The organism is Okeania sp. SIO2C9 (genome assembly GCF_010672455.1).
Lineage (GTDB): Bacteria > Cyanobacteriota > Cyanobacteriia > Cyanobacteriales > Microcoleaceae > Okeania.
Genome location: NZ_JAAHGO010000002.1, coordinates 115,343 through 173,013, shown reverse-complemented (window position 1 = coordinate 173,013; position 57,671 = coordinate 115,343). Strand labels below are relative to the sequence as shown.

Sequence of the window (57,671 nt, the reverse complement as noted above, 5' to 3'; positions counted from 1 at the left end):
AGAAACTTCTCTCTCTAAATTATCCCTCTTATTTATTAGTACAGAACTCCGAGAATTAAAAATCAGTGCATAAATCACAAAAACCACCAACAAAAGTCCTAATGAAGACAAAGAAATGTCAGACATTAACTCAAAAATTGAAGCTTCTTTATATTTTCTATTTATTATCATTTTTCCTACATTTTTGTCACAACAACCCAACCAATAAAAATTCCAACTATCAGTAAAGCAGTTACTACAGCTACTAATCTATTTAACACCCGTTCAATTGTTTGACTAGATTTTATCAAATTTGAATTTAGTGTATTCATTAAACTTCTTGTTTTTTCCACAGAAGTTTGCGCTTCTATTTGACTGACTCTAAAATTAATTTTTTCCACTGCTTCATTCATACTAAGAGTGTATTGTTTTAACAATTCTTCAATTTGGACAGCAGAATTGATAAAATGCCTCAAATTTTGATGAGCTTGATTAAGATTATTTGTCTCTCTAGACCAAATTTGATTTTGTAAATAAGGAATGACTTCCAATTCAGTTTTTTGTCTAATATTATCGATTAAATCTTCAATCAAATTTGTAGTTGAATGACTAATAATTTTCAGAAAAAATCCTCCTAATATAGCTCCAGCTAAAGTTGTAACAAATGCACTAGTGCTGCTACGCGGAAGTTAAAAGTCAAAATTCATGCATCGAGTGCTAATTGGCGAGGTGTCCTACGGGGCGCCTACTGTGCGGAAGTAATTCCGCACACAGCCCCTCCAGAATGTAAGACGCATATCTGACAGTCAATCATTTTTGATTTGTAATTGTTTTGGGATTTTGTAACTGGTCAGTTATTTCCGCCATCCTGCACTAGACATTCCAGAGAGAGCATCGTTCAATCCTATAAGTGGAGAGTTGGTATTATCAAAATTTTCTCCTAAACTACTCATGGCTTCAGAAAGACCGCTCATTGCTGTAGTTAAACCAAGAATAGTTCCAATCATTCCTAAAGTAATCATTAGGTTCGAGAATAATCCTACCCAACTTTCTTTTCTGAGTAGTTTATTTTCGATGAGACTGAGGGAAAAGTCTTGTTCTAAAGAGAGTTTATTTTCAGAAGCTTGCTGTAAATTTTTAATATGTTCTCTAAATAAACCTTCTGCATTTAAACCTTCTAAATTTTTTATATATCTAAATTGAACAAGGATATTCAAGGTATTAATTGCATTAATTATTAGGGCAACAAAAAATAATCCTAAGATTATCCAAGTAACTCCTGCCTTGTCTGCATAATAATTTTTGGCACTATTTTCTGAGGAAAAATACCAGCTTAAAAATCCGTAGACACTGATGATAATTATCAACAAAAATAAACACCATAATCTAATATATTTGCCACTTTTTTTTGACACTGAATTTTCTCCTATTTGAGATATTTAATTGAATAAAAAAGTTTGACTATATATCTTTGGAAATTAGAACTCAGAATTCAGGAGTCAGAAGCTAAAGAAGGAATGAGTCTGAAACAAGTAGTATTTATTGCCCTAAAAACTTGGTATTAGATACACAGTTACAGGACAGTCAAAAATAGTACTATTTTTGATAAATAATATGACTATTGTAATTATAGACCTATACTAAGTCTCCATTCAATTTTGAGAATTGATATTATTTTATTCGTAAGCATTCAGCTATTAGCAGTCAGCTATCAGCAATTAGTAATTATTCATTACTTCTGAGGTTTAGGAAGGGGACTTTAACAGTAACTTTTATTCTGTCTCAATTTCTCAATTATTTTTACCTTCCTCAAAATTAATAGCTGTTAACCCAGTTCCTCCGCAGGAGGCTAGCTAATAGCTGACGGCTGAATGCTTACTTTTATTCAAATACATCAAAAATACTGGTAAGAAAATCTAGCGATGAACTATTCAAGAATTTTGTTGCTCTAAATATTATCGAAATGGTTGCAAAATAATTCCTAAAATTTTATCAACTTCTTTGACATAATATTCCCCTGCATCTATACGAACAATTTTTCCTTCAAGTGTTAAAAACTTCCAATTTGTTCCAGTTGTAACTGCACCATAAATAACCTTAACTGAATTGTCATATCGCTGATTAAATAATTGCGCTCCGAGCATACTAGCAACACATTGTCCTAACCCACGAATAATATTTTCATTCTTAGCTTCAACAATGATGATAACTGGAGCTGTAATGAAATATTGTTCAGAGGAAAAACTGAGCAAAAAATCACAATATCCCTGTAATCCTAATTCTGCTTCTACATTAAATTCTGTTCCTGAAAAAAGACTAATTCGATAATTTAATTGCCGTCTCACATCAGCTAAAATTTGAGAAATTAATAATTCTGAACGAGCTTTCTCTGTATTAATAGCCGTTGCCAATGGAATATATTCTCGCAAGATAGTTGTGAGAATTTCAGAAGGTTTAACTGGTTGAATTTGAGCGAATAAATCTTGATTTTCTTCTAGAGTTAATTCAAAATTTGTCTTAGCTATTTCCAATGTGAATTTACTGTAAGAAAGATTGCTCATATAAGATAAGTCAAAAGTCAAAAGTCAAAAATCAAAAGAAATCTCTGACTGAGTGGTAATTTCCTAAGCTATGCTTCGACGAATATAATTATTACTGAATTACAGGGCAACTACGGTTAGATTGCCCCTACATTTTTATTCCTTAATTATGGAATACCCGATACTCTAATTATCAATGTCGCTTCTAGTGCAGGACTTCCTTATAAACGGGCAAATAAACCACCACTACCAAACTCACTATTACTGCCATTTTGGTTGTCAAACAAATTGCCTTTGGTCTGATTGTAAACAATTGAGCCAGAAAATTTAGTTGAATAAAAAGTCATGCGTATAGACGAACAACCCCATTTAAGCCTTATGATATCAGAATTTTTGTGAGAATGCAACGGAAATTCCTTTGAGGCGCGAGGAGCTTCATACAATGAAAATATTGGTGATTTTCCACTCAATAGCTATGGATGGAAAGATTCGATCAGGGAAAAATAAGTATTTTTAGGTAGCTCTCACAAGATGAAAATATTTCTGGTATTGCTCCTGGGAAAAAATTCCTGAATAGTTGATCGCTTCTGAGCAAGGAAATTTAGTTGAATAAAAAGTCATGCGTATAGGCGAACGACCTCATTTAACCCTTATGATATCAGAATTTTTGTGAGAATGCAACGGAAATTCCTTTGAGGCGCGAGGAGCTCATAAGAATGAAGTATTGGTGATTTTCCACTCAATTGCCATGGATGGAAAGATTTGATCGGGGAAAAGTAAGTATCCTGAGCTTCATACAATGAAAATCTTGGTGGTATTGCTTCTGGGAGAAAAATCCTGAATAGTCGATCACTTCTGAGCAAGGAAATTTAGTTGAATAAAAAGTCATGCGTATAGGCGAGCGACCTCATTTAACCCTTATGATATCAGAATTTTTGTGAGAATGCAACGGAAATTCCTTTAAGTCCCTGGAGCTTCATACAATGAAAATCTTGGTGGCATTGCTCCTGGGAAAAAATTCCTGAATAGTTCATCGCCTAGAGCAACAGTTAACACATTTCCTGAAGCACCAAACCAGAGGAGATGAATAGTAAAATTTCCAACTATTGCGTATAGAGTAACAGTTGACACATTTTCTGAAGCACCAAACCAGAGGAGATGAATAGTTAGCGAAGCATAACGCACTAACCAAAATATTTGAGACAGAAATATTTGACAGAGGTGGTGCGTTACATTTCATTAACGCACCCTACTGCACTGACAAACTACTGGACTCTTAATCCGTACATCCGTGCCATAATCCGTGTGAGCTACAAGATGGCTGACTAAATCAAAGCAGCCATCTTCACATCATTAGTAGCCAACAACTCCTGTAACTCATCAGAGTCTACAGTCTCCTTGTCAACCAACATCTCGGCCAACTTATCCAAAACATGACGGTTACCTACTAAAACTTCCTTCGCGCGACGATAAGCTTGCTCTACCAAATTGCGCACCTCATCATCAATAGCAGCAGCAGTTTCCTCAGAAAAATCACGCTCCGCCATAATATCCCTACCTAAGAACATATTGCCGTTCTGACGACCAAGAGCAACTGGACCAAGGCGATCGCTCATGCCAAACCGAGTCACCATTTGCCTTGCCACACGAGCGACCTGCTGTAAATCGTTAGAAGCACCAGTAGTCACCTCTTCATCACCAAAAATAATCTCCTCAGCAAGGCGACCACCCAAAGCTACAGCCATCTGATTTTGTAGATAAGCACGGGAGTACAAACCAGAGTCCATCCGGTCTTCACTAGGAGTAAACCAAGTCAAACCACCAGCACGACCGCGAGGAATAATACTAATTTTCTGCACTGGGTCATAATCAGGCATCAACGCTCCGACTAAAGCATGACCAGCTTCGTGATATGCTACAAGTTCCTTGCGCTTCTCGCTCATTACTCGGTCTTTCTTTTCTGGACCTGCTAATACCCGGTCAATAGCATCATTAACTTCGTCCATAGAGATTTCAGTTAAGTTGCGACGAGCTGCCAGAATAGCTCCTTCATTTAATAGGTTAGACAAATCTGCTCCAGTAAATCCAGGAGTTCGACGAGCAATTTTTTCTAGGTCTACATCTTTAGAGAGACTCTTACCACGAGCATGAACATTGAGAATTTCTAGACGACCTGCATAGTCAGGACGGTCTACTACTACTTGACGGTCAAAACGACCAGGTCGGAGTAGGGCAGCATCTAGAACGTCTGGGCGGTTAGTAGCTGCAATAATAATGATACCTGTATTGCCTTCAAAACCATCCATTTCGGTAAGTAGCTGGTTGAGGGTTTGTTCCCTTTCATCATTACCACCACCTAAACCAGCACCTCTTTGACGACCCACCGCATCAATTTCATCTATAAATACGATGCAGGGAGCGTTAGATTTTGCTTGTTCAAATAGGTCGCGGACGCGGGAAGCACCTACACCTACAAACATTTCTACAAATTCTGAACCGGAGATGGAGAAGAATGGTACTCCTGCTTCTCCAGCTACTGCTTTTGCTAATAGGGTTTTACCTGTTCCCGGAGGACCTACTAATAATACTCCTTTGGGAATTTTTGCGCCTACTGCTGTGAAGCGATCGGCATTTTTGAGGAAGTCTACTACTTCTGTTAGTTCTAGTTTTGCTTGTTCGATACCTGCTACGTCGCCGAATGTGACTTGGGTTTGGGGTTCCATTTGGACTCTTGCTTTGGATTTGCCAAAGTTCATTGCTTGGCTACCAGGTCCACTTTGGGCACGACGTAGTAGGAAAAATAGTCCCACTAATAATAGGACGGGGAAGAATAAACTACTTAATGCTCTAACCCAGAAACCTTCTTCGCTTTGGGGGAGTACGGAAATGTCTACGTTGTTTTTGGTGAGGATGTTTATTAGGTCGGGGTCGTTGGGTAGGTTAACGCGGACTATACTACCGTCGGCGACTTTGACTCGTGCTGCTGTACGGTCGGCGCTGATACTTACTCTGTCTACGTTTTTGGTTTCTACCTGCTGAATAAATTGACTATATTTCCAGGTTTCGTTGGTTTGGGGTTGTTGATCGAAGAATGCTGTTGCTAAGGCGATGACTACTATTGCTAATAGGGCATATAGGCCAGCATTTCTCCACCTTTTATTATTCACTGGGGTTGCTCCTTCTTATCTTTTTATACTATTGGGACTATTTTTTGATCCAGGTATATTAACTTATGTTAACTGATTTCTAATATAATATCACAGTAGTTGAAAGTCAAAAGTCAAAAGTCAAAAGTCAAAAGTTAGAAATTAGAAAGTCAAAATTAAAAGTCAAAATTAAAAGTCAAAATTAGAAATTAAAAGTCAATCATTTTTGATTTGCAATTGTTTGAGGATTTTTTCATTAATGGATAATGGATAATTACCTCGGGTTTTAACCGTTACGGAATTGAATATCAGGAAATATTATTTCTTCTCTTGGTCGATTGGATATGGTTAGGAAACCCATCCATCCCACCCTTTGAGAAGCTCGGAAGATCGACCGCTTTTTTCTCCTTAAAAGGGTAGGTTTTAAACCAGAATTATTTAATTATTAATTATTAATTATTCGGTAACTGGTCAGTTATTTATGCCATCCTGCACTAGGCAAGTATTGATATAGTAGTCCTTTTTTCGTTGTCAGATATTGTAGATTTTGAAGGAATAGGGAAGAGCAAAATTAGTTATTATTAATAGACATCTCCTCTAAAAGAGGGAACAGGGAGAAAGAATTGATGAATTAGAGTGGGATAGTTGATTTGATTTTTTATTATTTGGAGATGTCTAATTATTAATTTTTTTTAGGCGATCAGGTTTTGGGAGTTAGGGAAGTACTCAGACCTATTAAATATAGTTTTTCTATTGTTTATTTATTGTTTATTGTCAAAGTAATTAGGACTTACCGAGCAAATATAAAAGCATTTACAGATAAAAGTTTTAGCCTTTAAGGAGGGAAAAAAAGTGCAACTTTTTAAACTTAAGTGACCAAAAAGTTAGGATTTTGAGCTAACTATGGCAAAAAAATAAAGGGATAAATATATCCGACTACCTCCTCTAAATTCCTCTTTCCTCCTGTTTGCGGAGCATTCCGTAGGAAATTATGACTCCTGAGTTCTGACTTCAACCCCTACCAAAATACTTTTTCAGCAAACCCTAATCAATAACTTAATTGTAGATATTTTCAAAAGTTTGAGATAATTAATATATACTGTATGAAATTATTCATAACTTAGGCAAAGAGACTATGTATATCAATGTCATAAGTATAGAGAATAAAAACTAGAACGTTAGAGATATTTAGTATTGATAATTCATGGATTATTTAGGTGATGATTATTTTTGATTTTTCTGAATAAGGAGGCTTATTTGTAGTTGATAGTTAAGGAGGTCAAGTTGATGATTAATTTTGGCGATACTATTGCTTTAAATAAAAAAGCGCAATTTTATTACAATCAAGGAAAATTCAAGGAAGCGATCGCCTGGTGCTATGAAGTTATTAAAGGTCAACCAGATTTTGTGGAAGTATATGAAATTCTGGGAAGTTTTTTGCAGTTGAATGGGGATATAAATGCTGCTGTTCGTGCTTATATTAAAGCAACAGAAATTTTGCTTGATAATGGTTCAGTTTATAGTCGGTTAGACCGCTGTTTATTTGATGAGTATGGTAGTCAAATTTTTCAGTTAGTTAATGATAATCCTGGTCAAATGTCTTTTCAAGAATATGCTTATATTACTAATGTGATTGGGGGGAAAGTACCTGGTAATTTTCTAATCTTTGGAGTTGGTAAGGATAGTTTACTTTGGTTGGGGGTAAATAGAGGTGGAAAAACTGTATTTTTGGAGGATGATAAAGATTGGTTGAATCAAGTAAAAGTTGGTTGTGAAAATTATATTGAGGCTTATTTGGTTGAGTATGGTACGAGAGTTTATTTATGGAAAAGTTTACTGGAAGAATATAGTCAAGGAAATGATTGTTTATGGATGGTATTACCTGAGAAAGTTTTATTTACAAAATGGGATTTTATTTTGGTAGATGCACCAGCAGGATATTCTGAGGAGAAACCAGGGAGAATGAAGAGTATTTATATGGCAGCTAAACTAGCTATGGAAAGTGGTAATACTGATATATTTATTCATGATTGTGACCGTGAAGTGGAAGATATTTATAGTGATTATTTTTTTGACAAAGGATATTTAATTAATCAAGTTCATAAGCTCAAGCACTATTCTTTGAAAAGGTATTAGGTGGTAGGTTTTAGGTTTTAGGTTTTAGGTTTTAGGTATGAGAAATAAAAAGTGAATATTTTTCAATTCCATTCAGCATCTATATTTTGCTGTAACAATCTTGATTGAATTTGGTATTAATTATTCTCAGGTATTAGGTATTAGGTGTGAGGTATTAGGTGTTAGGTGTTAGGTATGAGAAATAAAAAGTGAATATTTTTCAATTTTGCTATAACAATCTTGATGAAATTTGGTGTTAATTATTCTCAGGTATTAGGTATTAGGTGTGAGGTGTTAGGTATGAGAAATAAAAAGTGAATATTTTTCAATTCTGTTCAGCATCTATATTTTGCTGTGACAATTTTGATTGAATTTGGTATTAATTATTCTCAGGTATTAGGTGGTAGGTATGAGAAATAAAAAGTGAATATTTTTCAATTCTGTTCAGCATTTATATTTTGCTGTAACAATCTTGATTGAATTTGGTATTAATTATTCTCAGGTATTAGGTGTGAGGTATTAGGTATGAGAAATAAAAAGTGAATATTTTTCAATTCTGTTCAGCATTTATATTTTGCTGTAACAATCTTGATTGAATTTGGTATTAATTATTCTCAGGTATTAGGTGTGAGGTATTAGGTATGAGAAATAAAAAGTGAATATTTTTCAATTCTGTTCAGCATTTATATTTTGCTGTAACAATCTTGATTGAATTTGGTATTAATTATTCTCAGGTATTAGGTGTGAGGTATTAGGTATGAGAAATAAAAAGTGAATATTTTTCAATTCTGTTCAGCATCTATATTTTGCTGTGACAATTTTGATTGAATTTGGTATTAATTATTCTCAGGTATTAGGTGTGAGGTATTAGGTATGAGAAATAAAAAGTGAATATTTTTCAATTCTGTTCAGCATTTATATTTTGCTGTAACAATCTTGATTGAATTTGGTATTAATTATTCTCAGGTATTAGGTGTTAGGTGTGAGGTATTAGGTGGTAGGTGTGAGGTGTTAGGTGGTAGGTATCAAAGATAAAAAGTGAATATTTTTCAATTTTGCTGTAACAATCCTGATTAAATTTGGTGTTAATTATTCTCAGGTGTGAGGTATTAGGTGGTAGGTGTGAGGTGTTAGGTGGTAGGTATCAAAAATAAAAAGTGAATATTTTTCAATTCCATTCAGCAGAAGGTGTTACTGTAACAATCTTGATTGAATTTGGTATTATTATTCTTCTGTTTACTTCTCCCTGTAGGGACGTTACATACAACGTCCTTACTCCCCTACTCCCCTACTCAAAAAAATGTAGAAAAGTTTTTGATAAATGGTATAATTATTCCCTGTTTTAGAGGATTAATTTACTTAAGCTTTAGCTGGAAAAAAATGCTAAAAATTCTGCATATTATTCAACAACTTTCCCGTGGTGGTGCTGGTCGCTCAATGATGGCAACTGCTAAATATTCGTCTCGAATGGGTGTGGTGCAACAACATCGAGTTCTGAGTTTATTACCAGCAGAAACAGAGGCAGTTTCACTTGGGAATAATGAAGGGATGTATGTGATAAATCAACCTAATAAAGAAATTATTTGGAGTGAAATAGAGGCGGCGGATATTGTACATATTCATTTTTGGAATAATCCAGAAATCTATGAATTATTACGCTCTGAACTTCCGGCAATGCGGTTGGTATTTTGGTTTAAAATAATTGGCGATCGAGCGCCTCATATTATTACAAAGGAGTTATTGGAATATGCTGATTTTTCTATAGTAACAAGTCCTTATACTCTGGAATTACCTGTATTTGAAAGTTTATCTTCGACGAAGAAAAGTTCAAGTACTTCTGTGGTTTATGGGATTGCAGATTTTGATAGACTTGAGGATTTTCAGCCACAATTTCACGATACATTTAATGTTGGCTATATTGGTACAGTTGATTTTGCGAAAATGTACTCTAATTATGTGGGAATGAGTGCCAAAGTTAATATCCCAAATGTGAAATTTATTGTCTGTGGTGGTATCAATAATTATTTACGAAAAGAAGCGGAAAAGTTAGGTGCAGTAGAGCGTTTTGAGTTTAGGGGTTACGTTGAAGATATTAAGTCGGTATTAGAAGTTTTAGATGTTTTTGGTTATCCATTGTGTGAAGATACTTATGCTACTTCAGAGAAGAGTTTGCAAGAGGCAATGTGGGTTGGAGTACCACCTGTGGTTTTCCCTTTTGGCGGAATTAAAAGATTAGTTATTCATAATCAAACTGGTTTAGTTGTTAATAATGAAACGGAATATAAAAATGCTATAGAATATCTCTATTTTCACCCAGAGGAAAGGATGAGATTAGGTCGTAATGCTCAAGAATATGCGCGACAAAATTTTAGTCCTGAAAGTTCTACAAACAAGATTAATGAAATTTACGACTACCTCCTCAAACAACCAAAAAGAAAACGTCAATGGAATAAGAGTAAATTATCTGGTGCGGAATTATTTATTCAATCTTTAGGGGAAATGGCAGAAAATTTTTCTGTGAGTATGAAGTCTGAAAATATTTCAGAATTATTAGTTGGGGAGAATCAGATTTCTCATTCTTCTCCTGTACTTTGTAATAGATATGGAGGTGGAATTTTTAATTATCGAGATTATTATTCAAAAGATGGTTATTTGAGATTATGGTCGGGATTAGTTTTACAAAAACAGGGTCAGCATCGTCAAGCTATTTCTGAGTTTACAGCAGCTATAAATTTAGGTTGTAATAACTGGAGAGTAGGATATTATTTGGCAATTTCGGCAGAGAAAGTTAATGATTTTGACTTGGCAGAAAAAGTTTTGCGTCAAGTAGTACAAAAAGCACCTAGTTTTACTCCTGCTACAGAAATATTGCAGAAAATATTAGGGAGGAAAGAAAAATTACAACTTTCCACGGATGGTATTAAGTCTCAAGGCAAAGCTGACAATTTTGTAGAAAGTAAAAATAATATCTCTATTGCTTCCTCTGAACAGATAAATACAGCACAACTTTCCTTTCAACGTCAGTTTTGGAATGTTAATTCTATAGATGAAGCTATGTTTGAACGAGTTCTTACTGATGAAAAAATTAATGGGATGTCTCCTTCAGAAAAAAATCTGGCGTGGCAAAATTCAATCTTAAGTTCTACGGAAAAAATTCTTCAAGATATACCAATAAAATCAGAGTGGAAAGTTTTAGAAATTGGCTGTGGTGTAGGTCGTTTAATTCAACCTTTGCGGAAAATATTTGCACAAGTAGATGGTGTAGATATTTCGGAAAAAATGATTCAATTTGCCAAGCAATATTTAGCTAATGGTCAGCAAAATGGAAATTTATATGTCAATAATGGTTGTGATTTACAAGCACTAAGTTCCGAAAGTTATGACTTTGTTTATTCCACAATAGTTTTTCAGCACATCCGTTCTATTTCTATTGTCAAAAGTTATTTTCGAGAAATATTTAGGGTGTTGAAAATCGGAGGATATTTTAGAATTCAAGTACATGACCACAGTGCTGAAAGTTTGGGAAATTTTGACGAGGAAGGGTCGAAAGATAAACAATATTATTTTTCTGGCAATGCTTATACTGAAGAACAACTAAAAGATTTACTCCTGGAAGCTGGTTTTAATTTAGTTTCCCTAAAATCTGCTAAACCTTGGATTTGGGCAACAGTCAAACGCCCAGAAAAAATAGAAGTACTTCGAGAAGAAGCTAGTCAAAGTAAATTAGAATCCCAGTTAATTTCAATGGCTAATTCAACAGTTGAAAATCTCGAGCAAAATCCAACTAAAATTGCACCAATAAACAATCGGCAACTGGAATTGCAGCGCCAATTTTGGAATGTTAATTCCATAGATGAAGCTATGTTTGGGCGGGTATTAGTTTATGAAGGAATAGAGACACTTTCTCCAGAAGAAAAGAAGCAAACTTGGGAAAATTCAATACAAACTTGGATGCCACAAATTCTGGAAGGTATCCCTGTTAAACCAGAGTGGAAGGTATTAGAAATTGGTTGTGGTGTTGGTCGTCTTATTAAGTATTTACGAGAAACATTTGCATGGGTAGATGGTGTAGATATTTCGGAAAATATGATTCAGTTTGCCAAACAATATTTGGCAGATGGGAAACAAAATGGAGAGGTATATGTTAACAATGGCTGTGATTTACAAGCACTAAGTTCTGAAAGTTACGACTTTGTTTATTCCACAATAGTTTTTCAACACATCCGTTCTATTTCCATTGTCAAAAGTTATTTTCGAGAAATATTTAGGGTGTTAAAACCAGGGGGATATTTTAGAATTCAAGTACATGACCACAGTGCTAAAAGTTTGGGAAATTTTGATGAGGAAGGGTCGAAAGATCAACAATATTATTTTTCTGGCAATGCTTATACTGAAGAACAACTAAAAGATTTACTCCTGGAAGCTGGTTTTAATTTAGTTTCCCTAAAATCTGCTAAACCTTGGATTTGGGCAACGGTAAGACGCGAACAACAACTAGAAGTAGGTGTAGAAAAATTTCCTCTTAAATTAGAGGAATTATCTGTGATGGAAGATAGGAAAAGTTTAGGCAAAACTCAACTTCTAATAAATTATGAGCAGTTAAAAATGCAGCGTCAGTTTTGGAATGTTAATTCTCTAGATGAAGCTATGTTTGGACGAGTATTAGCTTACAGTGGAATAGAGACACTTTCTCCAGAAGAAAAACAGAAAGCTTGGGAAAATTCAATACAAACTTTGATACCAAAAATTCTGGGAGATATCCCCGCAAAACCAGAGTGGAAAGTCTTAGAAATTGGTTGTGGTGTCGGTCGTTTAATTCAACCTTTACGGAAAATATTTGCACAGGTGGATGGTGTAGATATTTCGGAAAAAATGATTCAATTTGCCAAGCAATATTTAGCTGATGGTCAGCAAAATGGAAATTTATATGTCAATAATGGTTGTGATTTACAAGCACTAAGTTCCGAAAGTTATGACTTTGTTTTTTCAACGATAGTTTTTCAGCACATCCGTTCTATTTCTATTGTCAAAAGTTATTTTCGAGAAATATTTAGGGTGTTGAAAATCGGAGGATATTTTAGAATTCAAGTACATGACCACAGTGCTGAAAGTTTGGGAAATTTTGACGAGGAAGGGTCGAAAGATAAACAATATTATTTTTCTGGTAATGCTTATATTGAAGAACAACTAAAAGATTTGCTCCTCGAAGCAGGTTTTAATTTAGTTTCCCTAAAATCTGCTAAACCTTGGATTTGGGCAACAGTCAAACGCGCACAAAAAGTAGAAGTAGGTGTAGAAAAATTTCCTCTTAAATTAGAGAAACTATCTGCTATGGAAAGTAGGGAAAATCTAGGCAAGGTTGCACCAATAAACGAGAAGCAACTGGAATTACAACGCCAATTTTGGAATGTTAATTCTATAGATGAAGCTATGTTTGGGCGGGTATTAGCTTACAGCGGAATAGAGACTCTTTCCCCAGAAGAAAAAAAGCAAGTTTGGGAAAAGTCAATAGAAAATTGGATGCCACAAATTATGGGAGATATCCCGGCAAAACCAGAGTGGAAAGTCTTAGAAATTGGTTGTGGTGTCGGTCGTTTAATTCAACCTTTACGGAAAATATTTGCACAGGTGGATGGTGTAGATATTTCGGAAAAAATGATTCAGTTTGCCAAATATTGTTTGGCAAATGGGAAACAAAATGGAGAGGTATATGTTAACAATGGCTGTGATTTACAAGCACTAAGTTCTGAAAGTTACGACTTTGTTTATTCCACAATAGTTTTTCAACACATCCGTTCTATTTCCATTGTCAAGAGTTATTTTCGAGAAATATTTAGGGTGTTAAAACCAGGGGGATATTTTAGAATTCAAGTACATGACCATAGTGCTGAAAGTTTGGGGAATTTTGATGAGGAAGGGGCGAAAGATCAACAATATTATTTTTCTGGTAATGCTTATACTGAAGAACAATTAAAAGATTTACTCCTGGAAGCAGGTTTTAATTTAGTTTCTCTAAAATCTGCTAAACCTTGGATTTGGGCAACAGTCAAACGCTCAGAAAAAATAGAAGTATTTAGAGAAGAAGCTAGTCAAAGTAAATTAGAATCCCAGTTAATTTCAATACCTCAAGTATCAGCGATTATTTCTACATATAATTCTGAAAAATTTCTCCAAGGATGTTTAGAAGATTTAGTCAATCAAACTCTCTATAAAAAAGGGAAGTTAGAAATTATCATTATTGACAGCGCATCCGAAGAGAAAGAAGGAGCGATCGCTCAAGAGTTTCAAACTAAATATTCCCAGATAATTTATCAAAGAACACTGGAAAGGGAGAGTATTTATGCTGCTTGGAATCGTGGGATAAAAATTGCTAAGGGGAATTATATTACTAATGCTAATACAGATGACCGACACCGACCAGATGCTTTGGAGTTTATGGCAAATTATTTGGATAATAATCCTCAGATATCTTTAGTATATGGAGACCAATTAGTTACTACTTTTCCTAATGATTTTTGGGCAACAACTCAAGCAGATAAATGTTGGAATTGGCCGGAGTTTGACTATCAGGAATTAGAGCGACGTTGTATTATTGGTCCTCAACCAATGTGGAGAAAATCTCTACATGAAAGGTATGGATATTTTAGGTCTGAATTTAGGGTTGCGGGTGATTATGAATTTTGGCTCAGGATTGGTAAAAATGAAAAAATTGTTCGTTTGCCAGAAATTTTAGGGTTGTATTTTGAGAATGAAGAAGGTTTGGAAAAGGGAGGTGAAAGAGCGAAGGAAGAAACTGATGATATTTGTAATGAGTATGGAATTTTTCAGCGTGGGGTTAAGCGTAAAGTTTCTGTTACTACTGAAATTTCTTCTGGGGAATTAATGACTTTACCCTACCGTCAAATTCTTGGGGGGAGTCAAAGGTCAAAAGTGAAAAATTCCCAGTATGAACCTATTGATTTTTTGAGTAGATCGGATTTAGTTTCGGTAATTATTCTTTGTTATAACCAGGCAGAATATTTAACGGAAGCTGTGGAGAGTGTTGTTAATCAAACCTATGAAAATTGGGAATGTTTAATTGTTAATGATGGTAGTCCTGACCACACATCTCAAGTGGCAAGAAATTTAGCTAAAAAGTATTCTGAAAAAAGTCTCCGTTTAATAGAGAAAGAAAATACGGGAGTGTCTGATTCTAGAAATGTAGGAGTAAATTATAGTTCTGGTAAATTTATTCTTTTTGTGGATGGGGATGACAAGATTCATCCTAATTTTATTGCAGAAACTTTAGGGGTATTAAAACAAAATCCACAAGTTGGTTTTGTTTATACAGATATTCATAAATTTGGTTTTGAGGAGAAGTTAGAAAGTTTCGGAGATTTTAATGTCAAACGTTTTTTAAGTGAAAATCAAGCTCCAGTTACATCCTTATTGAGAAGAGAAATTTTTCTACAGGTGGGTGGATTTAAAACTGTAATGAAACAGGGTTGGGAAGACTGGGAGTTTTGGATTTCAGCATATGAAAAAGGTTGGTTAGGTTATAGACTGGAAAAACCTTATCTTTATTATAGACAACATTCTTCTGGGTCTCGCCAACAAAAACTGCATCAAAATTCGGTTAATTTGGCAGTTCATAAAGCTATAATTATTTATCTACATTCCCAGTTGTATAGTCAACAGGAAGTAATTTGGTCAGAAGAAATATTGCATAAATATAGAAACTCACTAATGACAGAATTAAATCAACTTAAATCTCAATCTTCCATGGTGGAAAATCTCGCAATTAAATATCCACAAATTTCACCACTTTCTGAAACAGAGACTCGACCTTTTTGGTCTGTAATGATTCCTACTTATAATCCCACATTAACTTTGGAACAAACTTTGAATTCTGTTTTGAAACAAGCGCCAGAACGGGGTGAAATGGAAATAGAAGTTGTTGATGATTGTTCAACTACAGTAAATGTAGAAGAAGTTGTCAAAAAAATTGGTAAGGGGAGAATTTCTTATTATCGACAACCTCAAAATTTGGGATTAGTTGATAATTGGAATGATTGTCTAAAACGAGCATCAGGTAAATGGATTCATATTCTCCATCAAGATGATTTAGTATTACCAGGATTTTATGAAAGTATCCGTAGTGTAATTGAGGCAAATCCCACAATAGGAGCAGCATTTTGTCGCCACTATTATATAGATGAAAATAATAATCAAAAGATGGTCTCTCCACTGGAAAAAGAAACTCCTGGTATTATTCCTGAATGGCTAGAAAAAATTGCCGTAATGCAAAAAATTCAATGTGCTTCGATAGTAGTAAAACGTAGCGTTTATGAACAATTAGGAGGATTTTGTCCAGAAGCAAATTCCGCAGCAGATTGGGAAATGTGGAAACGAATAGCTACTTATTATTCTGTTGGTTATCAACCTCAACCTCTAGCTTGTTATCGTTTACATTCAGCATCAGAAAGTACGAGATTAATTAAGTTTGGTGGGAATATTGCTGATACTCGGAAATCTATCGAAATTTCCCAATCTTACCTCCCACCAGAAAAAGTAAAAAAATTATCTACTCAAGCTAGAGAACATTATGCTATTTCTGCCACTCAAATAGCACGACAAATGTTGAGAATTGGAAAACTAGAAGTAGCGATCGCTCAAATTCAAGAAGCTTTAAAATGTAGTGAGTCTAATCAAGTAAAGGAGGGGATAATTTCTCTGTTTATTTCTTCAGATTCTACTCTGGAAATAAATACTACTCAGCTCTTTTCTGAAGTGTCTAAATATGTTGAGGAATATCAGAAAGATTTCTCCAATCAGTCAGTTTTAGATAATCTCCGTCAACTCCGTCAGAAAATTGCTAACTATTGGCTCAATTTACCTACAGAAAAATTAGAAAGTGCTTATTTAGGTGATGTTGGTAAAGCTAATCAAAAGTTAATCGGTAGTAGTCTGAAATATGAAAAAATTACAGATACAGAAAAATCCTTGGTCAAGGAAATAAAAAATCATATTGCTCAAGGATTAGATCGACAAAATTCTATTCAATATCTCTTAGCTGCAACTCTCTATTTTTATCCCCATCAACTTTCACCAAACTGGTACGAACAAGCTCCAATTCCTAAATGGTTTATCAATGATTATATAAAATTTATGATTGATGCTCCTAGCTACTTTCAAGAAATAGGAGAAGCAGATAACTTTTATCGTTATACCTTCAACTGGACTAACTATCTACATCAAAGAATATTCGGCAACTCCGACTCAAAAATGTGGCAAGATATAGCTTGGTTTTTTACCCAAAAATCAAACTTTATCCCCCTCTACTTTAATGATGAAAATCTGAAAGACATATATATTAAACGTGCCGAAATAATGGAACTAGCCTTAGAAAATCGAGGCTTTAAACTCAATTATTCCTTTCCAGAAAGACCCAGCAACCGAAATAAAATTCGTTTAGGAATTCTCAGCAATCACTTTATTCCTCAAACAGAAACTTTTTCCACCCTGCCATTTTTTGAACATTTAGACAAAACTAAATTTGAAATTATCTTATATAGCAAAAACCTGAGTAAATATCCCCTAGAAAAATATTGTCAAAGTCGTGCAGAGCGGTTCGTAAAATTACCAGATAACCTAAGCAAACAAGTAGAAACTATTCGCACCGATGATTTAGATATCCTCTTAATTGGTACCAACATTACTGCTATTACTAATCCTATTACCTTACTTGCTTTACACCGACTAGCAAGAATTCAACTAACATCAACCTCTTCTTGCGTAACAACAGGAATGAGACATATTGACTATTATATATCTGGAAAATTAACAGAACCCCAACAACAAGCACAACAACAATATCGGGAAAAATTAATTACCTTAAAAAATACAGCCCATTGCTTCAATTACTATGCAACTCAACCAGAAAAACCAGTAGTTAAACCAACTCGAGAAAGTTGGGGAGTAACCGATAAAAATATAGTCTTTGTTTCCGGAGCAAACTTTTATAAAATCATTCCCGAACTGAGAGAAAATTGGGCAAAAATTATTGCTGCCGTACCAAATTCTGTTCTAGTTTTATATCCCTTTAATCCTAACTGGAGTAATACCTATCAAGCTAGTACCCATTTTGTTAATGACCTGCGCTCTACATTTAATAAATATGGCATCGATAAAAAACGACTAATAGTAATTAAAACATTACCAAGTCGATCAGACATCAAAGAATGCTTGAAATTATGTAACGTCTATTTAGACTCCTATCCATTTGCTGGAGTAAACTCCCTCATAGAACCCCTAGAAATAGGCATCCCAATAATTACAAAAAACGGTAATTCATTCCGCTCCTTAATGGGTAGTTCATTGTTGCGATCGCTCTCCATTCCAGACCTAATAGTTAACAACGAAGCAGAATATATTAATCTCGCCATTCAGCTTGCCAATAATTTAGAATTTCGTCAACAAAAACGCCAAGAAATTCTGGAAAAAATTGAGCAAAATCCTTCATTTTTAGACAGTCTTAGTTACTCTACACAGATAGGTAAATTATTTCAAGGATTATTCCAAGAATGGCAAAATATTCACGCGCCAAAAACTATAGAATCAACAGTTGAAGAAGGAAGAAGGAAGAAGGAAGAAGGAAGAGAGAAGAAGGAAGAAGGAAGAGAGAAAAGGTGGATGAGTACTCAAACCCTAACCAATTTTCAAAACCGTGTAGACGACAGGGTATTAAACCCAAAAGAAAAAGATGACAATTCTTTAACTTCTGAATTTATTAACCGTTTGATTGGTTGTGTGAATCTCTACGAAATTGACCCTACTGACCAATCTTTAATAGAAGAATTACGTCAAATTCGTAAACAAATAGCTGATTTTTGGTTATCTGTAGCTCCCAAAGAATTAGAAACTACTTATCAAGGCAAAATTAGACAAGCATATCAAGCTTTGTTAAAAAGTGGAATTCAAAACGAACCCCAGACTGAAGACGAACAAAAATTTCTCCAAGAATTAGCTGAGACAAGTATGGGTTTAACTAATCCAAAAGCTATTAATACACTTTTAGGAGCAATGTTATATTTTCCTCCAAGTAAAATGTTAGTCCGAGATGCTAAAAATCGTTTACCTCAGTGGTTGATAGAAGATTATAAACAGATATTTGAAAGTCGAGAAGTTGCTCAGAAGTTGGAAAAAACTTTTAAATCTAAATCGCCTCATTTATTAGAAGATTCTTCAGTCACAACTTCTGAAGTTAGACCAGAAAAAAATGTAGTTTTAACAGCAAATCAAACAAATAATTTAGACATTTCACAGCAAAAATTTATCAATCAATTATTGGGTAGTGTGAATCTTTACTATATTGACCCATCTGATGAATCTGTGGTTCAAGAATTGCGTCAAATCAGAAAACAAACGGCTGATTTTTGGATAAATTTAGAACCGCAAAAACTAGAAACTTTTTACTTGAGTGAAATGGGTAAAGGTTATCAAGCATTACTCAATAGCAAAATTCAAAATGAATCTTTAATAGAAAGCGAACAAGAATTTTTACGACAGTTAGCTGCTCAACTTGCCAAAGGAATAGAAGCACCAAAAGCTATAAATTATTTATTAGCAGCAATGTTATATTGTCCTTCTGAACAATTACGAATTGAAGATATAACTAAATTGCCTCATTGGTTACTTGAAGATTATCAAAAATTTGCGGGAAATTGATGATTTTTTGGCGTTGGTGAAGCTGGTGTATGATATTAATTTTAATTACTTAGGAGTCAGGAGTCAGGAGAAAGGTAAGCATTTCCTCCGGAATGCTGCGCAAACAGTGGTCAGCTATCAGCTATCAGCTATGAGTTATTACAGCACTTTTGAGATCGATGACCTCACGTCATAACCAAAATCCTGTAGGGGCGAATGGCCATTCGCCCCTATTGTGGTCTACCGAAATGAAAATTGCTGTAAGTCATTATCTTAGAAGAAGGAATTAGTATTCAAGAAGTTAAATATGAATGAAATAGTCCTTTCAGCTAACCTTGGTCATTGTTTGATTCTTTCTTTCATGCATCTGATAGCTGTTTGCGGAGCATTCCGTAGGAAATGCTAATAGCTGAATGCTTACGGAGAAAGAAAAGTGCTTTTCGGTCAATCTAAGTAAAGACAATATCTAATCTTGCCATTCAAAGAATTACTCTTAATTTATTACCTAAATTACTGATTTCATACCTCAAATCAACAACGCCGATTTTTTTTAAATCAAATTATCATAGTATAGTTACTAAAAGCCAAATTATTTATTAGGGACTGCACTTTACTTCTGCAAAATTAACTATGAATAAATATACTAATATCGCTGATTATTAGGATAGTTTTACTGATTATTACGATCTTTTGATGACTCAAGGCAATTATGATTATCAAGGAATGGCTAATGCAGTCTATTCTTTGATGAAATATGGTCAGAAAAAAATACTTGAATTAGGTGTAGGAACAGGATTATTTGCTGAAAAATTATTTGCACTTGCTCCTGAAGCTAAATTTACAGGGGTGGATATTAGTTCATCAATGCTCAATATTGCCAGAAAAAGATTGGGAGAATGGGGAAAATTAATAGAGGTAGATATCTATGATATGAACCTTGAAGAAACTTTTGATATTGCTGTTTCTAGTAGAGGAGTTTGGGTAATAAGTCAACGAGGCGATCGGACTGACTTAAGAAATCATACTAAGGATATTGATGAGGATATTAAGGGATTAATTAATGTGGCTAAACATCTGCGTCAAGATGGATTATTTCTGTTGAGTGTTCAAGGAGAATATAAAAGTCATCAACAAAATCTCCCTACAGGAATTGTTTATTCTCAGGAGATAGAAAAAATTGGGGAAAATGATGAAATTGAATCCATTGAGAAAAGTTATTTTTTTAAGAAAGACGGAGAAATATTATCTCAACAAAAACTTAATTTGAATTACATTAAGCAATGGAAAAAAGAAGAAATCATGGAACAAGTTGGATTTAGTTTTGTTAGTGTCGATGAAAGCCAAAAGTTTCATGTTTATCGCAAAAAGTGAAATAGATGAGCATTTAGCTGATAGCTGATAGCTGATAGCTGACTGCTGTTTGCGCAGCATTCCGCAGGAAATGCTTACAAAATAGCAGAGAATTAATTTGAGGAAATTTCATTAAATATTATGAGTGTTGTTGCAGCTAAAAAATATTCAGACCGCTTAATGTTTGCCTCTGATAGTCTTCGAGTATCCGGTCATTTAAAAGAAAATTATCGTGTTACTGGAGGCGAACAAGCTAAACTTTTTGAAATTAATGATTTAGTTATTGGTGGTGTTGGTTTGATTATGGAATTAAGCTTTATGCAGATTTTTGCCAGAAATCACAAACCCGCAGCGCCAACCGTAGAAGCTGTTTTAGATTTAATTGTTGAGTTTTATACTTGGGCTAAATCTATTGACCACTATAATTTCCTTCTAACTTTTGACTGTCTTGAGTGCGTCTTAAATTCTGAGGAAACCTCAGAATTACGCACTCGCTTTTGACTTATATTTTTATGCTACGTTTTGTTGTGCGGAATGTAGGTTATAAATGTCCGTGCCCTATTTGCGTAGTGCTTAATAGTTGCCCGAAACTAATAGTTGAATGCTTACCTAAAACCAATCTTCTTGTCCGTTATTTTGTCGTTTATATACCTGACCTTTACTATGAATTGCGCGGGTTTTTTCATACAATTGTTCCTCTGTTAATTCCCATTTTTGCAGAACTTTTTCTAAGTCTTCCTGAATATCTCTCGCACCAGGAAAACCTCGATAACGAATTTTTAATCTTGCCAATTCCGCTAAATTGTAAGTAGTATCTTTTTCTCTTAACAGGATGTTAACTATTTCGCGGTCTTTATGATACTGAGGATGCTGTTGTTCTTCTGATTTCATAAAAGTAAGGAATAAGGGTGTTGCTGAAGCGCGTGTATGATTTTAATTTTAATTATTTTATTTAGGAGTCAGGAGTCAGGAGAAATAAAAGTGCCTTTCAGTCAATTAAGTAAATATAAAATCTAATTTTGCCATTCAAAGAATGAGTCTTATGATAACAATTACTTTTTTACAAAAAACAAGTAAGAAGGAAAAATAGCTAGAGTGATTTGGAAAAATTAATAGCTGGCCTCTAGACAAAAAGCAAATAATAAATGTCTTTAAATGTCTAATACCAAAATTATTTGAGGCTGCACAGAATTAGGTGTTAGGTATTGGATTTTATACTAATTTTATGTGAGGTGGGACAGAATTATGAAATTTATTTATTAACTTGTCTATGAGGTAATTATTAATTATTAATTATTAATTATTAATTGTTTAGCTACCTTTGCAAAAAAAAATTCAGGATCAGCTAAGATGCATTTTAAATGCGTCTTAGAAAGTCAAAAGTCAAAAGTCAAAAGTCAAAATTGATAAGAATTATATTATTAACTAGGCACACAACAAATATGCGGTTTAAATGCGCAAGAGGTTATCCTATTTAATTCTATTGACCATGCCACTTTTTAAATAAACTCTCTTGATGATTTTTTCGACCATTATTAACTAAATATGGCTGCATTTCTAAAGCTTTTTCTTGAAAAAAAAATGCTTCGTAAAATCTACCTTCTTGTTCTAAAACTTTACCTAAATTCCAATAAGCAGCTGCTATATCTGGTTTGAGATTAATTGCTTTTCTATAGGTAATCATTGCTTCATCAATTTGCCCTTTTTTATAAAACATACTACCCAAATTGACAATAGCTTCAACAAATTTTGGATTAATCTTTATCGCTAATGAATAAGCACGAATCGCAGCATTTACTTTATTTTGAGCTTGCAGTACATTTCCTAAAGTTTTGTAGACTGGGGCAAAATTTGGTTGATTTTTTAGAGCTTGATGACACAGAGCGATCGCTTCTGTACAATTTCCTTGATTATAATAAGTTTCTGCTAATTTATTAATAGCATCAACATCATTTTCTTCAGATTTTGATAACTCAGAGTAATAGTTTTTTACTTTACTTAATTGAGTATAATTCTGGGATTTATTATCCTGCTGGAAAGTTTTTTGATATTGTAAATTTAGATTCATCTTTCTTCAGATATCTATCTTCAGCAATTTGATGTTTTACTTTATAGTATAAGGAAGAAGGAAGAAATAAAAATATTCCATTGTCTGAGTTTTAAGCTTTTGATATGTTCTAACCTTTCCTTCGACTGCTTTATTCTTTATTCCCTCTTCATTCCCGATAATAATTGAGTATAATTTGGGGATTTATTATCCTGTTGAAAAAATTCGATCTTGTAAATTTAGATTCATCTTACTTCTGCTCTCCTATCCCTCCTTCCTTCCCTACAAAAAAGAAACATGAGCGCTCACAACTCGCCAACCAACAGAAGTACGCATCCAAATTTGACTTTGCCTACCAACCTTTCCAGTTTCTTGACGTTGAAATTCAGTATTTACTGTAGCAAAATCTCGACCATAAGTAGTAATAACAGTATTCATCAATACCCGATCTAAATTAACCTTTCCGCGAGCTTTTCTAAAAGCAGCTATTGCCTCATACCCATAAAGATTTTCATTAACTCCATAACGGATAGTATAAGAACTATGCCAAAATAATTCATCTAAAATATTGACATTATTACTCATCAAAGCTGCTTCATATTCCTCAAATACTGTTGTTACTTCTGCAACTACATCAGGATTATTAATCTCCATTTCCATGATTCTTCTAATCACAATACTCTAAAAAATTTTCTGGAACTATTTTCAATTCTCCAGACTTAAATTTATCTATTGAAACCCAAAGTGCGGTTTTCTTTCGTTCCTTCTCCCAAAAGGTTAACTCTTCTGTTTGATAAAACTTTTTATCGGCAAAATCACATTTATATAATTGAATTAATTCATGTCTTTCCTCCCCATTAAATATAAAAATGTTTTCCATACAACCCAAATATTTAATATTAGTCAATTCAGCTTGAATCTCTTCTTGAAACTCTCTTTGTAAAGCATCATGACTATACTCTCCAAAATCAACACCACCACCCATAACCCGATAAAAAGTTTCCTGTTTGACAGAGTCGTAACCTTGAGAAATAAACAAGCGATCGCCATCTCTAATTAAACCCAAAGCTAAGACCCTAATTTTATGCTTCTTACTCATATAATTTTCTCAGATAAATATCAAGGGTCATTTTAGTTATCAGTCATCAGTTATCAGTTATCAGTACCTCCTATTTCTGTAGGAGGCTTAAAATACTCAATTTTCTTGATCTTGGTTGATTGGATATGGCAGACCGCTTTTTATCTCTTTAAAAGGGGAAACTTGAAACCTAATTTTCTGAACGGTAAAAAAGCTCCATCTGGTTGATTTTTGACAATATAAAAAAACATAAAATTACAATCAATTATAATCAGAAAAACCCATTTCATCGTTATTTTCAGGCACAGGCCAATCCTCATTTTGCCCCCCAATAATAAGTTTTTCTATTTTGACAAACTCCTCATCTAATCTTTGAAAACTATTAGTCAAAATATCTATTGCTAAAGCATCGCTAGTTCCCAAATCAAACCAACAACGACCCCAAAATCCTTGATATTCTACTTCTCCCATATTGTGCATAACAGCCATCATACTTTGACCTGCAACTTCCTGATTATATTCCATATAACTAACTTCTATTCCTGCATCTTGAACCTGTAGATTTTCTGCATTAAAGCCACCCAGTTTTCCTAATAAAAACCAGGAATCAAATAATTCCTCTATGTAATGCTTTTCTGCCGTTGAAGGAACAGTGCTAAACTCTAACCAAATCCACACATCAAAAGGATTAAATTCGCGAAATTGTATTTCCATAAATATTTGTCATGCCTGATTTTTTTTTTACTAATTCGAGTAATTTATCACTATAACAATCTGGGGATAAATTATCAAAATTTCCCAGTATATATAAAAAGTATGAGTACTAACATCTGTTATCTGAATTCCCAGATTTTTTCTCTACAACTACCCCAAAAGTTGTTATAGAAAAAAATCAAGATTAGTTAAAATTTTATACTTTTTAATTAGCAGTTTAACTAGCTATTATATTTTAGCCGTTCTGGGTTTAAATCTCCTTATAAACATTTACTGCTGAGTGCCGATCGCCGATCGCTAACTGTTACTTTAAAGCAGTGGTAATTCTGTTGGTCCCCATGTCCCCGAACCATCCCTAATGGCATCTCGCATTGGGTCACAAGGTCGTTTACCATCATCTATATTATTAATATTTTTACACTGTTCAAAAAATACTTGTGCTACCAAACGTCTTGGCATTTTATCTGACTTTTCCAAAGCCATATCAAAGTTTTCCCTAGCTTTTTTTCTCATTGATAAATCATTATCTTTATCTCGAGCTTGAGCAACTAGAATTTGTGCTTTTAGGTAATGTACTTCAGGATTATCTGGAACTTCTAACAAAGTTTTATCCACATATTCTAAAGCTTTTTCAAGCTTGTCTAAATCTCGATAAGCTACTGCCACTCCTCGATAAGCTAAATGATGAGGATAAGCTTTATCTTGCAATGTTTTTATTGCCTTTTCCGGGTCAGAAAATGGTAAATTAACAGCCAACATTAAATCCATATATCCTTTGAGCAAATTTAACTCTGGATCTGATGAATTTATTCTCTCTGCTGTTTCAAAATGACTCAAAGCTTTCCGAAGTTTCTCCAGAGCTTTTGGAGCGCCTTTTAATGTACCTTCAGTAGATATAATATAAGCACCTTCTAGAAATTGACCAGTTGCAGCATAAATATTACCGCGAACTGGATTAATTGTAATTAAATTTTCTGCTACTTCAGTGGTTTTCTGGGCATACAATTTTAACGATTCCCAATTTTCATCTAAGTAATGTAAGGAAGATATCATTGCATAAACAAGTGGCTCACTTATCTCTTCAGATTCAGCTATTTTAAGATAATCTTTTGCTTGTTTATAATCTCCTTCCTCAAACATCGCTTTAAAAGCTGCTTCAGTTTTTTCTCCTATTTCAATAGGATTTTTTTTGCGAAATGGGTCTCCAATTGCTGGACTTACTAATAGATTTAAACCGATTAAAGTAGCACTAGAAAAAACTGATATTTGTTTCAATAATGGAATTTCTTTACACCAAATAAATGAAGTTTTTAGCATAAGTTATTTTGAGAGTAATTAGATTTTTACGGTGCTTAGGTTGTTAATAGAGAAATTTACTACTAGAGTGGATTTTGTGATTTTCTATGGTAAGCATTTCCTGCGGAATGCTGCGCAAACAGCCGTCAGTTATCAGCTATCAGCTATTGCTTTTAGTTAGTGATAAAAGCTTTCTTAATTGAGAAACGAAAAATCTTACAACAAAAGTCAGTTCCAAAGTCTATATTCATGTAAACCCCTTTCTTAAGCATAGGATCTTATTGCTGATAGCTGATGGCTAATAGCTGAATGCTTACGTTCTATGTTATTATCTAAGCTAGATTATATATAAATTTTTAGACAATTTTCATCTAAATCCAGAAAACGTTTTAACCCAAACTCAGAAAAATTTCTGAGTAGAAACAATAAAAAAGATATTTAAAAGAACAAGGGGTCATTTCAGTTATCAGTTATCAATACCTCTGCTTGAAGTATTGGGATTGAAATATTGAAGTTTATTTTTTTTTCATCCCCTTGAAATGGGAGGTTTTAGACCTCATTTTTTGGTAAATACAGAAAATTAAATTCTCCCTTCTTCCTTCTTGCTTCTTCCTTCTTCCTTCTTAAAATGCTATATCTCAAAAACCTACATTATCATCCAGCAGCTAGTACCACCCCTATTCTCAAAAATATAAACCTGGAATTAGCACCTCAACAAATGGGACTAATTATCGGTCGTAGCGGTTCCGGCAAAACTACATTATTAGAAATATTAGCTGGTTTAGCTGAATGTTCTAAAGGAGAAATTTGCTGGCGAGACCAAAAATTAACCTCCGAACATTTACAACAACTCGGTGGTTTAGTATTTCAATTCCCAGAGAGACATTTTTGTGGCGCTACTATTCTCGAAGAATTACGATTAGGCCATCCAGAAATACGGCCAGAACAAATATCCTCTGCTCTGGAAGAAGTAGGACTTCAGGACTTATTATTAAGTACATCACCTCATGCTTTAAGTGGAGGTCAGCAACGTCGCCTCGCTTTAGCAGTACAACTAATTAGACAACCTCATCTATTAATGTTAGACGAACCAACAGCAGGATTAGATTGGTCAATGCGAAAACAACTTGTCAATTTATTGGCTAAATTGAAAAAACATTGGAGTTTATTGGTTGTCACCCATGATGCTAGTGACCTTTTACCCATAGCTGATAAATGTTGGACTTTAAATAAAGGAAATTTGGAATGTAGAATTTAGAATTCAGAATTTAGAATTGGAAATTTGGAATGTAGAATTTAGAATTCAGAATTTAGAATTTAGAATTGGGAATTGAGAATTTATAAGTTAATTGAACTGGTTTTTTATTATTACAAATGTCTCCTGAAATTTAGATAAAAGTGATAAAGAGGCGATCGCTACAAGAATTTAGAATGTAGAATTCAGAATTTAGAATTCAGTGGACAAATGTTTGGGATAGTATCAAGAAAGAATTGAAAGGTAGTTATGAAGATTCGGTGTGGGAACATTTGGCAGGTACTACCAACGCACCGTTTGAACCAGGGGAGCATCGGGAAATAGTAGTTAAGGCGATCAACAACTTAGGGAATGAGAGTTGTTGGTTGTTAAGAAGTTGGATGAATTGGGGGTAATTATTATGAGTAATAAGAGTCGGGATGAAGTATTAGAGCAATTGAGAGAGTTTCTTAAATTAGATAAATTAAGTACATCAAATTCTGAGCAAGATACAGCTTTTGTTGAATTACTTGAAAATGATGATTTTCTTGAAAGGTTGTATTTGTACATTGCTTTTAGAATCAAGGAAAAATATCAATGGCTCATTAGATTAATAGAGTTAAATGAAATCAATAATAAAACAACTAGCATTGTTTCTCTATCTGAGGCAATCAATCAGCAAGTAATTGAGTTAATTGAGTTAAATTCAACTGAAGATAATACATCTATTTTATTTAAAATTGATCTGGTACATAAAAAGTTAATTGAATTAGCTAAATTGTTAATTAAGCGAGACATAGATGCACAGAATGAGGTAAATGTTGTCCTAAAAATTGAGAAACAGTACCTGAAATTAGTGGAGTTGACAAAATCAAATTTAGCTGAAAGCAATAGGGTAAATGTTATCTTTGCAATCAAGATAATATATGGAACAATAATTGAAGATATTTACCCCGCTCTACAAGGTAATCGTAAGTCTAATTTTGCTGCCACAATTCAGACTCAATATCAAAGGTTAATTGAGTTAATGGAGTTAAATTTAATTGAAAATAACAGTAGAGTTTTTATCCCTGTAATTAGGCAGGAGTACAAGCACTTTTTAAGGGACTATTATCCCACGCCGTTTCCATGTGTGCCTCCTACCCCTACAAGCAAAGCTTTATACAAAGAATTAGGTCGAGGTTTTTACCGCTTCACCTCTACAAGTAAAACTCTACATGAAGGCATCATAATTACCGACAAAAATATCAAGAATGACTCACATAGCATAGTCCAAGGAGTTTTCCTCTATACAGATGAAGATTCAGAAATAGTAGACTATGTGATGAATAACTATGAAGCTTTTGATGAGTTAACTGGTGAGTGGTTCTACATATATGTCTTAGAAAAAAAAGGAATTAACTGGAAGCGTTTGAGAAAGTATTGGAAGTATTTGCTTTTATCAAAACTACATGAAATATTTAAACCAATCAGGCTGTTTACTAAAAAGCCATTTAACAGAAATGAATCTTACAAAATAGCACGAGATTTAGGTATCCCTTCTGACCAACTTCCCTGCATAGTATTCTTGCCACCTTTAACTGAAATATCCGGTCAATAAAAGCTTGTTATTCCCATTAAAGAAGCATCTACAAAATATTTCAGGAAAGTCTTTTCTACTTTGGAAAGTATAGTTAATCAAACTAAGGAGCAGAATCAATATGAAGCAATAAAAGTCAAATTTGACGATATTATCCAATATTTGGAAAACAATTCAGAAAAGGTTGTTCAACAGACAAGTACTAAGTATCAATATAATGGTACTAACATTTTTGTTAATAGTGAAATAAGGAGATTAAATATGACTAACGAAAATCAACCTAATATTAAGATTGATAGAATTGATCATTCTAATTTAGGCAGCGTTACTGGCAAAGGAAAAGCAACTCAAAATCAATATAATTATTCCCCAGAGCAAAAGCAAAATTTAGCAGAGGCAGCAAAAGAAATTCAACAATTATTACAGCAATTGTCTAAACCTGGGTATTCTGCAACTTCTATGGAAAATGCAATAATTGTAGGTGAGGTAATGCAGGAAATTGAGAAAAATCCCTCTCTGAATTATCGAATAATTGAAGCTTTAAAACAGGGAGGAAAGGAAGCTTTTAAGGAGTTGATTGACCATCCAGCAGTTAATATTTTAATGGCTTCGATTGATGGCTGGAATAATGCGGAGTAGGAAATAATATTGCTTATTAATGGTGTGTCGAGTATCCCTCAACTTGTTAAAAAATAGGAGAAACACAATCACGACTTACGCAGAGACACTATTTATAGCGTTGAAAAACTATAACGTTATAGATACATAGTGTTTGAGACCCAAAAATGCCTAACTCCTGAATATTATATATAGCGTTGAAAAACTATAACGTTATAGATAATAGTGTTTAAGACCCAAAAATGCCTAACTCCTGACTATAATATATAGCCTTCCAAAACTATAACGTTATAGATACATAGTGTTTGAGACCCAAAAATGCCTAACTCCTGAATATTATATATAGCGTTGAAAAACTATAACGTTATAGATAATAGTGTTTAAGACCCAAAAATGCCTAACTCCTGACTATAATATATAGCCTTCCAAAACTATAACGTTATAGATAAATAGTGTTTGAGACCCAAAAATGCCTAACTCCTGACTATAATATATAGCCTTCCAAAACTATAACGTTATAGATAAATAGTGTTTAAGACCCAAAAATGCCTAACTTCTGACTATGATATATAGCGTTGAAAAACTATAACGTTATAGATACATAGTGTTTAAGACCCAAAAATGCGTAACTCCTGACTATGATATATAGCGTTGAAAAACTATAACGTTATAGATACATAGTGTTTAAGACCCAAAAATGCGTAACTCCTGACTATGATATATAGCGTTGAAAAACTATAACGTTATAGATAAATAGTGTTAAGACCCAAAAATTCCTAACTCCTGACTATGAGTATGGGGTTCAATTCAGAAGTTCTAGTCAACCCGTGAAAAGGTAAAACTCTTGAGGGAACTATTAGTAGCGTATTCTACAATCATTCGAGCTGGGCGATCGCTTCGACTCCAAATTACTGCCCTTGCTCCACCAGAAATATCTCCACTAGCAACTCCTTGACTACTCCCCTGGCTCTTGCCGAGGGGATTCTAAGCAGATACTACGCAACAGGATAAATCCGTGTTGCTCCGTCTGTTCTTAGCTGACCAAAGATATATTCTCTGGGGACAATTTCCGCGGTGCCCCTACACAGTCGGCTTAAGTAGGGGCGATTTCCTACGGAATGCTCCGCAAACGCGAATCGCCCCTACTTAGCTTTGCGGCTTACTTTTGTGATGATATTTGCAGCCCCATTACAGTCTGCATTCACACACCAATTATTACCTGCTCTATACAAACCACGCTGTCTTGATGCAGTCGCTCATGGGGGAAACCCCCTTTGGCGGCGCTGCATCGCTTTATTCTTTTTCCTGACGGTTTCCAATCATTGGGTTTCTCACCATAAATAGACAGATTGTCACCATCTAAAAACGTAGGGGCGAATGGCCATTCGCCCCTACAAGTATAACTTTCTTCGGTTTCTATAAATATAATTCCATACTCATCACACAACTGAGCTATTCTTTCTTTGAGTCTAGCTGTCGGAATTGGTACAAATTCTGAATTACTTTTCTTTCCTAATTTTATTTGATTTTTCTGACCTTTATTCCAACCAAATACAATTGTACCAATAGAATTTTCGTGCGCAATGATTAATGACTATTCTGGCTGCTTTATTGATACCCAAATCGGATTTGGCGGTTACGTTTTTCAGTAATGGCAGCTAGTTTATTTGGCCAAAATCCAGTCGGTTGATTTTCTTTAATAGTTGATACTTGTTTGTTGTACCAACGATTCATTGATTTGAGATGTTTACCATCCATAACCCGCGCTAGTACCCACATTAGATACACAGGTCAACCAATTATTTAAACCATGATCTATCCCTAATACATTTTCTTGATTTAATTGAGGTTTAACTACTTCTTTTTCATAGACAAATTCATAGTAAAAACATCTATTTATTGGTAGGATTCTCAGTTCTTTAATAGCATTAAATTCGAGATTACTCGGCATAGGAATATAAAAGCAATCTAGACTAAACCAGCGCTTACAAGTATTACCTAGCGGAACTCTAATTTGATTATCTTTAAGTTTTAATGCATGAGTTGGGTAACTAACTGTAGCCATTCCCCCTTTTTTTCTGTAGTTAGGAATCCTTGGTATGTCTGATATTTTACCTTCAGTGTAGGCAATAATGAGACCATCCTGAAGACCTAAATGATTCAGCTACAGTTCTCAATATTTGTTGTGCTGAAGAGCGAATATAAAACTTTATAGTGATTGTTCTTTTTGTAGACTTTTTCCAAGTCAAACTTGCCCAGAGTTTTGTAAGACTTAAAAAATAATTGCCGACCATAATATATTCCCATGTTAGTGAGCTTGTGAGACTGTTCACATAAGAATGTTAAAATAGCAATTAATTCGGGATTTTTACCTACTAAAACTTGCTGACAAGAGTACATTTGAAACGGGAGTTGGAAAGCTTAATTGTAGCTAACAATAGCACAGGACAACTAAAGTTGTCTAGTCTAAACGACTCACTTGTTTTCATCCCCCAGTTCAAATACGGGGGCCTTCAACGTTGCTTTTCGGTAATTAGACCACCACCGATCAAAGCAGAAGAAAGTATAAATTTACGACGATTAAACATATCTATAAAAATCTGATAGCTAATTAGATATTTATAGCGCTACGCGCTAGGGAACAGGGAACAGGGAACAGGGAACAGGGAACAGGGAACAGGGAACAGGGAACAGGGAACAGGGAACAGGGAATAGCAAACTGTAAAAGGATTTTAGGATTGAAAAATGTCCTAACCAATTCTTGTAGTGCTATATAAATTATAAATTTACTCCCGTGGAAATTTCTTTAAAATTTTGCCCTTCCAGGGTATTATTAATTGCTAATATTTTCATTTTTTTGAATCTTTATATTAATTAACTTATTGCAGGCAGAGGAATAATTTGATATGGAATGGCACATCACAGATGCCCAAAGCTTAGGAATTATTGACAGAGAAATTGGCCCTCACGCATTCTCTCCTGCGGAGTACGAAATTGTGAGGCGGGTAATATATGCTACAGCAGATTTTGGATATAAGTCTCTAATTAGTTTCTCTGACCATGCTTTACAGTCTGGAGCTGCTGCTTTAGCTGCTCGTACAACTATTGTCGTAGATGTGCCAATGGTCCAAGTGGGTATTGCGCCAGTAATTCAAAGTACCTTTGTTAATCCTGTTTATTGTTCAATGGATGCTATAACTAGACCCCAAAAGGAAAAAACTACGGCAGCTTGGGGAATTGAAACTCTAGCTAGACGTTATCCAGAGGGAATTTTTGTTATAGGTGAAGCTCAAACTGCCCTCTGTGCAATTGTTGACTTAATTGAAGCTGAGGAAATTAGACCTGCTTTGGTTATTGGTACTCCTTCTGGTTTTGTGGGGGTGGATGTAGCTAAGTCACGTTTATACGATTCGATGATTCCTCATATTAGAATTGATGGTCGTAAGGGTAGTGCTGTGGTAGCAGTGGCTATTATTAATGGTTTAGTGGACTTAGCTTGGCAAGCTTATGGTCAACAAGGTCAAGGTAAGTGAACTACTGAATTTAACTATAAATTATCATAAGTTTACCGCTCTGTTACTAGGTGAATCTCAATGCATGAATAAAACCAAAAATTTATCGCTTTTAGGCAACAGCGGTCAGACCCCGCGTCGGCGTCAGACGCAAGGGAATGCTGACCAAGAGAGGCAACAGCTCCGGAAGGCAACAGGGAGTATATAGGAAAAAAGTATTTTTGCAAACATTGAGATGCACCCCTCTTAGCTTCCGTTCAAAGAGATAATCTTGAAATAGTGGAGGTCAATTACGAACCTATTAAAAATAAAAATATAGATAATAAATTACTAACCTTTATCATACCGAATATCAGATAAATTTTATGATTCTAGAAATATGTATCGACAAAAACATTAAGACCGAAGTCTAAATTTTTAGTGTATAAGTTAAGTAATATTTATTTATTGAATATTTCGTGAAATTGTACTATTTAGAAATAAGCCATATCGAAGTTTTGTTAGGAAAATAACCTAATTTTAATCAGCTATAAGAAGATCGAGTTAAATATGTTTATAGTCTAACTTGTAGAATTTTAACTAAACCTCATATCACTTGATTGACTTTGCTTACTTTTTTTACGAGATGAACGTACCTGATTAATTGCTTCAACAAAAGCATCTCTTCTGAGATATGGATAATCACTAACCCAGAGATTTACAGTAGGAAGATAAACATCTGAACTTTTCACAATTTTTCCTAAATCTTCTTGATAAGACATTACTAACATTACAGCTACCTGACCTCTAGAAACCCCTTGATGATGACGGCGTAGTGGAGCCTGAATTTCAGTTACAAATCCTGTTTTATCGCCTACTTCTAAATTAATTCGTTGCTCTAAATTTTCTACGATCATTAGTTCCCCTTTCTTATTAACTGTTTCTTCTTCACCAACAACTTCTTCCGTAATATATACATCTAAAACTCGTCCTTGCCATAAACCACTATATGGGTATCGCCTACATTCCATATTGCGAAGACTAGCTAACAAAACAGGCCCCCAAAACCAATAAAGACCTGCTGTAATACCAATTAGTAAGAATAAAGGGTCTCCATCGTTATGAGCAAATACGTTAATTAAAACAATGGTCAAAACTGCAACGGCAGAAATTAAAGCTCGTTTCAAAACATCAGAGAATTTTCCCCAATAATATTTATATTGGTCGCTCGTAGCTACAGTTGGAATTAGTTGTTCAAATGTTTTACGAGTTAGAGGAACTAGCATTGATCAATTTTCAAGTTTAGATGAATTGATTTAATTTTAGACTACGGTACATCATTAACGAAGTTAGAAGTCAGAACTCAAAAGTCAAAAGTCAAAAGTTAGAAGTCAGAGAGGGGGGCTAACTAAAGTCAGAAGTCAGAATTTTGTCATTCATGGTAAGGTAGTAATTAGTTATTTTGCGTCTTAAGCTGATTTAATGCAAAAATTCATTTCGCCAATTCTTAGTAGTATAATTCTGGCATTGTGGGTGAGTGGTATTGCAATCTTCTCAGTCCAGAATTCTACCCCAATATCTTTGAAATTTATGGCTTTCCAGTCCATTCATATACCTGTTGGAGTAATTTTGGCATTTAGTGTGAGTATAGGAGTTATTATTAGTTCTATTCTCCTACCACCTCTGTTTGGCATTGGACAGATAAAAGAGCATCAAGAGGATTTTTGATTTGATTCTGGAAAATAAATTGTGCCTATTCTTAGATTTTAATTTAAAGAATTTAGTCAAGAATTTCCTGACCTCAGTAGTTACTATAACTTGTATACTTGACCATCAATCAGTAGTCGAGTAATTCCTTTTGCTTGTAAATATACTGAAGTTTTTTGCAACATTCTACCATCAGGCACTTTTAGCACTCTTTGGTTGCGGGTAGAAAATCTATGAGCTACTCGGTGATTGTCAAAAACTGGTAAAGTCCTCTCTTGAGAATCTTCTATAGGTATTTGTCCTAGCTCGCCAAAGGCCATCAAAGGTTTAGTAACTAACTCTGTAAATTTATCTACTACTAGATAACAAATTTTTGGCAGAACAGATTCTGTGAGAGGATAGACTCTAATTTCAGAATAACTAGAATTATGAATAGATAAGTTATAGGGGGTTTCTAGATCCTCTTCTTCGTCAAGCTTATCTTCATCGTCAAATTCCTGAGCAAAATCTTCTAAATCATCATCCTCAAAATCATCTAAATTTTGGGTTTGCTCTAGTAAGTCTGCTGCTAAAATCTCTTCTATTTCTTCTTTTGGCAGTTCGTAATTATTCTCAAGGCGATCGCTTGATCTTTGCTTGTCTTGAGAAGTTAAAGATAATTTAGGAACTTCTGTTTGCTGATTAATCTCAGAATTATTAGATGAAGAAGACCGTCGTCGTCTTTTTTTGATTACTTCACCTGATTCATCTTCCCCATCATCTAATACTTCTCGATCTTGATCTTCCTTGACTTTGAATTCATCCAAGTCGTCTGTTGTATCCTGGTCGATATTTTTTTGGGAACGAGATGGACGTTTTTGTTTCTGTTGAACTAGGTCTTTATATTCATCTTCTGGTATGCTACTTTGCAATATACGTCTAATCGTAGAACTACTTACTCCATAGCGGTCTGCTAGAGTAATAGTATTATGTTCTGTAGTTTGATACAGCTCAACAATTTCTAATTTTTCTGAATCTGAAAGTTTTGTAGGTGTCATACCACCTTCCCCAAAAAATACCTAGTTTATTGATTGTGCCATACCATTGAAGCTATTTGAGAATAATAGCTAAATATGTATAACTTTACTTAAAATACTAAAGCTTTAATTACATAATCATCTAAGACTTTAGGCTTTTTTCATCTGGCTCTAACTAGAACTACATATCATCAACAAAAAAAGCAAAACTCATTTATTAGGATATTATATATTTAAGAATACTGTTAATTATTTTCAAAGCCCGTGACGAGGATTGAACTCGTGACCTCACCCTTACCAAGGGTGTGCTCTACCACTGAGCCACACGGGCATTTTTCTTTCAATCCTTCCTATTTGTGAGTGGGCCGAGCTGGATTTGAACCAGCGTAGGCATAGCCAGCGGATTTACAGTCCGCCCCCATTAACCACTCGGGCACCGACCCTTACGACTCACATTTATATATAGTAACACAAAAAAAATTAATTGCAATAGTTTTTGAGAAAAAATTTATTAGACATCTCTAGAGAAGAGGCAACAGGGAACAGGGAACAGGAAGAAATAGTGGTTATACCAGTTCAAAAAAATAATGTTACAAATTTTCTTGTTTCCTCCTGCCAAACTTAAGCTATTAATTCTCCAGTCTCTTGTAATGAATGTAGTCGGCGATAAATAGTTCATAAAAATGTAGTCAAATATGACACATCCTTATTTTGCAGGTGTTACCATGACTGGGTGAACTACAACACCCTCGCTTCCCATAGCTAAAAGCATTTGAGACTGCTTTTTCTTTTCCTCTTTGCATGATGATCTCCCTGATTCAATTTCTACTTGGTCATAATACAGAGGCTTGGACGTAGGTTCTGATGTGTCTAGAGGTAGCGTGTCAGTCCAGGAATTTCACCCTATTAAAATCAGATCGTTGACTCTTGAGGCTATTTGATTTTCATCATCACAGACATTGTTAGATTATGTCAATAGTCGCCCCAATTTCTGGAGACCATATGACTATATATGACTACATAAGACTATATTTGTGTTGAATGTTTATGATACCAGTTCAAAAAAATAATGTTACAAATTTTCTTGTTTCCTCCTGCCAGACTTAAGCTATTAATTCTCCAGTCTCTTGTAATGAATGTAGTCGGTCATAAATACCTTTTTGAGCTAATAATTCTTCGTGACTACCAACTTCGACAATTTTACCTTGGTCAAGAACTACGATTTTATCCGCCTCCCTAACTGTACTTAATCTATGGGCAATAATAATTGTAGTGCGAGTACCAAAAATATTACGCATTGCTAACTGAATCGATCGCTCACTTTCATAGTCCAAACTTGAAGTTGCCTCATCAAAAATTAGCACATCTGGGTCTACTAATAATGCCCTAGCGATTCCTAAACGTTGTCGTTGACCACCGGATAATCGCATTCCTCTTTCACCAACAACTGTATAGTAACCTTGAGGCATTTGTTGAATAAATTCATCAACTTTAGCAATTTTACAAGCATCTTTAACTTGGGCAAAAGTTGCTTGAGGATTACCGTAGGTCAAGTTATTTAATAGAGTGCCATTGAATATATCTACTTCTTGATGAACAATTGCTAATCTACGTCGATAACCTGTAATATCCAGAGTATTAATATCTTCTCCATCAATTAAAATTTTGCCTTGATTTGGTTGAAAATATCTGAATATTAATTTGACTAAAGTAGATTTTCCTGAGCCAGATTTTCCTACTAAGGCAACTGTTTGGCAAGGTGTAATTAAGAGATTTATATCCTGTAAAACAGGTTGGTTTTGATTGTAGCCAAAGCTTAAATTAGATAACTCAACTTTTCCTGTAAATTTATAGGCATTAATCTGTGATGAACTGGCAATTTCTCCTGATAAATTAGCAGCATCAGAACCTATAGGTAATTGCATAAATTCATGGAAACGAATCATTGAAGCATAGCGACGGACAAATTCTTCAGTTATCTGACTGATGGGAGTTATCTCTGCATAAGCCATGCTTGCTAGTGTATATACAGTCACAAAATATCCTAGAGAAATTTCACCAGATAATGTTGCTGATAATGTTAAACCCAGAATGAAGAAAAGGCAAAATTGAACAACTGTTGTCTGATACATAGATAGCCAAACATAGCCTCGATGAATTCGATAGATAATAAATTTTAGAGCGCGGTTAATTCGGGTAGTTTGTTTGTGGAATTCTTTAGTTTCTGTAGCAAATGCTTTGACTGTTTTAATATTGGTAATAATTTCTGAATTATGACTTTCTGTGTTTTCTTCATACTTATCAAAAGTTACTTCCATTTTGATAAGATGTTGAAGAGTTTTGGTAGTAAAGCTGAGAATAAAGATAAAAGAAATTAAGAATAGAATAGCAATCTGCCATTCTATTAAACAGATAACAATAAAAATACCTAGTACACGCACTAATTTGGGTATTAATACACCAGCAATTTCAGGATAAGTCCAAGTGTGGTTTAAGACTCCTTTAGAAATACGGTTGGCTATCCGTCCTGGGTTATTTTCATCATAAAATTCTATAGGTAGGGTGAGGATTTTTTTGACGGCGTTTTGGAAATGGTCTCGACGTGCTTTTAGAGGAACTACCCAGTGATACCAGTGTCCTAACCAAGCCATAGTTGGACCTTTGGTGATGCTGACCAAAAATATTAGTCCTAATGTCACTGATAGGGATAATAGTTGATTTGTTGGTAGTCCAGTTAGATTGGAGATTGCTCCAATCAAGTTTTCCATTGGCCAGTCTGTAGAATGGTCTGAAAGTATGTTCAAGGTCTGACCGATGGCATAAGGAACTATTAAATCAATTAGTTCGAGGGTGCTAGATGCTCCGATACCTAAGATGGAAAGTGGTAGGTATGCCTGATAGTATTTAATGATGTCCCGAAAAGTTGCCATAATTCTACTATTAAATATTTTAGAGGCACAGCTAGAGCGCTAGGCAAGTTAGAAGTCAGTAGGGGCGAATGGCCATTCGCCCCTACAAAAGTCAACAGTTATTCCTGACTAACTTTGAGCATTTATAAATGTCCTAACTTATTTGCGTAGTGCTAGATTAATTATATTACATTTATACTACATTAAGTAATATAAACTGAGAATTTACTATTTTTAGATTTTGGATAATAAAAGTAGATCGTAATAGTAAAGCAGTTGCGATCGCGACTGTAAGTTTATAGTATAAGGTAGTCAAGAAAGGGTTAATTATCTAAGTTGAATTTTTTGTAATATTTAGTTTTTTTATCAGGAAGAGGGAAGAAGGAAGAAGTAGAAGAAGTAAGAAAAAAGCCATCATATAATATAGAGCAATTATCATCACAATTTTCTATTATTTGTAGCCAAAATTTATCGTGTATTCTGGTATTACATAACTCTTAGATATCTTTGCAAAGGTAAGGGTTTTTGGCAATCGTAATAGTAAAGTAGTTGTGATCGCGACTGTAAGTTTATAGTAGAAGGTAGTCAAGAAAGGGTTAATTATCTAAGTTGAATTTTTTGTAATATTTAGTTTTTTTATCAGGAAGAGGGAAGAGGGAAGAAGTAGAAGAAGTAAGAAAAAAGCCATCATATAATATAGAGCAATTATCATCACAATTTTCTATTATTTGTAGCCAAAATTTATCGTGTATTCTGGTATTACATAACTCTTAGATATCTTTGCAAATGTAAGGGTTTTTGGCGAAGGAGTCAGGAGTTAGGAGTTCGAGAAATAGAATAGGGGAAAAAGGTAGAAAATTGCCTTAATATTCACTGAAAAATTTGGGTTTGAAGCCTCTTCTCAACGACAAATATCTCCGATACTCCCTTATTTATAAGTCAATACAGTTGTAAGCATTCAGCATTTAGCTATCAGCTATTAGCTTTAAAGGAGAAAAAAGCAATTTTATCAAAGCTTCAGAGTACGAATATCTGATTGAGAATGTAGTATGAATTAAAGGAATACTTGCTTGATTCATTAAAAAGTTTATAGCTGACAGCTAATAGCTTAATGCTTACATACAATTCTGTTAAGGATTTTTTGAAGAAGGAAAGTAGATAAGTCTATAGATCAATACAGTTCAGTTAAGGATTTTTTTTGGCAGTTCTGTAATCTGAAGAGCTACTCTAATGGTTCCATACCTTATGAGTTTTAGTCTTATCTGTTTGCGCAGCATGACCTAGGAAACTGTATTAATTGATAAGTACCGGACATGATATAAATCTTATACTATTTCTCCATGAAATTATACTTAATATAAATACGATAATAGTCAGTGTAATAAGGTTTGATCAACAATTATTAAACGCATTGTTACAGAGAAATTGTATTAGCAACAGCCTAATTATTTGTAGCCAAAATGTAAGCATTCAGCTATTAGCTTTTCCTACGGAATGCTACGCAAACAGCTTTTGAACCTAATAACTTACTCAAGTTAACTAATGACCTTTTTATTTCCTGCGGAATGCTACGCAAACATAAGTTTTAAGTCTCTTTGGAAACTAATTCCTCCTTTGGTGTAATAGTAAGTTTATAGCTGATAGCTGACAGCTAAATGCTTACGCCAAAATTTATTAAACTGGTCTAAAAATTAGACCAACCATGACAAATGTTTGCTACAAATAGTTATGTGACTACTTAGGAGTCAGAACTCAAGTAGGGGAGCTGTGGGATTGGCAAGGTACATTAGTCAGTAGGAGATGATGCTGACTAATTATCTGGCTTCATCAAGTATTTTTATTTAATTTATTCAATTTAATTTGGCTTGTACCTCAGTTAAATTATGATGATTTATAGTGTTTAAATACTGAGTAACTCACTGATGTTTGTGGTACTTTTTATGTAACAAATTGACATGGGGAATCTGAATTGAAACTTTAATGAATAATTATTTATTATTTGGTAATCTTTTTCCCTCTCTGATACTCTCAACCTGTAATACTAAATCCGGCGATCGAAATAACCGTTATGATGTTTGTGGTACTTTTTATGTAACAAATTGACGTGGGGAATCTGAATTGAAACTTTAATGAATAATTATTCATTATTTGGTAATCTTTTTCCCTCTCTAATACTCTCAACCTGTAATACTAAATCCGGCGATCGAAATAACCGTTATTATTAAGGTAAGGCAGAAGGCAGAGGGCAGAAGGCAGAGGTCAGAAGGCAGGAGGGTTAGAGAGTAATTTAAAGAACGGACTTTTGATAACCGGATTTGGTATAAAACAGTGTAATAAATTCCAGATATTTAAGAATATAAATTTATGGTTTTCTGTTCCTTCTTAAATCGATAAAACTTGAGTCAACATTTTCTTGTGTTCTTCAACAGTATTTTCAGGAACATAATCGAAAATTTTAATTTTTTCTCCTTCTTGATTTTCGGTCGGGAACGGAGAATTAGGAGTACATAAAAATACTAATCCTACGGACCAACCAAAACCACGTTGTTTTTCTTCACTCGGATATTCTAAATATCCTAATAACTGTTGTTTTGTAACTGTAATACTCAACTCTTCTACGGCAATTCTTTGAATAGCATCTTCAACATATTCTTGATAAAAAACCGTACCTCCAGGAATATGCCACAGATTATTCCAGGCAGCATCTTTTCTGAGAGTTAATGCCACACCTACATCAGTTTTTACAATTACTTCTACAACTAATCTAGGCACTTGAGAATATAACAGTTTAAACTCTTCTGGAGAAAAAGGTTTCTTGCGACTCATTTGATTTTATAGCGCTATGCGCTAGGGAATAGGGAATATGGAACAGGGGATAGCAAACTTTAAAAGGGTTTTAAAAAGAGTATTAGGATTGAAAAAATCCTAATACCATTTCTCTGTAACAATGCGCTTAATAATTTTTACCCAAACCTGAATTTTACTAATAGCTGCTGTCTTTTATTAAGCGCAACTTCATGGAGAAATGGTATAACCAATTATTGTAGTGCTATATTCCTCTTAATTATAGTAGTTGAAGGAAAGGTTAGCACAGATCGAAAGCTTAAAATTCAGACAAGGCAATATTTTTCCTTCTTCCTTTTTCCTTTTTTAATGAGGATTTTTCATTTCAGTTAATAGTAGTTGATCAAAATAATTGGGTCGCACAACCCCGCCTTTTAAAGAGAAATATTTTGGAGACTTGCTCAAATCCCCGTTACAAAAATAACTTCTGAATTCTGACTTCTGACTTCGTTAACGACTACCACTAATTTGAATTAATATTATTTCAAGTCGGTTTTGTATTTGTTTAAGTTGCTGTTGTTTAGTAGATATAAATGCTTTTTCAACTTGTAGTTGTGACTGCGTTTCTTTGTGAGCTTTATCTTGTTGTTCCAAGAGATTTTCGTAAAGCAAAATTGCCTGCTCAATTACCGTACTTACAGATTTAAACTGAGTATAGAAAACTTCAGCAATATTGTCACAAACCTTATCAAGTATTTCTTCAGAAGACTCCTGAAACTTTTGAAAACCCACATTATAAACTTGTTGTTTAATTTTCATATCTGCTTTTTCTTCATCACCACCAATACCAAAAAATGAGCTAATCAAAGCCACAGCTCCCCCAGCTATAATAATAGGCAAAATCCCCAATCCTGTAAACATAAATAATGCACCTGCCGTCAGACCACCTAATTGTAATCCTTCCCATAAACCACCTCCATTATCATCATATTCTTCTAACTTAATTACAGAATTTATATCTAATCCATCTGCTTTAATATTTTCAATTGCCAAATTAAATTGCTCATTCAAATTAGAATTTATTTGCTCATCAACCTCTTGTAAATTCATTCTAACAACCTCTAAATTTTGACAAACTTCCTTACTGAGAATTTGTAAATTATTCACCACAATTTTCTTGACTTCTGTATTACCCCAATTTTCTAATTCTGTAGAAAGAGAACTTGTAAATCCTTCAGCATAATCTTTGACAACCTTTTCCTTATCCCAAAGAGGTGAATGTTCTGAATCCCATTCATTAATTTTTTCAGATAAGCGATCGCTCAATTCTTCTGCCCATTTATCCCATGCTTCAGCCGCTTTTTTAATACTCTTATCTTTCAGTTTTTCAGTAGTTGATAAAATTTTCACATCCCCTTCACTAGCTTCCCCTATTTTTTCCAATATTTTCTGTTTTGCCTCTTCTGGCAAATACACCTTACCATCTAAAACTTTTTCTGCTTGCTCTAATCCTTTTATTGCCTCATAAATTAAACTATTAATCTTAGTCACAAATTGCTGAATTGCCACAACACCTCGCTCAACAGTAAGAAAATTTTCTATGGATTTTGTGAAATTATAAAAATAGGTCAAATATTCATTTTCTTTATCCTCTAAAGTGGCATCCAAAGCAGCTTGAGCAGAAATAAAATGTAAACGACTTTCACTCGCAATAATCGGTTTTTCACCAAAGACAAAATTTTCTAAACTCCTTCTAATTTGCTGACGACTTTTTTCACTTCTGACCAAATCTAGAAAATTCACCAATACAAATAAATTATCTGCAGGTAAATCAATTTGATTCCCATTTAACTGCAATTTAAAACTTTGAAGTAACTCTCGTTCCCCTTGAGTTAATGAACGAGAAGCATTAGTTAAAAAAATCACAGCATCCGTATCTTTTATTAATTTTTGAGTAATAGTTTTACGGTCTGGATGTTCATTTAAACCAGGAGAATCAACAATTTCAACCCCACTTTTACATAACTCTAAATCTGGATGTTCAAAAAATATTGATTCTATCTCCGAATGTGCTAATTCTTGACTCATATCTCCTAAAGCTGCTGATTCTGAAATAGTAGATTTTTTCTGATATTCTGCTAAAGATATTTCTATCTCATTACCGTTTTTATCACGACAAATAACCCGCTTTTTTTCGCCATATTTTAAAACTGTAACTGTACCACTGCAAGGAATTTCTCTAACTGGTTGAATTTCTTCTCCTAACAAAGCATTTAATAAGGTTGATTTACCTTGACTAAATTCTCCAACCACAGCAACTCGGAATTTTTGGGATTGTATTTTTTCGGAGACTTTACCTACTTCAGATATTAAAGTATTTGGCAGTAAATCTCTCTCAGTTAATAATGCAACTATTTGATAAATTTCGGAGCAAAGATTATGCAGTTGTTGTTTATGTTTTTGAAACTCTTTTAACTTTTGATAAACTACAGTTTGTTGAGGCTGATTTTTTTTATTTTGATTTTGATTGTAGTTGGGTAAGAGTGAATGTAGCATTTCACTAGCAGCTTTGACAAAAATATTATCTAACTGATGGAAACGTGCTGGATTGAGTAAATATGCCACTTCCTCCATCGCCTTGTGGGCGAAATTTTCTTGATGAGTAAACCCTGCTTCTAATACCTGCAAATGTTTGGTTTTAATGCCTAACTTACGACTAATAATTTCCAAATATTTTTTTTCTCGTACATCAATATTTCCATCAGCAGCAGACATCTCATAACCAAAGCAAATTAATAACAATTTTTCTGGAGGAGACAGAGGGTAAGTCAATGTCAAAATCGCCTCAATTTTTTTGTAAAGATGTTGCTTTGAAACTCCTTTAATCATTAATTTAGTTAATTCCAAGATATTTCCTTTCGGCGGGATAAATTTATGGAGGGTAATTTTTAATCTCGCTCTTTCTTCCTCTGCTACTTTCCCATCTGCATAAATAACACCTATCAGTATGATGACCAAATTTGCCAGAAATAATACTGGTGGATTAATATCCTTCTTACTCAATTTATTTCCAGTAATAATAGATAGTAACTTGACTGATTCGGTGTTGATTTTTGCAGTATCCATAGGTATATATATTTAATGTTTTATTGAGATATTATTATTATACCTGAATCAAAGTTATTACTGAGTAAAGATCTTTCACAAAAAGTTATCATTATCAATCTAGATTTCTGTATCTCAACAATCAGAATAATGAATTGACTTAAAGGAGGAATCAATCCAATTAAAATGATTGACAGTAGTATGTCTAATTTTCATTGATTGATAATTGATAATGGATAATTGATAATTACCTCTGATTTTAACCATTCTTGATTGAAGATCAGGAAATATTATTTCTTTTCTTGGTCGATTGGATATGGCGAGGTCTCCTCGCCATCCCACCCTTCGGGAAGCTGCGAAGAGAGAACTCCGTTCCGCTGTCGCGTTTCGCGTCAGCGTTGCGAAGCAAACGACCGCTTTTTTCCCCTTAAAAGGGGAGGCTTTAAACCATAATTATTTAATTATTAATTATTCGGTAAGCATTTCCTGCGGACTGCTGCGCAAACAGCTATTAGTTATCAGCAGTCAGCAATAAAAATCAAATAAGCTATTATTTTCATTAATAGATAATTGATAATTACCTCTGGTTTTAACCGTTCTTGATTGAAGATCAGGAAATATTATTTCTTGTTTTCCCTTTAAAAGGAGAGGCTTTAAACCATAATTATTTAATTATTAATTAGTTCGGTAAGTATTCAGTTCTTAGCTTTTTCATCAATGAAGCAACCATTAGTTTAACTTAGTATTAAATTTTTCATCAGAGAATGAACCACAATAACGATGAGTTTGAGTTCAATTCATAGAGTGCATCTCAATTTTGAATAAAGCCAAAAAATTATCGCTTTTAAGCAACAGGCAAAAGCTCATATGGCAACAGGGAATATATATGAAAATAGTATTTTTGCAAATATGAAATGTACCCAATTAATACAACTTTGTGGTGGGAAATGTAGGTGTTTCTCAAGAGCTGATAGCTGACTGTTGAATACTGAATACTTAGGTCTAATTAAATCAAAAAACGAGGTTGTTTTAAGGAAATTGAAAATGGTATTACGCTGAATCAATTACATAATTGTATTAACTTTGTAAAATCTTCTAATGTAAGCATTCAGCCGTCAGTTATTAGCTAGCCTCCTATGGTCGAAACTGCGTTATCAGCTATTAATTTTGGGTCTGCGTAAAAGCAGAATTTGAAGTTGAAAAAGAATAAAAAGTTACTGCCAAAGTCCCAGAAGAAAACCTTAGAAGTAATTAGTAATGAATAATTACTGTTTGGGTAGCATCCCGCAGGGAAGTGCTGAATGCTGATAGCTGAATGCTTAACTTATAATAAGTTTTTGTCTATTTTATTTTGTTTATATCGCTTTTTAATCGAGGATATGCTCTAGATTTTTTTTGAGTGGATAAATTGCTATGGATCAAAGCTTTAACTATTATTAATTTACCTTATAAAATATGAGAATATATTCTGATTATTTTGTTTATATCGCCTTTTGATTGAGGAGATGATCTATAAAATTTTGAGCTAAGAAATCGCTCTATACAAAAGCTTTAATTGTTCTTCTATGTTAAACTAGGTTATTAAATAAAAGGCATTACTTAACGAAGTCAGAAGTCAGTAGGGGTGTTAACGATAGTTATGCGAAGCAAACGGCCGTTTGCTGGCGCAAAGCTCCGTTAACGCCCGTACAGAAGTTATTTTTGTAATGAGGATTTAAGCCTCGCTCCAAAAATATTTCGCCTTAAAAGGCGGGGTTTTATACCCATATTATTTTGATAAATGCGCTTGGGATTTTAATAGTTTTGTGGAAGTGGAATTGGCATCTTGCCCGTTGTTTATATTTTCCCGTTCCTGATATTTTCACTCCCTGGCAGGGACAGGCAGGATGCCTGCCCCGACTTACCACTTATATTGATCCCGCCCCTCAACAATGCCAAATAAAAAGACTCAAGGCAAACCCATTTTTAGGCATTGCACAGTGAAGAATGATTTGATATTTTTGATTAAAATAATTTGGGATTTAAGAATTATTAGAATGACTAATATTAAATTTTTTTAGTCAAAGTCTAAACCAACTTTTGGCAATATCATTCCATAATGTACAACCCCCATTTTTAAACACAGTTTATGCTTATACCATTTCTCCATGAAGTTGCACTTAATATAAAGATGAGAATAGTCGGTTTAATCAGGTCTGAGCAATAATTATTAAGCGCATTGTTACAGAGAAATGGTATTACTGATATATCCTCAGAAATTAAAAATATCATTGAAAAACGTCAACCTCTAGCTAAGAGAGTTGAAAAAGTAGAGACTCATTTGACTTTCCTACAGCAACATATTCAACAGCTTATTAAGCAACGAAATAATTTTCTCCCTGAGCTTAATGATGCTCAAATAGAAGAAATAATTGAAAACTTAGCAATACAAATGATTGCTAGTTGTACGCCGAAAAGAATAGAAAATGAACGTCGCTTGAATAAAATGTTAGATAGTATTACACCAGAAAAATTACATAGTGAAATTGACTTTGGAGAACCTGTAGGTTGTGAAATATGGTAGTTCAAATTTATATATTCCCCAGAGAGGAGATATGATTTAGATTAGCTTTTATCCTCAATCTGGAAGAGAACAAGCAGGTCGTCGTCCTGGTCTGGTAATCTTAAGGAGAAAATACAATCCTAGGGTGGGGTTAGCTTCAGTCTCCCCTATTACTTATAAGGATAAAAGTTATTCTTTAGAAGTAGCAATTCCTGAAGGATTAGAAAATTCAGGAGTAATCTTAATAGATCATATTAAGTCTTGAGACTGGCGATCGCGTAGAGCAGAATTTATCTGTCAAATACCCAGTGATGTATTAGTAGAAGTAGTCTCTAAACTAACAGGAATAATTAGTGGCATATTAAGCTAACTTAAGCCACATCCTTGCAAGACCAAATATTATTTTTAATAAAACCATAAATTAGGAAACAATTTGAGCCTTATATCAGTCAATACTTAGTTAAAGCAAGTTATAAAACCCTAGGATTATCCAATTTATAAACCCCCTAAAATATGACCATTGCCAATCTTTATTATTATTTTAAAATTAGAGACGAATCAGAAGCAAAAATGGGAGAAAATATAGTAGCAACATAGACATATTTCTAGAAAATCTTAGCTAAAATCAAAAGTAGAATTAGGAGATAAATATCATGTCAGACCTCGACCGTGGAATAATGAAATTTAAGGGAGCAGATACTCCCAGCGCGATCGCCATTTCTGCGATTGTCATTCTAGGTGGAATAGTCTTGCTTCTTTTGTGGGGACTCAGTACCGCTTATACAGTTAGCTAGTTAAAAACAATACAAATTACTTAGAGACGTTCCGCCAGAACGTCTCTTTAAAGATATTTAATTTTTAATTAAAATCAAATTTATTGACAATCAAAAGAGCTGAGAAAAAAGAGTTGATGATTTATGGCCTTTATCATAAAATGCTGCTATAAATAAGAACAAGAATCTCCATGATTAATAATTTGGGATTTTGTCTCACTTGCTGATTGTCAATATCATATTTGTTTAATAGAAGTTATTTGAAATAAACTTAGTTTGGAGCTATATTTTAGATATGACTACTGAAAAAAAAATAGATAAACAACAAACTGTACACCCTACTATCTTAGCAGGATGTATGGGCTTTATGATGATTTGTGCTTGGGCATTTGCAGCTCCTAAAGCTTTTGAAAAACCTATTATTGAAGTTCAATTACCTGAAACTGAAGATGTAGACGATCAAACAGAAGTTACTCAAGTACAAACAACAGAAACTGAAACAACTGATACAACAACTACTGAAGCAGAGTCTTTTACTACAACTACAGAAACCACAGAAGCTGAAACAACTACTACAGCAGAGTCTCCCACTCCCATTACAACTGATACAACAACAACTCAAACAGAGTCTTTTACTACAACTACAGAAACCACAGACACTGAAACAACTACTCAAGCAGAGTCTCCCACTCCTATTACAACTGATACAACAACAACTCAAACAGAGTCTTTTACTACAACTACAGAAACCACAGACACTGAAACAACTACTAGCTCAGTATCTACTTCTCCATCCGCGACCGTATCACCTACTACTAATATTACTGCTACCTCTGGAGTCGAAACTACACAACCAACTGCTACATCATCCCCCGAAATTGAAACTTCTGCTGCTACTACTAACACATCTACAACATCTAAACCACAAGGCAAGAACTTGAGTCAAAACAAAACTTTAGGTCAAGTCAAATTTGGATTTGATGAATTTGAATTATCTCCCCAAGCAGAGCAAACTATAAATAGTCTCATCTCAGAAATTAAAGAATACGATCCGAATAAAGTTACGATTAGAGTTGAAGGTCATACATCTCAGGTCGGTGGTGCTCAGTTAAATCAAGAAATATCTCAAGACCGAGCAAATGCAGTAGTCGAATATTTGAAACAGCAGAATTTACCATATCAGGTTGTTGGCAAAGGAATGGGATTTTCTCAACCACTCCCTGGTACCGACCCTGCTGCTGATGTCAACCAGCGAACAGTAATTATTTTGACACCCGCTAATTAAGAAGGAGGAAGGAAGAAGGAAGAAGGAAGAAGAAAGAAGTAAGAAGTAAGAAGTAAGAAGGAAGAAGGAAGAAGGAAGAAGGAAGAAGGAAGAAGGAAGAAGGAAGAAGGAAGAAGGAAGAAGTAAGAAGTAAGAAGGAAGAAGGAAGAAGGAAGAAGAAAAAATATTGGTGGTGGTTAGAGAGAGTGTAAGGAGTGTGGGGAGTGTGGGAATAAATTCAACAATATATATCTTCACCATTACCGAAAAATTCTGGTCTAAAGTCTCCCCTTTTAAGAGGATAGAAAAAGAGAATATTCCCGATCTCAAGCCTCCTTATTGCAGAGGTACTGATAACTGATAACAGAAATGACGCTCCCCAGGACAACCAAAATATTGTGTTGTCTGAGTTTTAGAGCTTCTCGATCAGTCCGCGTCCTTTCCTTCGACTGCTATACCTTATATCATGTCCGGTTGAATAGTTATAAATAAACGACGGAGGAGTCAGGAGGACCGAGTCAGGAGTCAGGAAGGAAGAAATAAGCAAGAAGCAAGAAAAAAAAGAGAAAGTTTTTTGATTGCTGGCGCAAAACTTTGTTAACGCGTAAGCGGAACGGAGTTCTATCGCGCTCTTATCCGGACATAATATTATCTCCCCTACTCCCCCGCTCCCTACTCCCCTGCTCCCTACTCCCCCGCTCCTAGATAATATGCTATATTAAAAGACTGTTCCAAATCGAAATTAATAACTTTGAACTTATAGATGTCTACAAAACCTACCATTTCATTCTCTCACTTAGGGTGCGAAAAAAACCGTATCGATACCGAACATATCATAGGTTTACTAGCACAAGCGGGTTATCAAGTAGATGCTAACGAAGAATTAGCAGATTATGTAGTCGTTAACACCTGTAGTTTTATTCAAGCTGCCAGAGAAGAATCAGTTCGTACTTTAGTAGAACTAGCAGAAGCTAACAAAAAAATAGTCATCGCAGGTTGTATGGCGCAACACTTCCAAGAAGAATTACTTGCAGAACTGCCAGAAGCAGTAGCACTTGTGGGTACTGGTGATTATCATAAAATAGTTGATGTGATGCAACGGGTAGAAAAAGGCGATCGCGTCAAAGAAGTCTCTGCTCAACCAACCTACATTGCCGATGAAACAACACCACGTTACCGCACCACATCCGAAGGAGTTGCTTATGTGCGAATAGCTGAAGGTTGTGATTATCGTTGTGCTTTTTGTATTATTCCTCATCTACGAGGAAATCAGCGATCGCGCACCATAGAATCTATTGTCACCGAAGCTCAACAACTAGCAGACCAAGGTGTAAAAGAAATCATCCTCATCTCCCAAATAACCACTAACTATGGAGTGGATATCTATGGTGAACCCAAACTTGCCGAACTTCTCCGCGCCCTAGGAAAAGTTGATATACCCTGGATTAGAATGCATTATGCCTATCCTACAGGTTTGACCCCCAAAGTAATAGCCGCCATCCAAGAAACTCCCAATATTTTACCCTATCTCGACTTGCCCTTACAACATTCTCATCCTCAAATTTTACGGGCTATGAATAGACCTTGGCAAGGTCGGGTTAATGATGATATAATGGAAAAAATTAAAGCAGCTATGCCTAATGCTGTTTTGCGGACAACCTTTATAGTGGGTTTCCCTGGTGAAACAGAAGATCATCATTCACATTTAGTGGAATTTGTCAAGCGTCACGAGTTCGATCATGTCGGGGTATTTACTTTCTCTTCAGAAGAAGGAACCCCCGCCTATAGTTTGCCTAATCAGTTGCCCAAAGCAGTGATGGACACCCGTAGAGAAGAAATTATGCAAGTCCAGCAGCCCATATCTGGGAAACAGAATCAAAAATCAGTGGGACAAGTAGTTGATGTACTGATTGAACAGGAAAATCCTCAGACAGGAGAGTTGATTGGTAGGTCACCACGGTTTTCTCCAGAAGTGGATGGACTTGTTTATCTCCAAGGTAAGGCTCGTTTGGGTTCAATTGTGCCAGTGATGATTACAGATGCAGATGTTTACGATTTGTACGGTCATGTAGATTTGAGTAAATCAAGCAATTAGTCATTCAGTTGAAGTGTAGGGTAAATTGTTAGGGATTGCAAAAGCATCATTAGACACATAAAGTCTTGCAACTTAATGATACTTATAAAGGTATAAACTATAGTAGACTTCTTGTCCAACTTAGAATCTTAACACATTACATATATACATCAGAAATTATTCTTAACTTTGATTGCTTTACAGACTTTATATGTAACGCCTGTATCACTTTTAAGTAACTTCTGTAAAAAGTGTATAATGTCCCAAAACCTCTACATCAATGTACAAAATCTAAAAAATTAAGTTAATTCCAGGAAAATATGTAATAAATGTGGCAAATGTTAAGTCATTTGTTATTATGTTAATGATTATGAAGATAAAGACAAGGTACCCAAAGCAAGCTGTTAAGTATCATAAAATACCTACGGGAACTTAGGTAGATATGCGGGGACATGGAAAACCTCAAAATTCAGGTTATTTTTTCTTCCTTTGTCCAACGATAACTTGATATATACAACAGCTTAATGATCGCCAAATATAGGCTCTAATCTTTGGGAAAAAGTCCCTCTAGGAAATTCCTGTCTATAGCCATAGGTTTAGGAGTGAGACGAAAGAAGGCTCAATCACAGGGGTTTAAAATTCCTGAGATTGACATCTGTGAGATGGTAGTAATCTCTATATCTTTATCCTTATATTGTTGATATTGTAGTGGTTGATAACCTGCCTGACCTACTTAAAAGGTCTTAGAAACAATGTAAATTTTCTAGTATATGTACTAGCGGTAGTTCAGGTAATCAGACAAACTACATAACTTAATAATGTTCATGTTTGTCTGCCTGTAAAATCGGAAAGCCTCTACAAAAAAAATCAGAATTTATCCGCCTTGAGAAGCAGGGTGGCTGCGTGGATTCTCCTTTTGAGGAGATTTAAACGCCAGTATAAATTTGAGAGATGCGGTCGGCTCGACCGTAAATACTTGTGGATGAGTAACCGCCGACGGCCTCAGTTGAAGCAAGAAGTAAACGTCAATTTGTCACTTTATGTGACGCTTTGTACCAGTTTTATAGAGCAGCAGGTACTTCACTATACCCAACTAGGGAGAAAAGGAACAGGCATTTTGCCTTTAATTCTGTCGTCGATCTTCAGGTTAAAACCTAGCCGTTAAGAACACACAGACACTACTAAAATTTTAGCTACTAACTCTAATGCTATCAGTTTAGTAGAGAATGTGATTGGCAAAGGCATTGCCCTACCAAATAACTACAGGTTTATCGTGAGCAAGGGCTGATAAGCAGCTATAGTTGAGCATAAATCTGCCTCCAAGTTGGGTAACAAAACCAGATGTCAAATAATTTACTTAGGAGAATTAATGGATTTATCGTTTGCAAATTTAGGAATTTCACAAGAGCGTGTAAATCATCTGGAAACAATTGGTTTTACTGAACCTACTCCGATTCAAGTCCAAGCAATACCTCATTTGCTGGCAGGAACCGATATTGTAGGTCAAGCCCAAACAGGAACAGGTAAAACCGCAGCGTTTTCGTTACCCATATTGGAGAGAATTGACCTGGAGACAAAGGCAGTTCAAGCTTTGATTTTGACTCCCACTCGTGAGTTAGCGCTGCAAGTTACAGAAGCGATTCGTCAAATTGCTGGTTTGGATAATAAGGGTCCAACTAAACACCGATTACACGTTTTAACTGTTTATGGCGGTCAATCTATTGAACGTCAGATTCAGCGCCTTCAACGAGGTGTTCAGATCGTAGTAGGAACGCCAGGACGAATTCTGGATATGCTGAGTCGCAATAGTTTAAAACTAGATAGTTTGAAAATGATGGTTTTAGACGAAGCTGACGAAATGTTGAGTATGGGTTTTATTCAGGATGTAGAAAGAATTTTGGATGCGGCACCCACTGAGCATCAAACAGCTTTCTTCTCTGCCACCATGGACTACTCAATGAAGAAACTGGTGAATAAGTACTTGCAATCTCCAGTAACAGTCAAAGTTGCTCAACAAAAGACAACCCCGAAGCGAATTGCTCAGATTGCTTACATGGTGCCTCGTGGCTGGCCGAAAGCCAAAGCCTTACAGCCAGTTTTAGAACTCGAAGACCCAGAAGCAGCTTTGATCTTTGTGCGGACAAGGCAAGCTGCGGCTGAACTAACAAACCAATTACAGTCAGCAGGTCATAGTGTTGATGAATATCATGGTAACTTGAATCAATCCCAACGAGAACGGTTGCTAAGTCGCTTCCGCAATCAACAAGTACGTTGGGTAGTGGCAACTGATATTGCAGCTCGTGGTTTAGATGTGGATCATTTAACCCATGTGATTAACTACGATTTACCTGATAGTGTGGAAAATTATGTTCACCGTATTGGTCGTACAGGTCGTGCAGGTCGTGAAGGTATAGCAATTTCGTTAATTAATCCTTTAGATAAACGGAAGTTGCGGTTGATAGAACGTCATCTGCGTCAACGTTTGGACACTCGCTCGATTCCTAAGCGGTCTCAAATTGAAGCCCGACAGTTGCAGAAGCTACAGAATAAGGTACGAGATGCTCTGAGTGGGGAACGGATGGCTTCTTTCTTACCATTAATTGCTCAGTTGGGTGAAGAGTATGACCCCCACGCGGTCGCTGCAGCAGCTTTACAGATAGCTTATGATGAAACTCGTCCTGCTTGGATGGGGCTTGATTATGCTCAGGAGGAAGAAATCCCTGTCTATGAAACTCCTAAGCCTAAGCCAAAGCCACGCTCTCCTAAGATTCGTCATCAAAAACCTTCTCCTAAAAATCAGAGGAGAGATGGTGACAATTTTGTAGAAGAGGCTTCTGTGTCACGCAATAATTAAGTTCTTTATTTCAACGTTGGTTGGAGACCCGCCCTCAGGAGAGCGCGGGAGCGTCCTATGGGAAAACCAATCAATATTGCGATTTTTTCAAAGCGTGTGCTATAATACTTAAGTTAAGGCTGGTGGACTAGCAGTTTCTATGGGAGCCATGGGATTGGTGACGTACTGTGGATCTACCTTAAGACCAAAAAGAGGGAAAGGCCTCGGAGGCAGTTGCTATGTTAGCGCTGCTCCTCCCGAGTAGGCAAGATGAAACAGAAAGCCCTAATCAGTGATGGTGAGGAATCCCACTTTGTCGCCTAAGCGCAACGTTGGGAGGATGTCATATCATGTCCGCTTGAATACTTACACCCTAGTGAAGGGAAGGCAGAGAGGAAAAGGCAGAATGCAGAAGGATTTCTTGCAATTTTGATTTAATTTTATATACAAACTATGCTACCAGGCATGATATCAATTCTGGCTGAAATAGTCGAATAGTAATTTTAGAGATGTGGGCGATCGCGTCTCTAAATTTTTTTAAGAATTTTTACTATTATATAATGTCTGTTTGAATAACCACAATCAAAAATTTAGGGAGTAGGGAGCAGCGGTGGGACTCCGCGTCGCCGACAGACGCAAGCGGTCGATCTTTAGAGCTTCCCGTAGGGTGGGATGGATCACAAACCTGCTCTTCCAGAGCTGCTGCGCTAACGCCATATCCAATTGACCAAGAGAGGGACTAGGGAAGGGAGCACCGGAACTGAGAGTGGGGCGATCGCTAAGGTCAGACAAACTCTTTGCCTGTTTAATGCCGAACGATAGAGCTTGGGGCTGGCCGCGTACTCCAAGGTATCGTGACTAAGATAACGTTTACTTTCAAAAAAAGTGAGCTTGCTTACCATTTAAACGACTTAAACGTTTTGATTAGATTTGTGGTAAGTCCTCAATACACAATAGAAACTAAACAGTAAGAAAATTTTGTTTTCCAATTTGCTCAAGAATTAACTCCTGAAAAACTAACACTTTCAGCACTTTAAGAAATTGATTTGTTTGAATTATACCATTTGGATAAATATTTACTACCTTAACAAGTAACCTATCTAAATTAGATTTAGTATCAGTTATATCAAGTTTGATTGAATATTTATGAAACAGGAGAACAGTTTAAAATATATCCTCTCCCCCTCCCTTTATTCAGGATATTTTTTCCCTGTTCCCTCTTAGTTTTATTCAGGATATTTTCTACACAACCCAAATCATCCTGCTATATTTTTTAGGATTTTTTTTAGATGCTAAATTATCCTGAATTTAAGATTTTTTTTGCTTTAATTATGCTTGTTTTAATAATTCAGCTCGGATGCAACCTTTTTCCCACTTCCACTTAGGTAGAGATTCTTGGGGAAGGAAAATTGCCCAGATTGAACCACCAGGACTTTTATAAAAACCCGTAATTTCAGCTTCTACAATACTACTCCAGGGTGCTGATACTAAAATTTTATCCCCCGAACTAAAAACTTTTCCGTTAGCATTGGTAACTTGTTGGATAGATTCTTTTAGCTTTGGTTTTCCTGGTTTTTTGGGTCTTTCTGGTTTACTTATCGGTTTTCTTAATTGTCTTTCATTTGTACCTTCTGTTCTTGATGAGGGGCTATTTTTTATTGGATTTGGTTTTTCTACTTTTGACTCAATTTGTTCGTGAAGCGCCTCCTTTGGAGAATTTGGCTCAATAGGCTGTTTTGGTCTAACAGGTCTCCTAATTGCTATTATTTCATGGCTCATCCACTTAACTCCCTATACCTGATTTTAGCTTTGCTTCTGTCTATGATAGCACTGTTAAAATTGTGCTTTTGTTTTGAGTGGCCAAAATTATTATTTTGGTTTCTATATTACACTTTTTATCAGAATTAATTTGTGTTCTGGAGTAACATATCTCTATCAATTAATGATTAAGGGTTACAATTAAACTTCTAATTTTCAGTTTTGGAATCAGGAAAATATTCTTAATTAAAATTCTTTTTTCTATAATTGTGGATGTCAAGATGAGTAAATTGTTTCATGGCATAATCAACTAAAAAAAGGCTCTACCACAATAATGATGATTGGTAATATTTTAGATGGACGCTATCAAATTATTAAAATTATTGAATCAGGGGAAATTGGCCATGCCTATCTAGCCCAAGACATTCGTCGTCCTGGAGAAGCACTGTGTTTTATTAAGCATCTACAGCCAAGTATTTACGATCAAAGGTTAATTAACATTGTTCGCGACCGATTTCAAAAAGAAGCACAGATGCTAGAAAAGCTTTCTCAACATGATCGAATTCCTAAACTACTTGCATACTTTGAAGAAGATCGAGAGTTTTTTCTTGTTCAATCTTTTATTCCTGGTCAATCTTTGGATAATGAAATATTACCAGGTAAACCTCTATCCGAAAAACAAGTAATTTTAATCCTCAATGAAGTCTTAGAAATTTTAGTATTTGTGCATGAAAATAGTGTGATTCATCGAGATATTAAGCCTGTTAATTTAATTAGAAGAAAATCAGATAATCAATTAATTTTAATTGATTTTGGAGCTGTTAAAGAAATTAATATTGGCCAGCAAAATCCTACAGCTAGGATTGGCACAATGGAATATATGCCAATAGAACAATTTGAATATAACCCTCAATTTAATAGTGATATTTATGCTTTAGGAATGATTGGCATTCAGGCAGTTACGGGATTACCTAGTAGCGAATTATCGAAACTAAAGGATAATGAAAATGGTGAAAAAAAAGAGATTTTTTGGCGATACCTAACAAATTGTTCTACTTCTCTAGCAGATATTTTAGATAAAATGGTGCGCTATAACTTTCACGAACGTTACCAGTCAGCAGCAGAAGTAATAGCAGATTTAAAAAAAATTAATGACTTTCCAAGTTTAGCTATAGATAATAAAGAAATTTATCGGGAAGAGGTTATTCGTAGGGCTAGCAATCGAGGAGATATTTCTATTGTCGGGAGAAGAATTTTAGATGAACTTAGAGAAAGTTTAGAACTCTCGCGGGAAGAAACGGAAATAATTGAGGATGAAATATTAAATCCTTACCGTAAATATCGCTTGAAAGGAGAAAGATATGAACAAACATTAAAAGCTGCGATTCAGCAAGAATATCCTTTTAGTCAAGAAACTCGCCAGGAGTTAGAGCGTCTACAGCAAATTTTAGGACTAACTCAAGAAGATATAGAATTAATAGAAAACAGAGTTTTACCAAAATCTCTACTTACTAAATTTAAAAAAATATTTAGCAATAATAACAAACAATCATCTTTTAACTGGCAGTTAATTTTAGGATTTATCGCTACTGTAATTGCGCTCATCTTTGCCATATATAGATATTCTAAATTCCAAAATTATTTACAACTACGTCAACAAGAAGTATTACAACAGCAAGAACAAGAATCGGCAAAATTTAATTTTGTAAAAAACTTATACATAGAGCGCAACTATGAAGAATGTATAAATCAAGGAAATATAATTAGTGAAAAATCTAGCATTTTTGCTGAAGCCAAATCAATTTTACAAAATTGCCAACAAGGTATAAATTGGCAGAATTATCAAGTTGAAGATTTGTCTAGGTTTAATGCTTCTATAGGTACTCTTGCATTTAGTTCTAATGGCAAAACTTTGGTTACTGGAAGTAGAGACACAACGGTAAAAATTTTAGAAATTCCTACAGGAAAAGTTCTCAACACATTACCTGCAGATGATTCTCCAATTTGGTCGGTTGCTTTGAATAATAATGGTAC

At 34.7% G+C, this 57,671-nt stretch carries 40 protein-coding genes and 2 tRNA genes (2 of these 42 running past the window's edge); 18 read left to right on the top strand and 24 right to left on the bottom strand.

Annotated features, from left to right (window positions below; translation table 11 throughout):
• The 7 genes from F6K23_RS02075 to ftsH3 all read right to left on the bottom strand — a co-directional run.
• Positions 1-171 carry the 5' end (the start) of a hypothetical protein gene (locus F6K23_RS02075; RefSeq protein ID WP_293150040.1) on the bottom strand. The gene continues 525 nt to the left of window position 1, outside the view, so 171 of the gene's 696 nt are visible here — the first part of the coding sequence; the start codon lies at positions 169-171; its stop codon lies off the left edge, out of view.
• Positions 172-176: 5 nt separating this feature from the next.
• A complete protein-coding gene (locus F6K23_RS02070; RefSeq protein WP_293150038.1) occupies positions 177-572 on the bottom strand; it encodes a hypothetical protein in 396 nt (131 codons plus the stop codon).
• A gap of 261 nt (positions 573-833) precedes the next feature.
• Positions 834-1,394 (bottom strand): hypothetical protein, encoded by a 561-nt coding sequence (locus F6K23_RS02065; protein ID WP_293150036.1) that lies wholly within the window; start codon positions 1,392-1,394, stop codon positions 834-836.
• Positions 1,395-1,934: 540 nt separating this feature from the next.
• Positions 1,935-2,540, bottom strand: coding sequence for a hypothetical protein (locus F6K23_RS02060; protein ID WP_293150034.1), 606 nt, complete (start codon positions 2,538-2,540; stop codon positions 1,935-1,937).
• A 200-nt stretch (positions 2,541-2,740) separates the two neighbouring features.
• The gene (locus F6K23_RS02055; RefSeq protein ID WP_293150032.1) at positions 2,741-2,866 is read right to left on the bottom strand and encodes a hypothetical protein; all 126 of its coding nucleotides are present in this window, start codon (positions 2,864-2,866) and stop codon (positions 2,741-2,743) included.
• Between the two features lie 613 nt (positions 2,867-3,479).
• Positions 3,480-3,704 (bottom strand): hypothetical protein, encoded by a 225-nt coding sequence (locus tag F6K23_RS02050; RefSeq protein WP_293150030.1) that lies wholly within the window; start codon positions 3,702-3,704, stop codon positions 3,480-3,482.
• 140 nt (positions 3,705-3,844) lie between these two features.
• A complete protein-coding gene (gene ftsH3, locus F6K23_RS02045) occupies positions 3,845-5,686 on the bottom strand; it encodes an ATP-dependent zinc metalloprotease FtsH3 (protein WP_293150028.1) in 1,842 nt (613 codons plus the stop codon).
• A 1,266-nt stretch (positions 5,687-6,952) separates the two neighbouring features.
• Here ftsH3 and F6K23_RS02040 point away from each other — a divergent pair.
• From F6K23_RS02040 to F6K23_RS02025, 4 genes are all read left to right on the top strand, one after another.
• Positions 6,953-7,801, top strand: coding sequence for a hypothetical protein (locus F6K23_RS02040; RefSeq protein WP_293150026.1), 849 nt, complete (start codon positions 6,953-6,955; stop codon positions 7,799-7,801).
• A gap of 1,359 nt (positions 7,802-9,160) precedes the next feature.
• Positions 9,161-19,486, top strand: a complete 10,326-nt coding sequence (locus F6K23_RS02035; protein ID WP_293150024.1) for a glycosyltransferase — start codon at positions 9,161-9,163, stop codon at positions 19,484-19,486.
• A 672-nt stretch (positions 19,487-20,158) separates the two neighbouring features.
• Positions 20,159-20,836, top strand: coding sequence for a class I SAM-dependent methyltransferase (locus F6K23_RS02030; protein ID WP_293150022.1), 678 nt, complete (start codon positions 20,159-20,161; stop codon positions 20,834-20,836).
• Between the two features lie 120 nt (positions 20,837-20,956).
• Positions 20,957-21,316: a hypothetical protein gene (locus F6K23_RS02025; RefSeq protein ID WP_293150020.1), complete on the top strand. Its 360-nt coding sequence runs from the start codon at positions 20,957-20,959 to the stop codon at positions 21,314-21,316.
• A gap of 108 nt (positions 21,317-21,424) precedes the next feature.
• Here the strand turns inward: F6K23_RS02025 and F6K23_RS02020 are convergent, their stop codons facing one another.
• The 6 genes from F6K23_RS02020 to F6K23_RS01995 form a co-directional block, all read right to left on the bottom strand.
• The gene (locus F6K23_RS02020; protein ID WP_293150018.1) at positions 21,425-21,706 is read right to left on the bottom strand and encodes a DUF3288 family protein; all 282 of its coding nucleotides are present in this window, start codon (positions 21,704-21,706) and stop codon (positions 21,425-21,427) included.
• 589 nt (positions 21,707-22,295) lie between these two features.
• Positions 22,296-22,883 carry a tetratricopeptide repeat protein gene (locus F6K23_RS02015; protein ID WP_293150016.1) on the bottom strand — a complete coding sequence of 196 codons (588 nt, stop codon included), beginning with the start codon at positions 22,881-22,883 and terminating at the stop codon, positions 22,296-22,298.
• Positions 22,884-23,144: 261 nt separating this feature from the next.
• Positions 23,145-23,537, bottom strand: coding sequence for an oxalurate catabolism protein HpxZ (hpxZ, locus tag F6K23_RS02010; RefSeq protein WP_293150014.1), 393 nt, complete (start codon positions 23,535-23,537; stop codon positions 23,145-23,147).
• The gene (locus F6K23_RS02005) at positions 23,530-23,961 is read right to left on the bottom strand and encodes an NUDIX hydrolase (protein WP_293150012.1); all 432 of its coding nucleotides are present in this window, start codon (positions 23,959-23,961) and stop codon (positions 23,530-23,532) included. Before F6K23_RS02005 ends, hpxZ begins: the two co-directional genes overlap by 8 nt.
• A 240-nt stretch (positions 23,962-24,201) precedes the next feature.
• Complete coding sequence (locus F6K23_RS02000) at positions 24,202-24,654, bottom strand: DUF3531 family protein (protein WP_293150010.1); 453 nt, start codon at positions 24,652-24,654, stop codon at positions 24,202-24,204.
• Positions 24,655-24,963: 309 nt separating this feature from the next.
• Positions 24,964-25,971 (bottom strand): Sll0314/Alr1548 family TPR repeat-containing protein, encoded by a 1,008-nt coding sequence (locus F6K23_RS01995; protein ID WP_293150008.1) that lies wholly within the window; start codon positions 25,969-25,971, stop codon positions 24,964-24,966.
• 607 nt (positions 25,972-26,578) lie between these two features.
• Between F6K23_RS01995 and F6K23_RS01990 the strand changes: the two genes are divergently transcribed.
• The 4 genes from F6K23_RS01990 to F6K23_RS01975 all read left to right on the top strand — a co-directional run bounded on the left by F6K23_RS01990 (position 26,579) and on the right by F6K23_RS01975 (position 29,402).
• Complete coding sequence (locus F6K23_RS01990; protein WP_293150006.1) at positions 26,579-27,208, top strand: ABC transporter ATP-binding protein; 630 nt, start codon at positions 26,579-26,581, stop codon at positions 27,206-27,208.
• A 233-nt stretch (positions 27,209-27,441) separates the two neighbouring features.
• Positions 27,442-27,600 carry a hypothetical protein gene (locus F6K23_RS01985; protein WP_293150004.1) on the top strand — a complete coding sequence of 53 codons (159 nt, stop codon included), beginning with the start codon at positions 27,442-27,444 and terminating at the stop codon, positions 27,598-27,600.
• 5 nt (positions 27,601-27,605) lie between these two features.
• Positions 27,606-28,784, top strand: a complete 1,179-nt coding sequence (locus F6K23_RS01980; RefSeq protein ID WP_293150002.1) for a hypothetical protein — start codon at positions 27,606-27,608, stop codon at positions 28,782-28,784.
• A gap of 240 nt (positions 28,785-29,024) precedes the next feature.
• Entirely contained in the window at positions 29,025-29,402 is a 378-nt protein-coding gene (locus F6K23_RS01975; RefSeq protein WP_293150000.1) for a hypothetical protein, read from the top strand.
• A gap of 1,180 nt (positions 29,403-30,582) precedes the next feature.
• Here F6K23_RS01975 and F6K23_RS01970 read toward each other — a convergent pair.
• The 3 genes from F6K23_RS01970 to F6K23_RS01960 form a co-directional block, all read right to left on the bottom strand.
• On the bottom strand, positions 30,583-30,828 hold the full coding sequence (locus tag F6K23_RS01970; RefSeq protein WP_293149998.1) for a hypothetical protein: 246 nt from the start codon (positions 30,826-30,828) through the stop codon (positions 30,583-30,585).
• Positions 30,829-30,989: 161 nt separating this feature from the next.
• Positions 30,990-31,139, bottom strand: a complete 150-nt coding sequence (locus tag F6K23_RS01965) for a hypothetical protein (RefSeq protein WP_293149996.1) — start codon at positions 31,137-31,139, stop codon at positions 30,990-30,992.
• Positions 31,129-31,446: a hypothetical protein gene (locus F6K23_RS01960; protein WP_293149994.1), complete on the bottom strand. Its 318-nt coding sequence runs from the start codon at positions 31,444-31,446 to the stop codon at positions 31,129-31,131. The genes F6K23_RS01965 and F6K23_RS01960 overlap by 11 nt, the downstream gene beginning before the upstream one ends.
• 841 nt (positions 31,447-32,287) lie before the next feature.
• On the opposite strand from F6K23_RS01960, the gene F6K23_RS01955 reads away from it, so the two are divergent.
• Complete coding sequence (locus F6K23_RS01955; protein ID WP_293149992.1) at positions 32,288-32,914, top strand: precorrin-8X methylmutase; 627 nt, start codon at positions 32,288-32,290, stop codon at positions 32,912-32,914.
• Positions 32,915-33,468: 554 nt separating this feature from the next.
• On the opposite strand, the gene F6K23_RS01950 is transcribed toward F6K23_RS01955, so the two are convergent.
• A complete protein-coding gene (locus F6K23_RS01950) occupies positions 33,469-34,158 on the bottom strand; it encodes a phosphate ABC transporter permease (protein ID WP_293149990.1) in 690 nt (229 codons plus the stop codon).
• Between the two features lie 196 nt (positions 34,159-34,354).
• Here F6K23_RS01950 and F6K23_RS01945 point away from each other — a divergent pair, with 196 nt between their 5' ends.
• The gene (locus F6K23_RS01945) at positions 34,355-34,600 is read left to right on the top strand and encodes a DUF1049 domain-containing protein (protein ID WP_293149988.1); all 246 of its coding nucleotides are present in this window, start codon (positions 34,355-34,357) and stop codon (positions 34,598-34,600) included.
• A gap of 83 nt (positions 34,601-34,683) precedes the next feature.
• Here the strand turns inward: F6K23_RS01945 and F6K23_RS01940 are convergent, their stop codons facing one another.
• The 4 genes from F6K23_RS01940 to F6K23_RS01925 all read right to left on the bottom strand — a co-directional run bounded on the left by F6K23_RS01940 (position 34,684) and on the right by F6K23_RS01925 (position 38,525).
• Entirely contained in the window at positions 34,684-35,616 is a 933-nt protein-coding gene (locus tag F6K23_RS01940; protein ID WP_293149986.1) for a hypothetical protein, read from the bottom strand.
• 238 nt (positions 35,617-35,854) lie between these two features.
• Positions 35,855-35,926 (bottom strand) — tRNA-Thr (locus F6K23_RS01935).
• Positions 35,927-35,956: 30 nt separating this feature from the next.
• Positions 35,957-36,038 (bottom strand) — tRNA-Tyr (locus F6K23_RS01930).
• A 660-nt stretch (positions 36,039-36,698) separates the two neighbouring features.
• A complete protein-coding gene (locus F6K23_RS01925) occupies positions 36,699-38,525 on the bottom strand; it encodes an ABC transporter ATP-binding protein (protein WP_293149984.1) in 1,827 nt (608 codons plus the stop codon).
• 1,959 nt (positions 38,526-40,484) lie between these two features.
• On the opposite strand from F6K23_RS01925, the gene F6K23_RS01920 reads away from it, so the two are divergent.
• The gene (locus tag F6K23_RS01920; protein WP_293149982.1) at positions 40,485-40,607 is read left to right on the top strand and encodes a hypothetical protein; all 123 of its coding nucleotides are present in this window, start codon (positions 40,485-40,487) and stop codon (positions 40,605-40,607) included.
• A 279-nt stretch (positions 40,608-40,886) separates the two neighbouring features.
• Here the strand turns inward: F6K23_RS01920 and F6K23_RS01915 are convergent, their stop codons facing one another.
• Together F6K23_RS01915 and F6K23_RS01910 are read right to left on the bottom strand one after the other, a co-directional pair.
• On the bottom strand, positions 40,887-41,330 hold the full coding sequence (locus F6K23_RS01915) for an NUDIX hydrolase (RefSeq protein WP_293149980.1): 444 nt from the start codon (positions 41,328-41,330) through the stop codon (positions 40,887-40,889).
• Positions 41,331-41,798: 468 nt separating this feature from the next.
• On the bottom strand, positions 41,799-44,414 hold the full coding sequence (locus tag F6K23_RS01910; protein ID WP_293149978.1) for a dynamin family protein: 2,616 nt from the start codon (positions 44,412-44,414) through the stop codon (positions 41,799-41,801).
• 2,197 nt (positions 44,415-46,611) lie between these two features.
• Between F6K23_RS01910 and F6K23_RS01905 the strand changes: the two genes are divergently transcribed.
• The 6 genes from F6K23_RS01905 (at position 46,612) to F6K23_RS01885 (ending at position 53,900) form a co-directional block, all read left to right on the top strand.
• Positions 46,612-46,956: a hypothetical protein gene (locus F6K23_RS01905; RefSeq protein ID WP_293149976.1), complete on the top strand. Its 345-nt coding sequence runs from the start codon at positions 46,612-46,614 to the stop codon at positions 46,954-46,956.
• Between the two features lie 40 nt (positions 46,957-46,996).
• A complete protein-coding gene (locus F6K23_RS41370) occupies positions 46,997-47,200 on the top strand; it encodes a type II toxin-antitoxin system PemK/MazF family toxin (protein ID WP_367267590.1) in 204 nt (67 codons plus the stop codon).
• Between the two features lie 388 nt (positions 47,201-47,588).
• On the top strand, positions 47,589-47,729 hold the full coding sequence (locus tag F6K23_RS01900; protein WP_293149974.1) for a hypothetical protein: 141 nt from the start codon (positions 47,589-47,591) through the stop codon (positions 47,727-47,729).
• Between the two features lie 274 nt (positions 47,730-48,003).
• Positions 48,004-48,993, top strand: coding sequence for an OmpA family protein (locus F6K23_RS01895; RefSeq protein WP_293149972.1), 990 nt, complete (start codon positions 48,004-48,006; stop codon positions 48,991-48,993).
• A gap of 742 nt (positions 48,994-49,735) precedes the next feature.
• A complete protein-coding gene (rimO, locus tag F6K23_RS01890; protein ID WP_293149970.1) occupies positions 49,736-51,067 on the top strand; it encodes a 30S ribosomal protein S12 methylthiotransferase RimO in 1,332 nt (443 codons plus the stop codon).
• A gap of 1,348 nt (positions 51,068-52,415) precedes the next feature.
• On the top strand, positions 52,416-53,900 hold the full coding sequence (locus tag F6K23_RS01885; RefSeq protein WP_293149968.1) for a DEAD/DEAH box helicase: 1,485 nt from the start codon (positions 52,416-52,418) through the stop codon (positions 53,898-53,900).
• A gap of 1,308 nt (positions 53,901-55,208) precedes the next feature.
• On the opposite strand, the gene F6K23_RS01880 is transcribed toward F6K23_RS01885, so the two are convergent.
• Complete coding sequence (locus F6K23_RS01880; protein WP_293149966.1) at positions 55,209-55,658, bottom strand: hypothetical protein; 450 nt, start codon at positions 55,656-55,658, stop codon at positions 55,209-55,211.
• A gap of 316 nt (positions 55,659-55,974) precedes the next feature.
• On the opposite strand from F6K23_RS01880, the gene F6K23_RS01875 reads away from it, so the two are divergent.
• Positions 55,975-57,671, top strand: the 5' portion of a protein-coding gene (locus F6K23_RS01875) for a serine/threonine-protein kinase (RefSeq protein WP_293150180.1). The gene runs 679 nt beyond the window's last position; 1,697 of the gene's 2,376 nt are visible here — the first part of the coding sequence; it begins with the start codon at positions 55,975-55,977; its stop codon lies off the right edge, out of view.

Coding starts and splice junctions, on each gene's coding strand:
- F6K23_RS02060 (WP_293150034.1), bottom strand. CDS start 2,540: ATGAGCAATCTTTCTTACAGTAAATTCACATTGGAAATAGCTAAGACA.
- F6K23_RS02055 (WP_293150032.1), bottom strand. CDS start 2,866: ATGACTTTTTATTCAACTAAATTTTCTGGCTCAATTGTTTACAATCAG.
- F6K23_RS02040 (WP_293150026.1), top strand. CDS start 6,953: ATGATTAATTTTGGCGATACTATTGCTTTAAATAAAAAAGCGCAATTT.
- F6K23_RS02035 (WP_293150024.1), top strand. CDS start 9,161: ATGCTAAAAATTCTGCATATTATTCAACAACTTTCCCGTGGTGGTGCT.
- F6K23_RS02030 (WP_293150022.1), top strand. CDS start 20,159: ATGACTCAAGGCAATTATGATTATCAAGGAATGGCTAATGCAGTCTAT.
- F6K23_RS02025 (WP_293150020.1), top strand. CDS start 20,957: ATGAGTGTTGTTGCAGCTAAAAAATATTCAGACCGCTTAATGTTTGCC.
- F6K23_RS02020 (WP_293150018.1), bottom strand. CDS start 21,706: ATGAAATCAGAAGAACAACAGCATCCTCAGTATCATAAAGACCGCGAA.
- F6K23_RS02015 (WP_293150016.1), bottom strand. CDS start 22,883: ATGAATCTAAATTTACAATATCAAAAAACTTTCCAGCAGGATAATAAA.
- F6K23_RS02005 (WP_293150012.1), bottom strand. CDS start 23,961: ATGAGTAAGAAGCATAAAATTAGGGTCTTAGCTTTGGGTTTAATTAGA.
- F6K23_RS02000 (WP_293150010.1), bottom strand. CDS start 24,654: ATGGAAATACAATTTCGCGAATTTAATCCTTTTGATGTGTGGATTTGG.
- F6K23_RS01995 (WP_293150008.1), bottom strand. CDS start 25,971: ATGCTAAAAACTTCATTTATTTGGTGTAAAGAAATTCCATTATTGAAA.
- F6K23_RS01990 (WP_293150006.1), top strand. CDS start 26,579: ATGCTATATCTCAAAAACCTACATTATCATCCAGCAGCTAGTACCACC.
- F6K23_RS01980 (WP_293150002.1), top strand. CDS start 27,606: ATGAGTAATAAGAGTCGGGATGAAGTATTAGAGCAATTGAGAGAGTTT.
- F6K23_RS01975 (WP_293150000.1), top strand. CDS start 29,025: ATGACTAACGAAAATCAACCTAATATTAAGATTGATAGAATTGATCAT.
- F6K23_RS01965 (WP_293149996.1), bottom strand. CDS start 31,139: ATGGATGGTAAACATCTCAAATCAATGAATCGTTGGTACAACAAACAA.
- F6K23_RS01960 (WP_293149994.1), bottom strand. CDS start 31,446: ATGGCTACAGTTAGTTACCCAACTCATGCATTAAAACTTAAAGATAAT.
- F6K23_RS01955 (WP_293149992.1), top strand. CDS start 32,288: ATGGAATGGCACATCACAGATGCCCAAAGCTTAGGAATTATTGACAGA.
- F6K23_RS01950 (WP_293149990.1), bottom strand. CDS start 34,158: ATGCTAGTTCCTCTAACTCGTAAAACATTTGAACAACTAATTCCAACT.
- F6K23_RS01945 (WP_293149988.1), top strand. CDS start 34,355: ATGCAAAAATTCATTTCGCCAATTCTTAGTAGTATAATTCTGGCATTG.
- F6K23_RS01940 (WP_293149986.1), bottom strand. CDS start 35,616: ATGACACCTACAAAACTTTCAGATTCAGAAAAATTAGAAATTGTTGAG.
- F6K23_RS01925 (WP_293149984.1), bottom strand. CDS start 38,525: ATGGCAACTTTTCGGGACATCATTAAATACTATCAGGCATACCTACCA.
- F6K23_RS01920 (WP_293149982.1), top strand. CDS start 40,485: ATGAATAATTATTTATTATTTGGTAATCTTTTTCCCTCTCTGATACTC.
- F6K23_RS01915 (WP_293149980.1), bottom strand. CDS start 41,330: ATGAGTCGCAAGAAACCTTTTTCTCCAGAAGAGTTTAAACTGTTATAT.
- F6K23_RS01910 (WP_293149978.1), bottom strand. CDS start 44,414: ATGGATACTGCAAAAATCAACACCGAATCAGTCAAGTTACTATCTATT.
- F6K23_RS01900 (WP_293149974.1), top strand. CDS start 47,589: ATGTCAGACCTCGACCGTGGAATAATGAAATTTAAGGGAGCAGATACT.
- F6K23_RS01895 (WP_293149972.1), top strand. CDS start 48,004: ATGACTACTGAAAAAAAAATAGATAAACAACAAACTGTACACCCTACT.
- rimO (WP_293149970.1), top strand. CDS start 49,736: ATGTCTACAAAACCTACCATTTCATTCTCTCACTTAGGGTGCGAAAAA.
- F6K23_RS01885 (WP_293149968.1), top strand. CDS start 52,416: ATGGATTTATCGTTTGCAAATTTAGGAATTTCACAAGAGCGTGTAAAT.
- F6K23_RS01880 (WP_293149966.1), bottom strand. CDS start 55,658: ATGAGCCATGAAATAATAGCAATTAGGAGACCTGTTAGACCAAAACAG.